We start from the raw sequence: 53,266 nt of genomic DNA, 5'->3' as shown, positions 1-53,266 counted from the left end.
GCGTGTGCAGTAACAGGGGGACCTTGCTCGGAGATACCTTGGCTCGCCCGGCCATACCAATATCCTGGCTTGTGATTCGTTCACATGAGTTGACAGACTTTGTGACTTCTGCCGGCTCCACTGACAATCAAATCATGAATTCAAACTTTGATGCGTTGGTTGACAGTTTGCCTTCCCTCCCCACAGACACATTGCTGTTGGTCAAGTACCCAAGTAGAGATACTTCTTATGCAGTATTGAAGGCTACAAAAGCCGAGGACATCTATCTATACACGAGCCTGCAATATTATTATAACTCTTGCAGTGGCAGTTCTAACATTAATGATTATGTTTCTGTTGATCTCATGACCAAAGACACTTCTTCCCTGAGTTCTTCGGTTGCCATCTCCCCGGAAAACGTTTATAACTCCGCCGAAACAATCTTGTACGCCAATGCTCCGAGATCGATGGCCGCGATAAGTGCTCGTTATTCGCTTCATTTGGACCAGGGCGGAGTTTACATAGTGCGGTTCATTTTGACTAATTCGTCTGAAATAAGTAATCCGCAGACAACGCCAAGTCAAAGCGTCTACCCGCTCATCAGCAATCAGTTTAAAGTCGTTATTCTATCCTCAGCAAGTATGTAATTCGATAAGGAGAACAAAGGTGAATAGATTACTAGCAATACCGTTAACTATCCAAAAGATTTTCGGAATGATCATTCTAATCGGATTGCTTACTTCTCTATCGTTTGGGCAGACGAAGTTGGCACAAACCGGTTTCAATTTTCTCCTTGTATCCTCAGATGCGCGGGCCAGCGCCATTGGAGATGCGGTAAACTCTCTCGATGGATACACCGGAGCGTTGTCTCATAACCCGTCGACCATGGGCGATGTACAATCCCTGGTTAACATCGATTTCAGTATCAATTCCTGGATCGCCGGTATCAAATATATGGCACTTGATGCGATTGTTTCTCCTCTCTCCGGAAGGTACGGAGTGGTTGGATTGTCTTTCCAATCAGTTAATTACGGTGATGTTGAAGGGACCGTGGTCGCGCAAAACGACCAGGGGTATATAGACACCGAGCTATTGACTCCTTCGGCTTTCGAGGCGGGAATTGCATATGCAGATATGATTAGTACGCAGTTCGGAGTCGGCGGGCAGGTTAAGCTTGTCTATCAGTCGCTGGGTAAAAGTATAGTTCCCAACGGCAACACCTTTACAACCAAGCAGAATGTTGCCAGTACCGTCGCTTATGATTTCGGAACAATTTTTAAGACAGGGATCAAGAGCCTTAACTTTGGTATGTCGGTCAGAAATTTCTCTCAGGACGTAAAATATGAGCAGGAAGCATTCCAGCTCCCGTTGTTGTTTACTTTCGGGATCTCGGCCAATCTCCTTGATTTTTACGAAGTGGCGGGGCCAAATCAGGCGTTCCTGCTTTCTTGTGATGTCACCCATCCTACCGCCCATCCGGAACAGATAAAACTGGGTGCAGAGTACAAATTCATGAATGTAATTGCACTGAGGGGGGGGTACATTACGGGTGACGACGAAGATGGAGTAACTTATGGTCTCGGTATCTCTTCTGCCGGGCTGGGAATATCTTCGGTTAACTTTAACATCGATTATTCCTACACTCCGTTCAAGTATTTGAATAGCATCCAACGATTTACAGTCACTTTTTCAATGTAATGGAATGGCATGAACATGAAACTTAGAAAACTCACATACTTAATTTTGAGTTCGGTTGTTTTCGGACTCGCCATAGGCTCCTGCAATAAGTATAATGCTCCGACGTCGGTATGGAATCCCAACCAAAAATACGCCTCGGGAGCAGTCATTACCGGAGTTCTGCCTGCAAGTACCGCAATTGCGGGAGTACGAGAAATTACGATCGTCGGACAGAATTTTTCGGCAGATCCCGATTCGGATTGGGTCTGGTTCGGCACACAGCGGGCAAATATAAAACGCCTCTCGGTGGGTTCACCTGCCGATACAATTGTTATCTACCGGCCGCCTAACTTTGGTTCCTCAACATTGAACGTAGTTATCCCGGCGGCAGATTCCAGCGTTACCATCCCTTACGCTATGGAGGCCCCCTTTACTACCGCAGACCTGAGTGCAATCCCAACCTTTCTTGTGATGGATGCAGGCAAAGGAGATACATTGTGGATCGGAGGCTATGTATCGGTTCCCGGCTGTTCTCTATATAAGCTTTCGTCAGATGGCACAAGCTTGAGTCGGGTCAGGGATACTTCTTACTTTAAGCCGAAAATCGGCGGCGTCAAGACCGATTTTGCTTCCACCTTCATTGATTTAAAAGTTGGTCCGGGCGGCTTTCTGTATGCGTCTTTCAACAGCAGTGCATCTAACAAGATATATCAACTGGACATGGATACCACGGTCCCCAAGGTCTTCGCCGGAGTAACGTCGCAGCAGAAGACCGTGGGCTATTTTGATTTTGACGCGAACGGTGACATTTATACGGGAAATACGAAAGGCCTGTACTGCATAAAAACCGACGGGACATCTCAGACTGCCGGCGATTTCAGTGGCCTCACATTTGGAGAGGTCCGCGTGATTAAGGATGCCGACGGAAACACATATCTATATGCCATTACAGGCACCGGGACTCCGGCCCATTTCACTACATTATCTAGGAGTCTGATCAGTTCGGTTGGGAATCTGGGCAATCACGAGGTACTTTATGATATCTCGAAAGATACAGGTTTTACGACAAGCAACGCCTTGACCTCGTTCAATGTCGGATCTGATGGCTCAGTTGTCATCTCTGTTTCAGGGAGCTCGTTGACTTGCTCATTATATGCACTGGATAATGGAGTGCTCGTATCGTACTATCATGATAACATTCTTCCAAATGGCATAGATCAGCTGATTTGGGGAAATGACAAATATCTATATTTGAGCAGAGGCAAGACAGCGTCCGCGACGGCCGTCAGGTTCTACAGGATGGGAATGGCGAAAGAAGACGGCACACCGCTGAACGGCGCGCCGTATCTTGGTCGCGGACTGTGAACATGACCTTTTTTTCTAAACAGAACATTAAGTCATGCAATATCAAAAATCGGAATGACGGCGGTCTTTCCGAAAGGAGGTGGTTGAAGGAAGGGAAGAGAGTTGGAAGGCTGTTGGAAAATCTGAAGGATGAGTCTGTCGCTCCGGATTGCATTCGGAACCTCGCTCGTTTTGAGATTCTGAGAAAGGCCCCATCAGGAGGTTGCACATGGGAAGTCGCAGCTCAGGGTGATACTAGAGGGATTTTCAACAACCAATTAGTTTGCAGACAACTAAAATCTATCACAAACCTTACGTAAGGAGACAAAACAATGAGACTAGGTAAAATGTTGCTAGTGGTCGTGTGTTTTGCTATGTTGGCCAGTTTCGCCCAGGCGAAGGTGGTCCATAAGAACACAGTGTCCAAAGTAGGCAACAATGTATGGGTTATTCCGAAGACTGAAATCGCGCCGAAGCTCGACTATCAGATCGACACAGTTTGGAATGCGATCGATGGTCAGCCTCTACAGTATTTCAACTACGGGTCTTCTCATCCATCGGATTGGACAGACCTCTCGGGATGGGTAAAATTATTGTGGGATGACAAGAACCTCTATGGCTTGTTCTATTCCTGTGACAACTTTATCGATTCCGTGTCCGCTACAGACTGGCAAATGGACGGCGATGAGTTCTACATGGATGCGGGCAATACCCATGTACCGGGATCAAGCTTAAGTGCTATTCCCAACGCTTATCAGTTCTGCTTCAGACCTCCACAGAACATAGATTCGGTCGAAAACGCCTATAAGCATGGCGTCCAATACATTTGGTTCGTCGACACAGCCTCCGCCAACAACGGCGGCCCGACCGGCTGGTTCTGCGAATTCCAGATTCCGCTGGACAGTCTAAGCGTAGTAGCGCAAGCAGGGACAAAGGTCAGTCTCGAATTGCAGCAGGATGACAACGATGGAGCTGGCCGTATTCACCTCTCCAAGTGGGCGAACGGCAGCGGGGTCGATGATGATTGGCAAAACACCCAGCATTGGGGTGATGCAGTGCTTGGCGACTCCACCACTGGCGAGTACGTTGACAACGCATGTTCATACGTATTCCTGCATACAACGAAAGCGCCTACTCTTACCGCTGACGTTGCTCCCAACGGCGGTCCATCAGAGAATGTTTGGAGCGACGCAAACCAGGCTACCCCTGGCGGTTTGACCTACGGAGGCCTTGCTTTGCCGACCGACCCACAAGATCAGTCATGGAGATTCTATGGATTGTATGATGACAATAACGTATACGGATTCTTCATTGTATATGACAACTTCGTTGATAGTGTCTCTGCGACTGACTGGCAGATGGACGGTATTGAGTTCTACACCGACAATGGTAACACTCACGTTGGCGGTTCGAGCTTAAGTGCTATCGCCGGCGCTCATCAATTTGAGTGCAGGCCGCCGCAGAACGTTGACTCGGTGGAAAATGGAGTCAAGCATGGCATGGAGTATACGTGGAAAGTTCTCCCGAACATTCCGAATGACAGCATATTCAGCTCTATGAGCGGATATGCCGTGCAATTCCAGTTCTCGCTGGATAGCCTCGGCATACTTGCTGCAGGCGGCACCAGGTTCAGCTTCGAACTTCAGACCGATGATAACGATGGAAGCGGTAGGATACACCTCACGAAGTGGTGGAATCCGTCGAAGACGGACGACGATTGGCAGAACACGAGCCATTGGGGCAATGCCATTCTGAGCTCAGCGAACGTTCTCGTTGGCGTGAAACAGCCGGCGCCTCCTGTCGCAAACAAGTTCAGATTAGACCAGAACTTCCCGAATCCGTTCAACCCGTCGACAAAGGTCACATATTCGGTTGACAAGACAGGCTACACCACGTTGAAGGTTTACAACGTGCTCGGTCAAGAAGTAGCGACACTGTTCTCTGGCGTGCGCTCAGCAGGCCAAGAATACACCGCAACTTTCGATGCCAGCAGGCTTACCAGCGGTGTCTACTTCTATAAATTGGAAGCCGGTAACCAAATGCTCGTCAAGAAAATGATGCTATTGAAGTAACCGACTCTCCTTCATGAAGCGTCCCGATTCACCTCCTATCGAAGCGGGACGCTTTTTTATTTTATTGAAAAGGCTGGAACCTGTAGGGCTGTACCATGATGTGAACGAAATGACAAGAGGTAACAAAGAAATATGGCTGTTTGTCCAGTATTGAAAGAAACATCTCTTAACGTTTACCCGATCAGCATTGACGACAATCGGCTGTACATAACGGCGTCCGTTTGCAGGGAGGACGTCGATCCGATCCTGTCGTGCGAAGAATTGTACCGTCATATTGGAAGTGTGCTCAAGCAACGGAATCTGCATATTGTTCAAGAGCGTATCTTTGGTAGCATCAATATTCAACGCGATATTCTAGATGCTCGCAAGAAGTCCCTTTGCAGTTCTGAGGTCTATGAAGAATCGCCGGTCACATACATCGAAGGGGAGCCTGTATGGGGAGAAGGTTTAGCAGGGATCCAGCTTTATGCGATAAGGGAGGACGAGACGGGCGACAAAATCTGGACAATTTTCGACGATGGAATACCGTGCGGCCGCGGCTGGCGATATCATGGCACAACGTATTTGTCGTTACAGGACATCCACGGATCTCAGCATGATAACCCTTCGAATGATTGTCGGGAAAAACAGACTCATCTGATGTTTGACCGGACCGAACGTCTCCTTCAACGGCAGGGAATGACGTTTCGAAATGTCGTTCGAACATGGATTTATCTCGTGGATATTTTGCAGTGGTACAAAGAGTTCAATAATGTTAGGAACGCGAAGTACGAGGAGTTCGGACTGATCCCGACGAAATTCAACGGGTTGGGAGCCGAGGAAATCTATCTCCCCGCAAGCACCGGCATCAAGGGCGCGAATCGTCATGGAGCGGCCGGAGTGATGGATGTTCTGGCCGTGGAACAAAAGGCCGATGATAGAGCCACAATTTGTCACCATACAGGTTCGAGACAACGATCTCCATATCGATATGGCTCCGCCTTCTCACGCTCCACCGTGATACATGAACAAAAGCGCAAAACGATTTACATATCAGGCACAGCTTCAATTTGTGAGGATGGAAGAACCCTGGGAGTTAACGATCCGGCTGAACAAATCAGAAATACGATCGGCGTCGTTGATTCTCTGCTAAAACCTGAGAACGCATCTCTTGAAGATATTTGTCAGGCAACGGTCTTTCTGAAGCATGCGAGCGATTTTCCGGAGTATCAGCGCGTAATTAGGGAACTCGGGTTGGAAAATCTTCCCGCTGTTTGCATGGTGGCGGATGTTTGCAGGGATGAGTTGTTATTTGAAATTGACGGCATCGTCACAGCCGGATGAATTATAACATCTCGGGGCGCATGTCCATGGCTTTTATCCAGCATGCCATTACGGAGTCTATGTTAAACAATAATTCTTGATCATAAATTTTCGAGTGGAAAAATGGAAAACACTAAAAGTGGACCTGGTGGAAAAGCATCTTTCTCACAGCGCATGGCCGACACATTGAAATCTCGATTCGGACTGCGCTTCTGGATAGAGGTAGGATTGTCACTTTGTTTGTTTTTTTATTATTGGTTTGCTGTTCATCCGGAATATATCCAGTTCGCGAGACAGCCTGTATTTTTTCTGGAAAGGGGCTTCTTTCTTGAACAACTTCAATTGCCGGGCGGAATTTCGGATTATGCGGCAGCATTCCTGACGGAGTTGCTTCAATTCGAATTGCTGGGCGCAGCTTTGTTGACTATTCTTGTGCTGGTCTTTTACCATCTGCTCAACCTCACTCTGCATGCGGGGAAATGGTGGATCGCGCTGCTCATTCCGACAATTATTCTAGCGGCTTTGCAGACCGATTCGAACTATTCTCTGGTGGGGAGCCTCGCATTAATTATTGCGATGGCGGCTTTTGCTTTGTATCGAAACATAAAGTCCGCCAGAAACTGGGTTCGACTGAGTTCAACCGTACCATTCGTCATTGTCGTTTATCTGCTGTCGCCGTACGCACTCCTGATTTTCACAGTCCTTTGTGTTATGTACGAAGTATTCAACGGGAACAGCTCTTTCCTATCTCGCACATCTGTTTCAGCCGCATTAATCGCGGCAGCTTTGATAGTACCATGGCTTGCCAAGTCGAATCTATTTATTATTTCAACTTCTGACGCCTTTCTCCGCCACTCTCCTTTGTGGGTCGGCGACACCTTCGGCATTCCACCTATAGGAAAGATTTATTTCGAAATAATTCTGGGCGTGTCTGTGTTAGCATCCGCAGGAATATTTTTTTACAGAGCAGAACGCCAGGGAAATGTGAAATCAAATCTGCGTATGATTCTGGTCCAGATAGGAGTTGCTGCAGCAGTGCTGATCATGAGTTTTTGGCAAGTTGTCAGCAAGAGCGATGAGGAATTCCTCGCAATTCGTTATACGACCCATGCCGGTGAATGGAACCAAACTCTATCTTTCATCAATCCTAGCTCCACATCGAATCTTTTGAACCTCTTTCACTTCGTCCAGGCATACTATCATACCGGCAGGATGGATGAGGAGTTCACATGGCTTAGACAGAATGTCGCGTCGCAGGGTCTCTTTCTAAAAAACGATATTTGTTACGAGTATCCTTTAGACTACAGCGATTTCATGTACGAACTGGGGAGCATAAACGAATCGAAGCATTGGGCATTGGAGGCGTTGACCCATTATGGAGAGTCGGAAAATGTGCTGAAGCGTTTGGCATTAACTAATATTCTCGAAGGTAATTTCGCCGCTGCACAAGAATTCTTATATCGACTGAGACAGAATCCGTTTTCATCTTCCTGGGCAAATCACTACCTGGCGTGTATCAAGGATCCTTCTAAGTTCCGACAGGAGTTTGACCTTCAACAACTTCACACCTACATGACGAAGGTGGATTTTATTATAAATGACAATCATCCCGAAATTGATCTCAGGATAATGTTGGGCCAATTCCCGCGGAACGAGATGGCTTACCGTTATTTACTGATGTACGATCTGCTCACTCGAAATCTCAATCTTTTCGCGAATGATTTTCTGCAGCTGAGGATGAACGAAAACGGGCCTATGCCGCAGCTGTATGAGGAAGCCCTGGTGGCATTTCTATCTACAAATCCATCGATGGACAGTGTCGCATCAAAGATTGGAATACGGAAAGAAACCGTTGATCGATTCAAGGGTCTCTATGCTTTGATTTCCCAACATCATGGCGACGCTGGGTCTATTTATTCAGAACTTAGCCAGAATTACGGCGACACTTATTGGTTCTACCTGTTGCGGGTCGTTCCGACAAACTAACATCATAAAATAATGGGACGCAGGAAAATGTTTACATCCATTCAGAAACATTCCGGCCTTATCATATATGCGGGCTGTCTTTTAATCATGGCGTCGGGCTGCGGGAAGTCGTCGCCCGACAAACAGATCGGCGCACCGATCAACAGGGTACCACACATTGATCCTGATTACGCGGGCATCGTTATTCCGCCAAACATAGCTCCATTGAATTTCCGTCTTATTGAGGAAGTCGATGAAGCCACTCTGCAAATATCCTCCGCTGTCGGTGATCCGATTGAGCTCAGTGCATCGGACGGATCGTTTTTCATTCCGATGAAAGAGTGGAAGCGGCTTTTGAGCCAGAATGCCGGCAAACTCCTGGTTATGAAAGTGCACGCCAAAAAGGACGAAAGATGGTACGCCTATCGTCCGATCGTCGATACAATTTCAAATGATCCAATCGATCCGTATTTAGCATACCGCCTGATTAACCCCGCCATCCATCTCTGGAGAAATGTGGGATTGTACCAGCGCAACATAGAGACATTCGAAGAAACTCCCATCCTTACAAACAAACTGACCGATGGCAGCTGCATGAACTGCCATAATTTCAAAAGCGGCGATCCACAGTATATGATGATGCATATTCGTGGGGGTCAGGGATCCGGAACATTGATCCGAAGAGGAAACGATATCCGCAAAGTAAATACGGCAACTTCTTTCAACAGGGCCGGCGCCTATCCATCATGGCATCCCAACGGGAATATCATCGCATTTTCAGTGAACAAGCTTTCCATGTTCTTTCATGCGGAAAGCGAATGCCGCGACGTATTGGATGCGGCATCCGATATCGTATTGTACCTGATCGACCAGAACATGATCACTACCTGTCCTGATCTCGCCAATCCTGACCGTATGGAGACTTTTCCTTGCTGGTCGCCCGACGGCAAGTATCTGTATTTTTGTTCGACGAGTAAGCTCGACACATTTTGGATGACTCAGAATGGCAGGAGAGGACTTGCGTGGAGAAGGATTCGATACGATCTGATGAGAATTCCATATGATGCGCAGACCAACACGTGGGGAAAGTTGGAAACAGTTCTGTCGGCGGAAGACTTTGGAGGAAGCATAACAGAGCCGAGAGTTTCTCCCGACGGCAGGTTCGTGCTCTTCACCGGATCGGAATACAGCAACTTTCCGATTTATCTCAAGAGTGCGGATTTATATCTCTTCAACCTCGAGACAAAACAATGCAAGCGATTGGAATGCAACAGCGACGAGACGGATAGCTTCCACTCATGGTCGAGGAACGGAAGGTGGTTTGTGTTCAGCTCGAAGCGAGATAATGAATTGCTAGCGAGACCATACTTCAGTCATTTAGACAGTAACGGTGTTTCATCAAAGCCTTTCATACTGCCGCAAGAGGATCCAAATTTCTACGGGACATTTTTGAAAACTTATAATGTGCCTGAGATGGTTGCAGGGCATATCGATGTCGATCCCAGAGAATGGGCTAAAGTCGCTATGGACAAAAAAGTTTATGCTGCAAAACTGGATCCAAAGGTAAAGGAAAATCCGTTCTTTCACATTGCGCCGCCCAGAAAGGAAGAGCCGGACATTTATCAAAAGTCTCCAAGGTAGATTTGGAAGGATCGCGCATTGAGTCGGGCGTCAAACTCTTTTTGTTTTGTTGGTTCCCTTAGCTAATCGAACACCGGCGATTTCAAGCTCAGGTCTCCGGCGGACGGTAAGGGGGAAATGGTCATGGATAGGGTTTATGAGAGGTTGATTTTCCTGTAGCTGTGGTGAAGTTGAATCTGGAAAGTGTCCGCTGGGAGAATGATTTGCATCGGAAAAAAATATCCGCTGTTCTTTGCGGAGCAATTCTGAAGCAGTAAACGAAGTCTAGAGGTGAGGAAAACTCGAAGTTAAAACAGGAAGGTCGTATAACTTAGAACAAGGGAATGGTGCTTCTGCAACGAAGATGTCCCTTTCTGAATAACGCCATTCCCGTCAGTTGAAACGGAGGAAGCCCCACAATGAGAAAGACCACTACATTATTCGTTGCCCATTTTGTACTTGCATGTGCCACTGAAACTTTTTCTCAAACTCTTCCCTATCAGGATACGACGCTGACGATTCAGCAGAGAGTTGATGATTTGATCGGTAGGATGACATTGGATGAAAAAGTAGGTCAGATGGTGCTCATGAATTACTCGGACATAGCTACACCATCCGACATCGCATCTTGCTATATTGGTGCGGTTCTTGCCACCGCAGATACCGGACCGGCCGATAAAACACCGCAGGCCTGGGCTGATCTTCATGATTCGCTTCAAGCTTATGCTTTGCAGACACGTCTGAAGATCCCAATTCTCTTCGGCATCGATGCAGTTCATGGTTTTGGCGCAATGTACGGTGCAACAGTGTTCCCACACAACATCGGAATGGGATGCACAAGAGATACCGACCTGGTCGCTCAGGAAGAACAGACCACGGCAGCAGAGATGAAAGCCACAGGAATTGATTGGACCTTTGCACCCGTAGTTGCAGTGGCGAGGGACGCAAGATGGGGCCGTACATACGAGTCGTTCGGAGAAGATCCAGACTTAGTAAAAGGAATGGCCGCGGCAGCAGTGCGCGGTTTTCAAGGCGATACGTCTGCTAAGTATGTGGACGTGCTTGCATGCGCCAAACATTTTATCGGCGACGGAGGAACTACAGGCGGAGTGACGAACGGAAATACCCTATGTGATGACCAAACGTTGCGCGAAATTCATTTGCCGGGATACCTGTCTGCCATAAATCAAAAAGTCGGCTCTATCATGATAGCTCAGAATCAATGGAACGGGATCCATATCAACGGTTATCCTTTCCTGGAAGACTCGCTCTTGAAAATTGAACTTGGTTTCAATGGCCTTACGGTCTCAGACTTCAACAGCTTCCTGTATGCGGGTGATCCCACTGTCCCTTATCCCAGCCAGATATTATACGGAGCTGCCATCGCGCATTCCATCAACGCGGGCGAAGACATGGCAATGATGTCAGTTTTCATTGGATTTAATCATCGTACTTATATTGATACCATCAAAAGTTTGATTAACAAGGGTGTTATACCAATTGAACGGATTGACGATGCCGTGAAAAGAATTTTGTCGCAAAAATTCCGGCTTGGTCTTTTTGAACATCCCTATGCGGACAAGACTTTGATCTCGTCAGTAGGCTCATCAGCGCATCGTGCCATTGCCCGCCAAGGTGTCCGGGAGTCCGTTGTGCTTCTAAAGAAGAAAGATGGAATTCTTCCATTCCTAAAGACAGGCAAAAGGATTTTGGTAGCCGGTGCCAGTGCCAATGATCTCGGATATCAATGCGGAGGGTGGACGATGTCTTGGCAAGGCGCAAGTGGCAACATTACGGTCGGAACGACAATCCTGCAGGGAATGCAAGCGGCGGCACCGGGCGATTCGATAGTCTTCTCTAAAACTGGCAATTTTGCAGACACATCCGCCGATTATTCCGTAGTTGTAGTCGGTGAAACGCCTTACGCGGAGACTTACGGAGACAGACAGGACTTAAACCTTCCATCTGACCAGGTGACATTGATCAAAAAGATGAAAGGCTATGGTGCCCCTGTGGTTCTGATTCTCGTCTCAGGCAGACCACTGATCCTTGCGCCGGTTCTTCACTACTGTGACGCCATCTTTGCAGTGTGGCTTCCAGGAACGGAGGGTGATGGAGTCTCCGATATCCTATTTGGCGATTTTCAGCCGATCGGGGTACTGTCGAGAACGTGGCCGAAGAGCAATTCACAGATTCCGATGAACTTCGGCGACAGCAGCTATTCTCCACTATACTCTTATGGGTTCGGCATCAAATCATTTGCTGACGCTCCTTCCGGATCTCCGCCTGCCTGTCTATCTTCGATAGTCACTTCCGATGGTGCGAACATGGAATTGACATTCAATAAACCGATGAAAGATCCATCCTCCGAATCCTACGAATTCATCGTTGTCCGCAATAGACATACAATGTCATCTTCGCTAACCGCCTCGCTGAAGGCCCATGACAGCACGACAATCATGCTCGTTTTCGACGAGGCTTCGTTCGCGACACGTGACACCGTTTCGATTTCATATAGCGGGGGTACTATCGAGTCCGCAGACGGCGGAACCCTCCAATCGTTCACGAATTTTGATGTTTACAACTGGTCGAGCATAAGTTCTGCCGTTCGTAACGGTGGTGATGATCGAATCCCGCTAACCGATAGGCTGGAGCAGAATTATCCCAATCCATTTAATCCGTCGACGGTAATCAATTATCAGCTTTCATCGACCGGCCACGTGAGTTTGAAAGTCTATGATGTGCTCGGCAGAGAAGTAGTGACTTTGGTAAATGAGACCGAGCGGCCCGGGGCTTATGAAGTTAGGCTTGATGGGTCACGCTTTTCAAGTGGTGTGTATTTCTACCGCCTCATAGCACCGGGCATAAGTCAGGTGAGAAAGATGCTGCTGACGAAGTAAACGAAAGGTCTCTATGAAGTCCCGATTTGCTTCATGCGAATCGGGACTTTTTTTATGGTTTTCATTTCACGATGTGGAGAAAATGGTTAAATTTGTGGGTCATCCGCGCCAACTTTGATGAACAAAAAGCCTGATATCCAAGAGTCTTATGCTTGAATTGAAAGATAAAAAGAAAATACTTTTCAACTTTATAGTGGTTGCTTTCCCATTCTTCTTGCTCGCACTCCTCGAATTCTCGTTGAGGATATTTTCTTACGGCGAGGACCTGAGTCTTTTCGTCTCCAGCCCGGATCCAAGGTATTACGAAATCAATCGTCACGTTGGTGAGAGATTTTTCAGTAAGCTTGAAAAGCCGATTCCGACTCCGCTGTCTCAGTATTTCCTGAGAGAGAAGCCGGAAGACGAATATAGAATCTTCGTGCTGGGAGAATCTTCGGTGCAAGGTTTTCCTTACGATGCCAATCTTGCTTTCACGACGATCCTAAGGAAGTGGCTTCAAGATACCTTTCCTGATCGTACCATCGAGGTCGTTAATCTCGGCATGACGGCGATAAATAGCTACGCTTTGCTGGATTTTACAGACGAAATCCTGCAACAGAAACCAGATGCCATCCTGATTTACACGGGACACAACGAATACTATGGTGCACTTGGCGTCGCATCGATGGAGAACGGGTCGATCCCCGTCTGGACGAAGAAGCTCCGGCTTAGGCTCGTCCATCTGAGAACGTATCAACTAATCGAGTCGGGCATTGTCGACTTTGTTAAGATGATGCACCCGCAGAGTAACGACGAGTCAAAGGGGACTTTGATGGAGAAGATGGTCGGCAAGGACCTCGTCCCTTATGCTTCAAAGATGTATTCGGAAGGGTTAAAACAGTTCTCGGACAACATGGGTGCACTCCTCTGGAAATTCAAAGATGCCGGCGTGCCGGTGATCATCAGCGATCTTGTCAGCAACGTCAGGGACTTGGCTCCTTTTCGCTCGGTGCGTTATGGAATCTATCCCCCGGCAGACTCGGTGTACCAGAATGCACGAAGGCTTGAAGAAGACGGCTTTTCAGACAAGGCCAAAGATGAATATATCCGCGCGAAGGATCTGGACGTAATCAGGTTTAGGGCACCGGAAGACTTCAATGAGATCATTGCTCATCTTGCTGATTCGCTTGGTGCCTATAGTGTCTCGCTGAAACTTCTCTTCGAAGAGCATTCTCTGAACGGTATCGTTGGAGATAATTTGATGACCGACCATCTTCACCCGAACATCGATGGACAGTTCCTGATGGCGGACGGCTTTCTCGACGCGCTCAGGCTGCATGGAATGATCGAAGAGAGATGGGATACATCGAAAATCAACTGCTCCACATGTGACAGGGCCGACTGGGGTTACACCGAGCTTGACAGTTTGATTGCCCATCTGCGGATAGAACATTTGAAAGCGGGATGGCCGTTTCAGCCTGAGTCCACGGCAAACAATTTCCGCAATACTTACATCCCTCATGGCATTATTGATTCCTTAGCGTTCATGACTATACAGTATGCTAACATAAACTCTATCACGGCCCATAAGAAATTGGCTGCCTACTACGAGTCGATCGGAGATCCGGAACGTGCTTCCAAGGAATACTTCGCAATAGCTTATACCGCGCCCCTGGACGTTTCGTCATATTACTATGCGTCTAGTTTGGCGGTCAAGGCAAGCGATTTTACAAATGCGATACGGTACTTGAAAGAATCGCCCGGTTCAGACACAAGCTCTTATGCGCAGTTCACTCTTGCTTCTATCTATTCATCGCAAAAACATTATAAGGATGCACTTTTGTGCATAGAAAAATTGGAGAGTGCAAGTTTGAATCGCAGCACTGCGTTGCAGGTCCAGATACTGAAATACAGAGTCCAGAAAGACTCCGGCCTTGCTTTGGACGCAGGGAATACACTTGCCGTAATTAGAAACATGGATCCGACATTCACCGGGTCTGACGAAGCAGGGAACATGATGATTTTGATGCCGGCAAAAATAAAGCCCTACATAGACAAAGCTGAAGCGATGTTGAAGGTCGGTCAGGTTTCCGAGGCATTGGATGTTTTGAAGGATGCCAATAACATCCGGGAGGTTCCATACACCGATCTACTCATCGGGAAAATACTTTTTGCACAGAAGAATATCGAAGCGCTGCCATACCTGGAAAAAGCGCGCGCGGAACTTGAAAACGATCCATCGCTGGTTTATAGATTGTGCGTACTATATATGATAAAACGAGACATGACCAAGGCAAAGTCGGCAATGAATGATTTTGCCAAGCTTCAAGGAGTAAACGACCCGCAGTACAAACAACTCAAGGAGATATTTGAAAAAAGAATTTCAGGAAGAGAGTAGAATGACGCTGAAACAAATCAGTATTTCAAGACGTTTTGCCTTAGTTGAGATTATGTAATCATAGAATTTGCCTTAGATATGGAACGACGACAACTTGGAAGATCTTCTCTTAGTATTGCACCGCTTGCCTTCGGTGGGAATGTATTTGGCTGGACGGTTGACGAAACGACGGCTTTTCGGTTGCTGGACGCCTTCGTCGCTCGTGGTTTCAATCTCATCGACACTGCGGATTCGTATTCCCGGTGGGCACCGGGAAATAAAGGAGGCGAATCCGAGAAGATAATCGGTAACTGGATGAGACAGCGTCGCAACCGCGATGAAGTGATGATTGCGACAAAAGTCGGATCGGACATGGGACAGGGGAAAAGAGACATCTCAAGGAAATATATTCTCCATGCCGCTGAAGATTCATTGCGGCGTCTGCAAACCGATTACTTAGATCTGTACCAGACTCACTGGGATGTTGAAACCGTCCCGGTTGAAGAAACCTTGGAGGCTTACTCGCAGTTGGTGACTGAAGGAAAGGTAAGATGGATCGGGGCTTCCAATCTTTCGCCCGAGAGGTTGAAGAGTTCTCTCGAGACGAGTGGAAAAAAGGACTATCCGCGCTACCAGACCCTTCAGCCCGAATACAATTTGTACGACCGGGAAAAATTTGAAATGTCTTATGAAAAAATCTGTCTAAAAGAAAACCTCAGTGTGATTTCTTACTATTCCCTGGCGAGCGGTTTCTTGACGGGGAAATACCGCTCTGAAGCCGATTTACAAAAAAGCGCGAGAGGGAGCGGTGTGAAAAAATATTTGACTGAACGAGGCTTCAGAATCCTTTCCGGGCTTGATGAAGTGGCGCGGGAGTATGACAGCACACCGGCGAGCATTGCGATAGCATGGCTCCAGTCGAGACCATCGGTGGCTGCGCCTATCGCGAGTGCGACGAATCTCGCCCAATTGGAATCATTGATGAAGGCAGCAGAAATAAAGCTGAGTGATGAGGCGGTCCTAACGCTTAACGAAGCAAGTAAATACTGAGTTAGGACTCGAAGCACCTACCCTACAGTATAGAGAATTCCATGTTTTCGGAATGACGATCCTCATTGCTTGCGTTCGTCCTCTCAAGTTTTTGATTTCAGATGTTGAATCAGTGCGGAGCTTCGACTTCAGAATTTAATATTTTTGCCCTGCACCACTTTCTTTTCACCGCGAATTCTTTCGGTGTCGCTGAGTGCAATCATCTTCATTGCGTCGGCTTTGAGAATAAACAGAGTGGTTGTGTCGACATCGTAAACGGAATTTAATCCCTGCGGCTCCTGCGGCGGATCGCCGGTGAACGGATCGCCCGGCAACCACCTGTAGTCGGAGTGTTGAGGTCTTCCTTCACCGCCCCATCCCCAGAAATTTGTGCCGGCAATCGGTGCACCGACGGCGGCGCTGTCATATATAAGTCCCAGGATTTTTTCAAAATATTTGTCTCTCGACGTCGTCGGCGTGCCTGGCGCGTAGAACTCGCTGTCGCGTGGTATCCCGAATTCTTCCATGACTGTTGGCTTCCCAAGTTCACGTGCAAGCTCGATATGCCGATCGACGTATTGGATGGCGTTCATCTCAGTTCGAGGATATGTCCCGGCGATATCTTTCGCGTTGAACCAGCCCCAATTTTTGGGCCACAGATGAAACGTAACGTAATCGATATACTTGGACCCTTGCGCTGTCAGGTAAATTGTGGAATCCATCAAGCTTCCGATCAAACCTTCATTGCCCGTCGTGACAAGATGGTTGCGGTCGATGCTGTGAATGAAATGCGCCGTCGAGTCTATCCAGCGATAATATTCTTTGAGATATTTGTCGTCTCTTCCGGGACGCGGCTCATTTGCAAGCTCCCACGCCATTATCGCCGGTTCTTCGTAATAATAACATCCATCGTATTTGTTTCTTCTTGTCAGGATGTCCGTTAGAAAATTGAAGAACGACTTCTGGGCTTTTTCATTGACATAAAACGTCGCTGAATAATCCATGAAAGGACCGTAATTGCCGTTCGCCGGATCGATGCCTCCACCGCCGTTTGCCCAATCATTATATTGGGCCATACCCCCAGACCATTCCCAGTAATTGTTCAGGAAAATCACGCCGTGCATGTCCCGCTTGTTCATTTCGGAAAGAATAAAATCCAGTCCTTCCAACAAATCTTCATCATAAATGCCGGGTTTCATTTGGATTGCTGGCTTCAGGGAATTCGTTATGTATGAGTTCTCGGACGCGGCGAGTATTCGTAAGTTGGTGATCCCTAATGATTTCAAATTGTCCAATTCCCGGATCAATCTTGGTCTGTCTCCAATTGCCCCGGGTGCTCCGAGATAACAGCCGTCCCACATGTTTGTTCCAATATAATAGTATGGTTTGCCTTTATAAATGAATTGTGTGCCATTAACCATGACGTAATTTGGCTTTCCCTGAAAAAGGAAAGTGATACATCCTTGGAATGAGAACGAAATTATGACACAAAGAAGAATTACGACACGAGAGGCCCGCTTAGGCCTCAGAGACTGATTCCTGCTCATTAGGTACCGTATTACAAAACCGATGATTGCTATGAGAGATTCCCCTGATATGTTCTTGAGTTTTCACTTTCTCTGTCGGTATGAATCGGGGTCCTTGGTGTCTCCGTTATCTATTGGAGCTTTTCACCCACTTTTTTCCAGTGATTTATCATTCGATTGAAGCTGTTCGCAACTTCTGCAAACCCTTTGTTTGTCGGAGTTAAATCAGGATAGTCTTCAGAAAGCATCTTAGTGCAATTCATCAGCGATCTTCCCGTATGGTAACAACCTTTCCAGATGTGTCCTTTCCTACCGGTTTTGTAGTGAGGCTCTTTGTCAAGTCCGCCTTCGAACCAGTCGCCATGCTCGTGATCGAGGAGGAAATTCTCTATATAATTCCACTCTTTAGTGAAGTAATCTTTGTAGATCGGTTCTTTCGGGAAAATCTTTGACATCATCAGCAGAACATTTATCGCTTCAGCTTGAGCCCACCAGTTCTTGGTATCCTGGATGACCGTGCACTTATTCTCTCCGGCAAAATAATATGCCGCGTCGACAAATCCGCCGTTGTCCTTTTCCCAGCCGTTCTGGATTGCATGGTCAAGCATTCTCTTTGCGACTGTCAGTGTCTTCACGTCATCTTTTAATCCTAGCGTGTGGGATGCCTCCAACATCAAGAATGCCGTTTCATAGTTATGTCCGAATGAAACGTGCTCCAGCCGGTAGTTTTTTTCTCTCACTTCCTTCGGCGCGTTTCGAAATGACACCGGCTTCCAGTCGTTGTCGAAGAAGAGGTTCATGTAACCTTCGGGGGCTGTGATAACGTCCCTGATGAGAGTCAAAAGATCGTAAAGTTTTTCCTTCAGCATGTTGTCATGCCATACATTATATAATTCTGCGTAAGCCTCAAGCAGGTGGATCGAAGAATTTTGGTCTTTGTATCCCGCCTCTACGGTGTCGTCAGCTTTAGTTTTGTACTCGCCTTCTTTGCTTATTGGTTTTCCATCTCTCGTCAGGAATTGAAAATAGCCCAGGCCCTTCGGATCCTTGGCATGTTCCTCAACCCAGTGGAAAGCTTCCTTGGCAAAGTCGAGAACTTTTGCATCTCCGGTTAACTCGTACAAAGCGGCCAGGCCGTAAATCAGAAATGCATTTCCGTATGTGCGTTTCTCATCGAAGAATCCGAGGTAATCGGTTGTTTCACCTTTCTGGTCGCGCATCTGGTAGAAGCCGCCGTATTTTTGATCCCACATCTTTTTCCTGAAAAAGTCGAACCTGTGCTTCGCTGCGTCTGCATAAACACCTTCGTCGAAGTACATCGCCGCCTTTGCTGCCGTCCACATGTGTCGCCCCTGGGTTACCGCCATTTTAGGCTGCTCGGGTTCTAACTTCCAATCGTAGGTAATATTAGTATAATAGCCGCCGTTAACCTTGTCGACAACCATGGGATACCACTTTTTGAGCAAGCTCTGATTCAATGACGGGATCATCTTTTTGATTATGCTTCGATTATCTTCTGACATTCAAGTTCTCCTGCGGATTCGCGCGGTTTCTCTTAACAGATTTCTAAAAGGTTGAATGAAAGACCCTTTCTCGAAAAAATGATAATACTTTTTGACATACGGTTCAAGAAAATTTTCTCTTCATCTTAAGGGCGAACAGTGTTATCTTCATAAGAATTTTATTGAAATCAGAGACGACTGATATGAGGCGATTTCTATGGGCGATTATTTTTGCCGTAAGTATCCTGAACGCGGGTTGCGGTGCGTCGGGTCAATTCGAGAATTTTATCTCCGCAAACAAAGACAAGCTGATGGATGGGAAGAAAGAGTTCAGATTCGTTTCATATAATATACCAAACCTGTCATATATAGAAGACTACCTGCCATTTGATGACTCAAATCCTTGGCGTCTGCCGACCGAATTTGAAATTAGAGACGCTCTTAGAACTATCAAGATTGAAGGCGGGAAAGTGGCGCGGATTTATACTTTGTCAGTTCGGAGAGCAGGAGAATCACGGAACATAATTCGTCATGTCGAAGGGCCGGGAGAGTTTGACGAGCGGGCCTTCCACGCATTGGACAAGGTGCTCCAAACTGCAAATGAAGAAGGAGTGCGGCTGATAATCCCCTTCGTCGATAATTGGTGGTGGTGGGGTGGAAGGGCGGAATATGCAGCATTTAGAGGCAAGCAGCCGAACGATTTCTGGACGGACCTGCAGTTAATTTCCGATTTTGAGAAGACGATCAGCTATGTTTTGCATAGAAAAAATGTTTACACCGGCATCCTCTATAAGGATGACAAAGCCATTTTAGGGTGGGAAACCGGCAATGAACTTGAAACACCTCTCTCATGGCAGGATACAATTGCGGCTTACATAAAGCGCATAGACAAAAATCATTTAGTGCTTGAGGGGATGCACGCGCCGCTTCTTACGGAGAATGAGGTCGCCGACTCAAACTTCGATGTGCTTTCAACTCATTATTATACAACTCTGAGTAATGCGGTTCGCGATGCACTTTCGAATCGTAAATTGACGGAAGGGAGGAAACCTTATTTCATCGGCGAATTTGGTTTTAGAAATCCTCAGGACGCAAAAGCCCTTGTCGATACGGTGATCGATAACGGCATTTCAGGAATAATGATATGGAGTTTGAGGTTTCACAGTCGTGACGGCGGCTTCTACCAACATGGGGAAAATTATGGAGTGGGATCGTACCGTTTTCCCGGTTTTCCCTCGGACAGCATTTATCACGAGAAAGAAATTGTTGATATCATGAGAAATGCCGCGTATGCGATTGACAGTCTGCCGGAGCCGCCGCTTCCGATCCCGGATTCGCCGACCATGTTACCCGTGCCTGATGTATATCATATCTCATGGCAGGGTTCTGCCGGCGCTTCTTCGTATGAGATACAGAGGATGGCGGGTGATTCTACTCAATGGCAAATCGTCGCAGACGGTGTGAGCGACGCAGGCGAAGTGTTCCGTCCACTTTTCGAGGATACAACCGCGCAGCTCGGGAAAAGTTATCTTTACAGAGTGAGCGCCGAGAATTCTTCGGGGGTCTCTTCGCCTTCGAATGCTGTCGGACCAGTCGATGTCAATTGCAAAGAGTTGGTGGATGAGTTGAGTGACTCTACGAAAATTTTTATGAAGTCGGATAGCCTGCAGTTTCTCACATACCAGGATTCTTACAGAGCTAAAGATGATTTCAGCAGGCTGAGGGGAACGGCTGGTTCCTACATTATATATCGAGTTCCACACCCGATCGATTCATTTAGAGTAGAAGTGTTTTTGACGAACGGAGAATGCGGATTGGATTTTTCCGCATCTGATTCTGTAAATACCCTGAAGCCGCTTGGCGCAAAAGTGGAAACTTTTCCTCCTTATAAGAATTTCTACAGGTTTTTTACGCCGGCAGTCTATACATGTGCGGAGTTTCCGCCGAACAGCAGGTATTTGAAAATAAGATTCAACGACGTGGCTCAGCTCAGCCGCGTTGAGATAATTTATTCGAAAATAGAAAACCCAGATCCAAATATTGTAACGGCATATTGAATTCAGAATGCAACCTGAAAGTCAGTTCTCGAGCAGCGTTTCTTTTGACTTTTGTGTCGTCATATTTACACCTGCCGATGGTAAAATGTTTACTCAACTTCGAGGATTAATATGAAACTCATTGCGTTATTCTTGTTTCTCATTGTGATTGCAAAGGCGGAGTCAAACAAACCGTTTATTGAAATCCCGTCTATATTTTCTGACAACATGGTCCTGCAGCAAAAAACAAATGTAACTTTCTGGGGCACGGCAACGCCCGGTGCACCCGTTTCGATTAAAGCGAGCTGGGGAGCATCGGCGAAGACAAAAGTCTTACCCGACAGCCTCTGGAAGGTCAAATTGAAGACGGTCAAGGCGGGAGGTCCGTATGAGGTGAGCCTGCAGATTGGAGATTCGACAATCATATATAAGAACGTAATGCTCGGAGAAGTTTGGCTGTGTTCCGGTCAATCGAATATGGAAATGCCACTTGCCGGATGGCCTCCGGACAATCCGATCCAGAATTCCGCAGAAGAAATTCAGGCTGCCAATTTTCCAAACATTAGACTGTTCACCGTAGCGAGAGCCGTTTCGGCCCAGCCCGAGTTTAATTGCGTGGGAGCTTGGAACGAGTGCAACCCTCAGACCGTGGCAAAGTTTAGCGCGGTGGGATATTTTTTCGGAAGAAAACTCTACGAAGAGCTTCATGTGCCTATCGGTTTGATCGTGTCGAGCTGGGGAGGAACAAGGATACAATCGTGGATAGGCGGAAAGTTTCTAGGCGGGATGCCTGACTACACGCCGATCGTTGAGAAGATCGACAGCGCGCGTGGTCAGGTGAAGAAGCTGAACGACTGGATATTCAGCCACCCCGTGATCGACATCAGTGCAAAGCCGCCGGCGCATCAATTTGAGAATCTTGATTTCGAAGACAGCCTTTGTCACAGAGCTGATTTTGATGACAGTAGTTGGCGTACCATGAAGCTGCCGACCTACTGGGAAGCAACGGAAGTAGGAGAGTTCGATGGCACGGTCTGGTTCAGGAAAAAAATCGAGATACCAAAAAGTTGGCTTGACACAAATCTTGTGCTGGCGCTTGGCCCCATCGATGATATGGACGAAACATATGTAAACGGCGTGAAGGTCGGCGGAATGCTCGGCGGCGGATTCTGGGCGACTCCTAGGATTTACGAAATCCCTAAGGGAATTGTGAAGGATTCTGTTCTGGTGATTGCTGTCAGAGTTATCGACACGGGCGGAGGCGGCGGTATCTGGGGAAATGACGTCAAGATGCAAATCTATAGCAAGCCGGACACTTTGTCGGGCATCTCGCTTTCCGGCGATTGGAAATATTTGCCTGTCGCGGAATTCATGAATAACAAATTCTACAGGTATGGTGCCGCAGGTGAGTTCAACAGTCGTCCGAAAACTTCTGTCGACGTCGGTCCGGACACGCCGACCATGCTTTTCAACGGCATGACAGCCCCACTTATACCGTATTGCATCAAGGGGACGATATGGTATCAGGGAGAATCGAATTCGAATCTGCCGAGCGATTACGATAATTATGAGGCGCTGTTCAGACTCATGATCAAGAATTGGAGGACCGATTGGGGGGAAGGCAATTTCCCGTTTTACTACGTGCAGATAGCACCCTTCGCGTATGGTGAGAAATCAAAATCATATGTGGTTCGCGATGCCCAATTCCGCACTCTCTCCGTTCCGAACACGGGTATTGCAGTCACGCTCGACATCGCTCCAACCTCGACAATTCATCCACCCGATAAGCAGGATGTCGGCTCGCGTTTGGCTTTGTGGGCACTCGCCAAAGATTATCACAAGAAAGTCATTTACTCCGGACCTTTGTACCGCTCAATGAAAATTCAAAACGGGAAAATTTTCCTCTCGTTCGATAACGCCGATGGCGGTTTGATTATCAAAGACAGCAGCGGCAATGCGAATTTCTTGATCGCGGGGAAAGACAGCGTCTTTGTCAAGGCGAATGTCAAAGTCGAGGGAAGAAAGTTGATTGTCTATAGCGATGAGATAAAGAAACCGATTGCGGTGAGATACACATGGACCAACACCGATGAAGCAACGTTCTTTAATAAGGAAGGGCTACCGGCACCAACCTTCAGGACGGACAATTGGAAACAATAGTCTTTATTGTTTATGAAACAGCGAGGATAATATGAGCTCAGTCAAAATCATCAATCAAAATCCGATTCCAAATTTACCATGGGAAGAGAAACCTGCTGGACATAACAAGCCGGTGTGGCGATATTCGAAAAATCCTGTGATACCGCGCGACCTCCTGCCGACTTCAAACAGCATATTCAACAGTGCGGTCGTTCCGTACAAAGGCGAGTTCGCGGGCGTCTTCCGATGCGACAACTGGGCGAGACAAATGAGACTGCATCGTGGATTCAGTAAGGATGGACTGACGTGGAAGCTCGATCCGAGCCCATTGAAGTTCAAGTGTGATGATCCTGAAGTCGGCAATTTCGTTTACGGCTACGATCCGCGCGTTGTGTGGATCGAGGATCGGTACTACGTCACGTGGTGCAATTATTATCATGGCCCGACAATCGGCGTGGGTTGGACAAATGATTTCGAGACATTTCATCAGTTCGAGAATGCCTTCCTGCCGTTTAATCGAAACGGCGTCTTGTTCCCTCGTAAGATAAAAGGAAATTTTGTGATGCTCTCGCGCCCGTCCGACAGCGGGCATACACCGTTCGGCGATATTTACTTAAGTCAAAGCCCCGACCTCTGTTACTGGGGCAAGCATCGCCATGTCATGAGTCCAGTTGGGAATTCGTGGCAATACACAAAGATTGGAGCGGGACCGATTCCTATCGAGACGTCTGAAGGCTGGCTTCTGATATATCACGGCGTTCTTCAATCATGCAACGGATTTGTTTACAGTGCGGGAGCGGTGCTTCTTGATCCGGAGAGGCCGTGGAAAGTGATTGCAAGAGCCGAGCCTTACCTCTGGTCTCCGCAGACAATATATGAGTGCGTCGGCGATGTGCCGAACGTGGTTTTCCCGTGCGCCATGTTATGTGATGGTGCGACCGGACGATTGGCTATCTACTACGGCGCTGCTGATACAGTGACAGGACTCGTGTTTTCGACCGTAGATGAAATTGTCAGTTTTGTTCAGAGTCATCCACAAAGGTAAATCGAAGGCCTGCACCTGATCACGTGGTCAGAAGGCAAACCAAAATATGCCGTTGGCGATCCCTGTTTCTAGGCTGGTAAAATTGAGGAATCATTTATATTTTAAACAGGTCGCGGCTGTTTGCAGTGTTCATGTTCTTCCGGTACATGCGACGCCCGATGTGAACAAAACTAATAATAAGGGAGGCAACAATGAAATCCATGGTGGCAGTAATCGGCTTTTTGCTGTTAACGTCGTCGATGAGCAACGCACAATTCAACAAGGGAGATTTAGAACTTTCGTTTTCGGGCAGCCTCGGCTCAACCACAGATAAGAGTACCGGGACTTATTTAGGCAATTCATCTAGCGATTCTCAAACCGAACAATTCCTTTTCTTCTCAATTTCTCCCGGATACTATTTGCTTGATGGTCTCTCAGTCGAGCCTGAAATCAGTCTCATGGCAGTTCAACATGCGCAACCGGCTCAGTATTTTCTACTTAATCTTTCTTATACTTACCTTCCTCCCAATTCGAAAGCAGCGCTGTTCGTTCGAGCCGGTTATGGTATCTCAAATTCTATCCAAGTACCTATGATGGGCGGCGGCACGGTTGTACAAATGAGCGACAAATTCGACATAGGGGTCATCAACCTGGGTGCCGGTGCAAAATTCTTATTAACTCAGTCTGTAGTTTTGCGTGCTGAAGTGAACTACCGAAGCCATGCGTGGTCTAGCAGCGAAGATTTTGGCTATGGTTCATACAAGTATGACTACGTCTTTTCTCACGTCGGTCTCTTGGTGGGGTTTTCAATTTTGCTGTAATCCCCTATGAATCATTATCAATAAGGACGATAAATTGAAATTTGGTTACTTTGACGATGAAAACAAAGAATATGTAATTACGCGGCCTGATACGCCGCGCTCGTGGAGTAATTATCTCGGCTCGACGGAGTACGGCGCGATTATCACCAACAACGCCGGCGGATACAGCTTCTTCAACTCGGCAGCACAGGGGCGGTTTACTAGATGGCGCCCGAACAATCTACCGATGGACCAACCCGGCAGGTACTTTTATCTGCGCGATAAAGATTCGGGTGACTTCTGGTCGGCATCGTGGCAGCCGACCGGCAAACCTTTGGATAAATTCAAATCCATTTGTCGTCATGGTACAGCTTATACGGTTATCGAGTCGGAATACTCGAACGTCCGCACTGAAAGTACCTACTTCGTCCCGCTGGAGAAACAAATGGAATGCTGGCTCCTGAAGGTGTCGAACCTAAGCGATCAGAAACGCCGGTTGAGTATATTCCCTTTCATCGAGTATTCATCCCATTGGCAGATGTGGATGGACTGGGTGAACCTCCAGTACACGCAGTTCATCGTGGAGATGAAAGTCGTCGACAACATCATCAATCACTGCACAAATCCTTTCCTGCCGGTTGTGCGCGGCGATTTTGCTGCGGACCCTCAATCGCGGCACATGTTTTTTGCATTAGTCGGTGCAGACATCGTCGGTTTCGATACCGATCGCGAAAAGTTTATCGGCGCTTATCGTGGATATGCGAATCCACTGGTTGTGGAACAGGGACGATGTGGGAATTCAATTGCCGTCGGCGACAACGGCTGCGGCGTTTTTCAAACCGACTTAGAAATTAATCCCGGTGAATCGAAGGAATTGTTAGTCCTGCTGGGAATCGGTCAGGCCGAGGTGGAAGGCCGGGCGGCGGTCGGTGAATTTTCGGACATCAAAAAGGCTCAGCATGAATTTGAAAACGTAAAATCTCACTGGCATTCGAGACTTAAGTCCATGACTGTAAAAACCCCCGACCCTCAGTTCGACAGTATGATGAATATGTGGAGCCCGTACAACTGTCTGATTACATATGTATGGTCGCGTGCAGCGAGCATCGTGTATGCAGGCGAGCGTGACGGACTCGGTTACCGCGATACGGTTCAAGACCTGCTGGGGGTTTTGTCCATCATCCCCGATGAAGCTGAGAAACGTCTTGAGCTGATGATGACGGGACAGGCCTCTACGGGAGGAGCAATGCCTGTCGTGAAACAATTCAGCCATCATCCAGGACACGAGAAACCGCCGTCGGAAAATGAATATCGTTCCGACGATTGTCTGTGGCTTTTCAATACCGTGCCGGCCTATGTGAAAGAGACCGGGCATGTCGATTTTTATAGGAAGGTTTTTCCATACGCGGACAAAGGCAAAGATACTGTGCTCGGCCACATGAGGCGTGCCATCGAATTTAGTTTGGACCATTCCGGACGGCATGGTTTGCCGTGCGGGTTGGCGGCTGACTGGAATGATTGTCTCCAGCTTGGACAAAAAGGCGAATCGGTTTTTGTGGCATTTCAATTGAGATATGCACTGGATACTTACATCGAAGTGAATGAGTATCTGGGCAACAAAAAGGAAATCTTGTGGTCTAAGAAAAATCTTGAGAAGTTGGATGAAAGTCTGGCGAAGCATGCCTGGGATGGAGAATGGTTCTTGCGCGGCTATCGTGAAGACGGTGCAACATTCGGTTCTCGCAAAAATGATGAAGGCAAAATTTTCTTGAATCCGCAAACCTGGGCGGTGATTAGTGGACATGCCTCGAAAGAGACCGCCGAACTGATCATGCAAAGAACTCATCAGCATCTCTGGACGGAATACGGCTTGACGATTTGCGATCCGCCTTATGAGAAGACCGACATTTCGGTGATGAAGGCTGCGCTTTTCAATAAGGGTATGAAAGAGAACGGCTCCATCTTTTGCCACACACAAGGTTGGGCGGTCATCGCAGAGGCCATGTTGGGACATGGCGGCAAGGCGTTTGATATTTTTCGGGCCTATATGCCGGCATCGTATAGCGAGCGAGCTGAAGTAAGGGAAATTGAGCCTTATGTCTATTCCCAATTCATAAACAGCCCGCGGAGTCCGCGTCGAGGCGCGTCGAGACTCCCGTGGCTCTCAGGATCGGCAGCATGGTCGTATTACGCGGCGACGCAATTCATTTTGGGAATTAAACCGGAAGTCGATGGTCTCCGTATCGATCCGTGTGTGCCACCAAGCTGGAAGTCATTCGAGGTCGCGAGAGTTTTTAGAGGCAAGAAGCTGCACATCGGAGTATCGAATCCGGATGGAGTTGAAAAGGGAATCAAGGAAATTTCGGTTAATGGAAAAAAGATCGAAAGGAATCTTATTCCGGTTGATTGTATGAAAGACCAAAATGTTGTAAAAGTTGTAATGGGCAAATGAAAAGGTCAATTGCTAAACAATAAGGAGCTGTATATGAGCACAGATAGTCAGAAACTTTCTTTCTTGGAAAAGACTGGATACGGATGCGGTGACTTTGCATCTGTTCTATTCTGGCAGACAATTATGGTGTACTTACTTTTCTTTTACACGGATGTATTCGGATTAGCCGCCGCCGCCGCGGGTACCATGATCGCGATCTCGAGGGCGCTGGACGCTTTCTTTGATGTCGGCATCGGCATGACCGCGGACCGTACACAAACGCGTTGGGGCAAGTTCAGGCCGTATCTGATCTGGATGTCTCTCCCGCTCGCGATAGCCGCCGTGCTAGCGTTCTCCACTCCTGGCTTCTCTCCGACGGGAAAACTCGTCTACGCCTATGTGACGTTCATTGCGTTCATGTTCTTCTATTCGGCAATAAATATTCCTTATACGTCGCTCCTCGGCGTGATAAGCGGCGAACCCAACGAACGAACGAGCGCTTCTTCTTTCAAGTTTGTCGGTGCATACTCTGCCGGTATAGTTGTTTCAGCCACCGCGTTGCCGCTCGCCGAGTACTTCGGAGGCGGGAACAGCGCAAAAGGCTGGCAAACGACCATGGTGCTCTACGCAATCGTTGCAATAATTTTCTTTACGATAGTATTTTTCTCCACGCACGAACGGATCCAGCCGATGTCAAAAGAGAAGACATCAGTCAGGGGCGATCTTAAGGATATTTCCAAGAACACTCCATGGATTGTATTATTTGGCGTGACCATTCTGCTAATTCTTTTTGTAGCGATAAGGCTCAATGCAACAGTTTACTATTTTAAGTACTATGTCAGCGAGCAGGTTGTTCCATGGATGACGCATTTCATCAATTTCATGGTCAGATACGTGATCAATCCGCTATGGGGATTCTTCGGAAAGCAGCCGATTTCTCTCGTGGATGAGAGCCATAAGTACGGATACGAGGTTCTCGCTTCATTCTTCAACGTTGTCGGACAGGGATCTTCGCTTCTCGGAGTTTTGCTCGTTCCCTGGTTTTCACGCGTATTCGGCAGGAAGAACGCGGCTATCGCGCTTTTTGTTGCTGCCCTGATTTCGACGGGATTGTTTTTCGTGCTCGGGCCCGCGGATCTTCTCTGGATGTTTATCCTTCAAATTGTTGGTTCTGTCGTCGGTGGACCGATCTCTCCGCTGTTGTGGGCGATGTACGCGGACACGGCTGACTATTCTGAGTGGAAGACGGGAAGAAGGGCCACAGGTCTCGTTTATTCCGCTTCTATCATGTCTAACAAATTGGGATGGGCCATCAGTACGGCCATCGCAGGATGGATTCTCGCTATGACGGGGTTCCAGGCCAACGTGGCACAAAATGTCGAGGTCTTATCGGGCATAAAATCCATGATGAGCGTTATTCCAGTGGTTCCAGGGCTTGTCGCTGTTCTGCTCCTCATTTTCTTCTACGGACTCAACGAGCCCGTGGTCAAGAAGATAAAGGAAGAAGTCGAAGCGAGACGCGCTGCGGCCGGTGTTGCAGAGGCAAGGTGAAATTTGAATGTGAGTTTGAATTATGAATCCTTAATTCAAACTTAGAATCTAATATTCAAAATTAAGGGCAATCTATGCAGTACGGAAATTTTGACGACAAACACAAAGAATATGTTATCGCTAGTCCGGACACACCGAAGCCATGGACGAACTACCTGGGTTCAACGGAGTACGGTGCGATAATCACGAACAATGCTGGCGGCTACAGCTTTTACAAATCCGGCGGGATGGGACGATTTGTCCGTTTTCGTTTCAACTCCATTCCTACGGACCAGCCAGGCCGGTACATCTATTTCCATGATCATGGCACACGCGATTTCTGGTCCGCATCATGGCAACCCGTAGGGAAACCGCTTTCAAGATACAAATCGATTTGTCGTCATGGTATGGCCTATACAATTATAGAGTCTCAATACAGCGGCATCAAATCTGAGGTAACTTACTTTGTGCCGCTCGGTCGCTGTTTCGAGATCTGGAAAGTTAAAGTCACGAATGCCTCCAAGAAGAAAAGATCGTTGAGTGCATTTAGTTATCTCGAGTATGCAGGAAACTGGAATGCTATGGATGATCTATTAAACATCCAGTATGTTCAGTACATTGCGCAGATGAAGGTTATTGATGGAATCATCGATCATGGTACAAACATAAACATCCCGGCGATGCCGGAACATTTCAAGGAAAAGGACCAGGGTCGTCATACGTTTCAAGTCATGGTAGGAGCAAAAGTCTCCGGCTACGACACAGATCGTGAAGTATTTCTTGGTCCATACCGGACTTATGCAAATCCTATCGCAGTTGAACGGGGAAAATGTTCTGACAGCCTGGCGTATGGAGATAATCCTTGCGGTTCACTCCAGGTAAAGTTTTCTCTGAGGCCGGGTCAGACTGTAGAGTTTGCCGTCATCGTTGGGATTGGAAGCGCCGAGAAGGAAGGAAAAGAAGCTGCAGATGAATTTCGTCAGGTTAAAAAGGTTGATGAGGCATTCTCGGAGCTGAAATCATTCTGGCACAAACGGGTCGAAGGGTTTAGCGCGAAGACTCCTGACCCGGAACTCAACGCAACAATCAATACCTGGGGAATCTATAATTCAATGATAACCTACGCATGGTCGCGAGCCGCAAGTCTTGTCTACACCGGCGTCGATCGCGATGGGTTGGGGTATCGCGACACGGTTCAAGATTTTCTTGGTGTCATACACGCAATTCCGGATGAAGCAAGGAAACGATTGGAGCTGATGATAACCGGCCAGGTTTCGACTGGCGGAGCAATGCCGGTCATCTTGCCGTTCAGTCATAACCCAGGTCACGAACCTGCGCCGAAAGAAGAGGACTATCGCTCAGACGATGCCCTTTGGCTTTTCAACGCCATTCCCGCTTACGTTGAGGAAACTGGGGATACTGAATTCTACAGGAAAGTTTTGCCATATGCCGACAAAGGGGCCGACACGGTTTTCGCTCACATGAAACGTGCACTCCAGTTTAGTCTGGAGAGGTCCGGTGCCCATGGACTTCCGTGCGGCTTGATGGCAGACTGGAACGACACACTAAGATTTGGCCGGAAAGGTGAATCGATTTTCGTCACAATGCAGCTTCGGTACGCCTTCAAGGTCTATATTGACGTCGCTCTCTTTCTCAAGAAGGCGGACGAATCGTCGTGGGCAAAGCTTATTCTCGAAAGACTCGATGCGAACATAAAGCGATATGCGTGGGACGGAGAATGGTTCGCCCGCGGCTTTCGGCATGATGGTGTGAAATTCGGCTCGAAGGATTGTGCTGAAGGTCAGATTTTCCTGAATACTCAAACATGGTCGGTGATATCGGGGGTCGCCTCTCGCGAGCACGCTGAGGCGGCTATGCAACAGGTCCGCAAGCGGCTTTTTACGAAGTATGGTCTCGCGCTCTGTGATCCGCCGTATACGAAGACAGATTATAAGGTCGTGAGAGCGTCGTTCTTCAATCCCGGTCTCAAGGAGAACGCTGGTATTTTCGTCCACACGCAACCGTGGGCAGTGATGGCTGAGGCAATCCTGGGACATGGCGATCAAGCATATGAATACCTGCGGGCATATCTGCCGGCCGCTTATAACAAGAAAGCAGAGATCCGTGAAATTGAACCTTATGTTGTCTGCCAGTCGACCCACTCGAAGGAAAGTCCCAAGCATGGCGTATCGCGCATACCATGGCTATCGGGTTCGGCATCATGGACTTATTATGCCATCACGAGATTCATTCTCGGAGTTCGACCTGAGATAAATGGATTGCGAATTGATCCTTGCGTACCGGCGAAATGGAAATCTTTTGACATTGAGCGTAAGTTCCGCGGAAAGATTTTGAGGATCCGTGTTGAAAATCCGAAAGGTGTGGAAAAGGGCGTAAAGAAGATTGTCTTGAACGAGGAACCCTTGGAAAATAATTTTATCCCTGTGGCAAAAATGAAAGTTGAAAATGAAGTTATTGTGACGATGGGATAGGAGCTGGAATGCAGAACAATGTTTCTGCAAAGAAGCTGCCACACATGGCTTATACGGAGCGTTCCGGCGTGAGAATAGTGGACTTGTGGATTAACCCATTGGACCGTCCGAAGATTTTTAAAAAGAGAATACCATGAAGAATAGCGGCACTCTATTTCTGATTTTCGTTTCCTACATAAGCTTTTTCGTTACGGCGTCAGCTCAGATCGATCCACCGAAGGCGTGGACGAGAGGACACAATTGGGATGCCGACAGGCAATTCGGTGAGCGACCGGACACCCTGAATGCAAAAGTCCTTCCGCTTATAAAAGTAGTCGGGAATAGATTTGTCAATTCAAACGGTGACACAATCTTGTTCCATGGCATTGCCGTCGCTGATCCGGACAATCTCGAACAAAGAGGAGTGTGGAACAAAGATCTTTTTATCGAGGCAAAGCGTTTGGGGGCGGATTTGGTGAGGCTCCCCGTTCATCCTGCGGCGTGGCGCGACAGGACACCGGAAAAGTATTTGAAGCTCCTTGATCAGGCGGTCGAATGGTGCACGGAGGAGAGCTTGTATGTCGACATCGACTGGCACTCCATCGGAAATCTCGAGAAGGGATTATACCAGAACAGTGTTTATGTAACCAGCCTTCAGGAGACTTTTGATTTCTGGGCAACCATCGCCGGCCGCTACAGTGGACATCATACTGTTGCTTTCTCGGAATTATTCAATGAGCCGACGAATCAGCTCGGAAAACTAGGCAGTGTTTCGTGGGATCAATGGAAAGAGATCAATGAAGAACTGATAAAGTTGATCAGAGCCTACAACAATCAGAGCATACCGTTGGTAGCTGGATTCGATTGGGCTTACGATTTGTCACCGATTCGCTATGCATCGATTGACGCTGAGGGAATCGCTTACTCAGTCCATCCGTATCCGCACAAGAGAACGCCACCTTATGAGCCGAAGTGGAATGAGGACTTCGGATTTGTCGCGGCAAAGTATCCGCTTGTTGCAACGGAACTAGGCTTTACTTTGCCGGATTGGCAGGCGAATCTTGAATTTGGAAATTCGGTCATAAAATACTTTAGCAAGAACCACATAAGCTGGATATGGTGGATACTGGATCCTTTGTGGCAGCCGGCGATGCTGCAGTCGTGGGAAGAATTCAAATTGAATGAAGGCGGAAAATTCTTTGAGGCTGCAGCGCACGGACTCGTTACTGGCGCTGATTCTTCAGAGAAGTCTAACGGAAGATGAATCTGTAAACAATTCTTAACTGCAAGTCAAAGATCGATGGCAGCGCAACTAATTGAGGCAGATGCAAGATCACCTGTGAACCATGTCTTCACAAGATTCTGAACGTCATCACTCTTCTACGTTCTGTGTGTCCAACATCAGTTCTGTCTGCTCGTATTGCTGAAATAACTTGCCCCAATGTGTATTTGCGCGCCAGCGTTCAAAAGTTTTTCTGTCTTTCAACGGCCATCTATAGTAATCGTGATACACCTCGGATCCTAAAATGAGCGCCCCAACAAGTGGTGTCCGAGTGAACAAATTTTGAACCTTCTTCAAAGGTCCGAACCAAAGGATATCCCCGACCAAACTCGCTCCATTGTCTCCGACAGAAAATCCCCATGACTCGTTAGATATGTCATCGCCCGCGATTTCGATCTCACGCGGATCGCCAATACCTAAGCGATCTTCATGTGCTACTCTTATGTACTCAATGGACATTGGATCAAATCCCATCATCTTTGCCGCGACTGCATCAATTGCAACCTGGTCTTCGCTCGCGAGTATATGATCTTTCACTACCGGGAACATCGTTCTTGGACCGGGCCCGTTCCCCGCAGTTGTCCCATCCATGATAGCAAAAATGCCGCTGTGGATCTCCTTTTGAATTGCGAGCAGATCAACCAGTGTTTTATGAATCCAGGAATGAGTATAGTGCCGCTTCGTGTTGAGCAGCCCGCCGAAGGCGTTCTTCATTGCTCCGGTAGTGGTGGTATAAATATGAGTTTTGATTGTCGGAAGATGAACGATGTTTTTTCCAATGAAATATTCCGGGATATAGATCCCATCCGGATAAACATTATACAGGACATGCATCTGTGCTTTCGGTTTATACTCGATCCATGTCATGTCTTCTTCTTTGAAATTATACAGAACCGGGATATCGTACCGCCGAAAAATCGGCACATAATTATTGAGGTCTTCTCCTTTGAACGCGTTTGTGACTACCGTCTTATTTTGAACGCAAACGATTTCTTTGCAGCCGATTTTTTTCAAAGAGAGTATCGTCCCCTCCATTTGCCAGGGGGTCGTGTTTGCTCCGGGAAAAGGGAAGTGCCATGAAATATTATCTTTAAGAATTGTCGCCGCACTTTTGTCGAGAGCGGTCTCCATTTCACCCAGTTCGGTTAATCGCTGAATGTCTTCGAGTACAGTGATTGGCTTAGTTCTTATTACTGCGACCTTTGATTTTGTCATAAAAAGAAAATAACAGGCAGTGTGATTTTATCAAAGTATTACACTGAACCTTGTGATACTGCAATCGATAATGGATCTAAATTCGCCGCGAACGTAGGAGTTTGAAGTGTGAAGCAACAAAAAGAATGCCTGAAAATGAAGCGCCGCTTTGGTGGGAAGCTATGTCGCTGTTTTTGTGACACTTATCAAGTTTCTTTTGCACCTTGACTTTTTGGCAAATTTTGTTAAATTTATAAGCTCAAGATATGTACGCTGGCGTAGCTCAGTTGGTAGAGCAGCTGACTTGTAATCAGCAGGTCGGGGGTTCAAATCCCTTCGCCAGCTCGGCTGCGATGCTTCGTCCCGATTTGTCGGGACTTGGTACAAGGCTTATGGGCGGACGCCGGAGTTGGAGAGCCGGGGCGGACTGTAAATCCGTTGGCTTAGGCCTTTGAGGGTTCGAATCCCCCGCCGCCCACAGCTCGTTCATTTACAAGGTTGTAAGATGGTACGCCGATTATTCGCGGGAGTAACTCAGTTGGCAGAGTCACAGCCTTCCAAGCTGTTGGTCGCGGGTTCGAGTCCCGTCTCCCGCTCAACACTGAGGATACGGCAGGATTCCTCGGATATACCATGGTATGGCAAAGTCGTTCTGCCGGTTTTTGCTGACGTAGCTCAGCTGGTAGAGCAACGCCTTGGTAAGGCGTAGGTCACGGGTTCGAGTCCCGTCGTCAGCTCGCTAATTTCATATATTAAGGAAAAACAATGAGGGACATAGTCACACTCGAATGCACGGTTTGCAAACATCGAAATTATACGACAACAAAAAACAAGAGGAAGCAGACAGGAAGAGTCGAGTATAAGAAATATTGCCGCTTTTGCAACAAGCATACATCGCATAAGGAGACGAAATAAGAATTTTAAATTTTTGATCTTGAGTTCTCAATGGAAAGATCAAGGTTGAAAATTTGGAATTTTCTTGAGAGATCCCGTGGGTGGAAGATTTTGGTCATGAGATACGTCAGTAGCTTAATTGGTAGAGCAGCGGTCTCCAAAACCGCAGGTTGGGGGTTCGAGTCCCTCCTGACGTGCTTGTACGCCGATGTGTCTGTATTCGCCGTACAGCTATCCGGGAGCAAATGTCTGAGCACACCGGCGTGCACAACCGAGGAAAAGGAATGAAAGAGAAAATAATTGGTTTTTTCAATGACGTGGTGAAGGAAATGAAAAAAGTCACCTGGCCGACCAAGGATGAATTAAAAGATTCGACCGGAGTTGTACTTGTGGCGACGCTTATTATCGCTGTCTTTGTATATGCAGTCGATCTGATTGTTAACTGGAGCTTGAGAAAGGTATTCTGAGAACGGTTTTATGAATGAGGAAATAGATCCAAAAATTCCGGCAGACGAGCCCTCACAAGGGAACCTGCCCGAAGGAGATTCTGAAGTCCAGCCGAATCCGGCCCAGGATGAATCTTCGCCAAAGGTCGATGAGGCGGAGGTTCATACCACAGGAGAAGTTGATGTGCCTCAGACACCGGTCGAGGCAGTAAGATCAACTACCAAAAGGTGGTATGTTGTTCGGACTTATTCGGGCCAGGAAGGCAAAACAGTGGCTTATTTGGAAAGTCAGTTGAAGGATTCCGATCTAAAAGCAAAGTTCGGGGAAATCGTTATCCCAACTGAAAAAGTTCCGACGATCAGCGAGAGTGGCAAGAAGAAGGTCAAGACAAGGAATTTCATGCCCGGATACGTAATGGTTGAAGCGGAGATGGATGATCGTGTCAAGGCCTTCATACAAAGCGTGCCATCGATAATAAGTTTTGTCGGTCCGAAAGGCGCGCCGAGTCCGCTTCGTCCGGACGAGGTTGTCAGGCTCAAAGGGAGAATGGACGAGCATGAAGAGCGGCAGGTTACCGAAGTTCCTTTCAAAATTTCCGACAAGGTGAAAGTCATCAGCGGTCCATTTTCGACCTTCAAAGGAGAAGTCTCAGAGGTCAACGAAGACAAAATGAAACTCAAAGTGACCGTAACGATATTCGGCAGGCCGACTCCCGTTGAATTGAATTTTACCGAAGTTGAACTAGAAAGATAAACCCAGGTGAATAATGGCTAAAAAAGTTGTAGGCTTTGTAAAATTGCAGATACCTGCTGGACAGGCAACGCCTGCACCGCCAGTTGGACCTGCACTTGGTCAGAAGGGCGTGAACATAATGGAGTTTTGTAAGCAGTTCAACGCCCGCACGCAGGATAAGCAAGGACTAATCATACCTGTAGTGATCACGGTTTTCTCTGACAAGTCATTTACATTTATAACGAAGACTCCTCCCGCATCGGTGCTTCTGGTGAAGGAAGCTAAACTAGAAAAAGGATCTGGAGAACCAAATCGTCTGAAAGTCGGCAAAGTCACTCGCGAGCAGGTCAAGAAAATTGCAGAGATGAAATTGCCGGATCTGAATACGACCGACATCGAGTCTGCGATAAGCATGGTAGCGGGCACTGCCCGAAGCATGGGAATTGTGGTAGAAGGCTAAGAATACAAAAATAAGAGTTTTAGAAATGAAACATAGCAAGCGGTTCACGGAAGTATCAAAACAAATTGAAAAATCAAAAGAGTATTCGGTCGACGAGGCGGTGGAAAAAATCAAAACAACCGCCAAGGCCAAGTTCGACGAAACGATTGACATAGCGATTCGGCTGGGTGTCGATCCGCGTCATGCCGATCAGGCAATTCGTGGCACGGTTTCTTTGCCACATGGCATCGGAAAAAAAGTGCGCGTTTTGGTCTTGACGAAACAAGTGCAGAAACAGGACGAAGCTAAGCAGTCCGGCGCAGACCATGTTGGCTTCGATGATTACATCAAGAAGCTCCAGGAAGGCTGGGCGGATATAGATGTAATAGTTTCTACGCCCGATTCTATGGCAGACGTTGGAAAACTGGGCAAGGTGCTCGGTCCGAAAGGTTTGATGCCTAATCCGAAAAGCGGAACGGTCACGATGGACGTTGGCAAAGCCGTCACAGAAATTAAGGCTGGAAAAATCGAGTTCAGGGTTGACAAGGCTGGAAATTTGCACTCGGTCGTGGGCAAAGCATCGTTCGATAAGCAAAAGCTTGTCGATAACGTGAATACATTTCTTGCTGCGATCAACCGCCTGAAGCCCGCTTCTGCCAAAGGTCAGTACATAAAGACCGTCGCTATATCATCGACGATGGGCCCGTCCGTCAAGATTGACAAGACGGTTGCTTCAGCAATTCATTGAGTTTACGCACTAAGCGCTTCTAAGCCCTTCCCGACTTTATCGGGATAAGTTAAAAAATTATTTCAATCATCGAGGAATAGATGAAAAGGAACGAAAAGGAACAGATCGTCGCTGAAGTGACGGACCTGATGTCCAATTCGAGCAGCCTTTTCTTCACCGACTTTGCCGGAATGACCGTTGCGGAAAGCAATGAACTGCGCCGGGAGTTCCAGAAAAACGGAGTGAAGTATAAGGTCGTCAAGAATACATTGATCAAGAAGGCCATGCTAGGTTTTTCGTCCGATCAAAGTGTGAACGAGTACATGGTCGGACAGACTGCCGTAGCATTTGGGAGTGACGACCCTACTACACCGGCGAAAGTTCTGAAGAAATTCTTTGACAAGAATCAGAAACCCACGACAAAGGCTTTTGTCGTTGACAAGCAGGTTTTTGATGGGAAAAGGCTTGCCGAATTTGCATCGATGCCGTCGAAAGCGGAGGTTGTCGCCTCAATTCTCGGCAGTTTGCAGTCGCCGATCGCGGGAATAGCCGGATCGATTTCTGCAGTAATGCGCGACCTAGTTATGGTGATTGATGCCGTAGGGGAAAAGCTCCCGCAACAGGCATCATAGATTACTAACAAGAATTTTAAAAGGAGAAATAAAAAATGTCAGAAGTTGTCCAAAATCTGGTAGAAAAAATAAGCCAACTTACTCTCTTAGAAGCGTCGGAATTAAAGAAAGCACTGGAGGATAAATTTGGCGTCACAGCGGCAGCTCCGGTCGTGATTGCCGGAGGGGCAGGCGCCGCCGCTGCCGCAGCTCCCGCTGCAGAGGAGAAAACAGAATTCGATGTTCACCTGGCAAGCACCGGTGCGCAAAAGATAAATGTGATTAAGGTGGTGCGTGCAGCAACGGGTCTCGGTCTCAAAGAAGCAAAGGACCTTGTTGACGGCGCTCCAAAAGTAGTTAAAGAAGGGTTATCCAAGGCAGACGCGGAAAAGCTGAAAAAAGAATTAGAAGAGGCTGGAGCAACTGTCGAGCTGAAGTAACTGAACTTTGGCAGGCGTTTGAACGTTTCATCAGTAGTGGATAAGTTTAAACTGGCAATCCGTTCAGGTTTTTTCTGGACGGATCAGCCGTTTTACATGCGTTTCTTGCCTGCGATTTAATTTTCTCTTTGAAAAATATTTAGAGGAGCGTGACTACGTTGAAGAGTCTTAATTCTAACGGACAGGATTCAGGGCGAATAAACTTTGCAAAGATTCCTCAGAGGGTGGATTACCCTGATTTGCTCGATGTGCAGATTCAGTCTTTCAAAAAATTTCTTCAGGAAGATGTGCAGGCCAAGAAAAGGAAATCGATGGGCCTGCAGGGAGTGTTTCAGCTTAATTTCCCCATCTACGATAACAAGGAACATTTTGCCTTAGGTTTTGTCGAGTATAGCATAGAAAAGCCTCGCTACGGGGTCGAGGAGTGTATAGAGAAAGGTTTGACGTACTCCGTGACTCTTAAGGCCAAGCTTCGTTTGGCAAGCAAAGATCCCGATCCCGGCAAGGAAGGATATATGGAGGCGAAGGAGCAGGAGGTCTACCTCGGTTCTATCCCATACATGACGGATCGTGCGACCTTCATAATAAACGGAGCGGAGCGTGTCGTGGTGAGCCAGCTTCATCGGTCGCCCGGGGTGTTCTTTGTAGAAACCGAGCATCCGAACGGCGCCAGAATCTGGAGCTCGCGCGTCATTCCGATGAGGGGCGCCTGGCTTGAGTTCACGACGGACATCAATAACATATTATGGGTCTATATTGATCGCAAGAAAAAATTCTATGCGACCACTCTTCTTCGCGCTCTTGGATATGAAAAGAATGAAGACATACTCGATTTGTTTGATCAGGTTGAAGAAATCAATGTTTCCAAAGTTAACTTGAATGATTATGTGGGTAGAAGACTCGTAAGCGATGTGGTTGATACAAAAACCGGCGAGGTAATAATCGATACTTCGGATATGTCGCTTGAAGAATTAAAACTGACTGAAGAGCAGGTTGGCATAATAAAGAAGGCGAATGTAAAGAAACTCAGATTTCTAAAGAGCACTCGCAAAGGTGATGATCCGATTCTGTTCAACACGATCAGGGAAGATTCCACGGGTTCGAGTGAAGTCGCCTTGAAGAAAATTTATCAGGAACTCCGTTCCGTTGAAGCGCAGGACACTGAGACCGCGCGAGGACTTCTTGAGAAAATGTTTTTTAGTGAGAAGCGTTACGATCTCGGGAACGTCGGTCGTTATAGAATGAACGCAAAGCTCAGTCTCGATATTCCAACCACGGTTACTGTTCTTGCGAAGGATGACATCGTTGCCATCATCGATTACATGCTGAAGTTGCGGCGTGATGAAGGGCAGATCGATGACATCGATCATTTGGGAAATAGGCGTATAAAGACCGTCGGGGAGCAGTTGGAATCTCAATTCAATCTTGCTTTGACAAGAATGGTGAGAAACGTCAAGGAAAGGATGAATATTCACGATGAGGAGAACTTCACCCCGCAGGGTTTGGTAAACGCTCGCGTTATTACGACCGTCCTGAATTCATTTTTCGGGACGAGCCAGCTTTCTCAGTTCATGGACCAGACAAATCCTCTCGCCGAGATGACACATAAACGAAGAATGAGCGCTCTCGGACCGGGGGGATTGACGAGAGAGCGGGCTGGATTTGAAGTCCGCGATGTCCACTATACCCATTATGGTCGTCTATGCCCCATTGAAACACCTGAAGGCCCGAACATTGGCTTGATCTCTTCACTTGCGGTCCACGGCAGGGTGAATGACTTCGGATTCATTGAGACGCCGTATTTCAAAGTCGTCAACGGAGTCGTTACAGACGAAATCGTATACCTGAGTGCTGCGCAGGAGGATGAGTACAAAATTGGGCAGGCTAATACGCCTGTAGGCGAGAAAGGAAAAATTGGAACTGACCGCGTGCGTGCGAGGTTTCATGGAGACTTCATCCTTGAGAAGCCTTCAGAGATACATTTCATGGATGTTGCAACGAACCAGATTGTCAGCCCTGCGGCGGCTTTAATACCATTCCTCGAGCACGACGATGCGAACAGAGCACTGATGGGCGCAAACATGCAGCGTCAGGCAGTCCCTCTCGTGAGCAATGAAGCTCCTCTTGTTGGAACCGGGCTTGAACTGAAGGTTGCGGTTGACTCACGATCACTGATAATTGCGCAACACGACGGCGTCGTGGAGGGTGTAGACGCCAGCCGAATTGTGGTCAGGTATGACATAAATGAAAAATCTGATGAGGTGATTGCCAGCTTTGAAGATTTGAGAACTGCCGAATACAAGCTGCGCAAGTTCTTCAGAACGAACCAGGACACAACGGTAAACCAGAAACCTCTCGTCAATGTCGGCCGGAGGTTCAAAAAGGGCGATGTGCTTGCGGACGGATGCTCAACCGAAACCGGAGAACTCGCTCTCGGTAGAAACGTGCTTGTGGCCTTCATGCCGTGGCACGGATATAATTTCGAAGATGCGGTCATTGTCAGCGAGGACCTTGTTGCACAAGATGCATTCAGCTCGATTCACATCCAGGCGCTCGAGACCAGTGTCAGAGACACGAAGCGCGGGGAGGAAGAACTTACCCGCGATATTCCTAACGTATCGGAAGAGATGACAAAGAATCTTGATGAGAATGGCGTCGTCAGAGTCGGTGCGGAAGTTGTCGAAAACGACATCCTTGTCGGAAAGATAACTCCGAAGGGGGAAACAGATGTGACACCGGAAGAGAAACTCTTGCGTGCAATATTCGGCGACAAGGCAGGCGACGTAAAGGATGCATCTCTTAAGGCTCCTCCCGGGATGCGTGGCGTCGTAATTGATACTAAACTCTTTGCAAGGAAGAAAAAGGATGCGGAGTCGAAAAAGGAAGAGAAAAAGCGATTAGAAGAGATAGAAAAATGGTTGAAAACCATGAAGGGCGAAGTTCACGGCAAGTTCATCGACAAGCTTACTGAAGTTCTTGAGGGTGAAGAGTCCGCCGGAATACGAGCGAAAGATGAATCAGTCGCCATCCGCAGTGGGACAGTTCTCAAACGAGAAACGCTTGAGAAGTTCGACGACCTTGAGAAGCTGGACTTCACCGAGCCGTGGGTCGAAAACTCGCGCAAGAACAAACTCGTCGAGCAGATTTACAAAAATTACCACACGCGAATTCTCGACCTCGAAGAAGAGGCACGGCGTGAGAGAAATAAGGCGATCACCGGCGACGAGCTTCCCCCGGGAATTGTCCAGCTTGCAAAGATTTATGTTGCTTCGAAGCGGAAGCTGCAGGTTGGCGACAAGATGGCAGGGCGCCATGGTAATAAGGGCGTAGTCTCCATAGTTGTGCCGAAGGAGGATATGCCATTTATGCCGGACGGAACGCCCGTTGAAGTTGTCTTGAACCCCCTCGGTGTGCCGTCTCGCATGAATATCGGCCAGCTTTATGAGACTGCCCTCGGATGGGCCGCGAAGAAACTCGGAGTGAAGTACGCCTCTCCGATATTTGACGGCGCGACTTGGGAAGAAGTGCAAGGAGAACTTCGTAAAGCTGGACTCGATGAAAACTCTAAGACGACTCTTTACGATGGTAAGAGCGGAGAACTTTTTGCCAATGAAGTGACCGTCGGCTATATGTATATGATGAAGCTCGATCACCTGGTCGAGGATAAGATTCATGCCCGATCGACGGGACAGTATTCGCTGATAACTCAACAGCCGCTTGGAGGCAAGGCTCAATTCGGTGGCCAAAGGTTTGGAGAGATGGAGGTGTGGGCGCTCGAGGCTTATGGCGCGTCTCACGTGCTCCAGGAAATCCTCACCGTGAAGAGCGACGATGTCCCCGGACGGTCCAAGCTATTTGAATCTCTTGTCAAAGGTGACAACACGCCTGAACCGGGAATTCCGGAGGCATTTAGTGTCCTGGTACGTGAGCTTCAAGGTCTAGGACTCGAAGTGAAAGTTATGCACGATGGTGAATTTGGACGAAGCAATGGCAAGTAAAGAATCGATGACGTATGCCGCAATAAAAAATGTCCGAAGGGTTCCTTCGGAGGAGGATATTTTTGATGCCTAATTTTGAATTCCGCCGTGAAGCGCAGCAAACGCGCAGAGTTATTACCGGTATCCGGATAAGTCTCGCATCTCCGGATGCGATTATCGACCGTTCACACGGCGAAGTCACAAAGCCTGAAACCATAAACTACAGATCTTATCGTCCTGAAAAAGATGGGCTCTTCTGTGAGAAAATATTTGGACCGGTCAGAGACTGGGAGTGCCACTGCGGTAAGTACAAGAAGATCAGATACAAGGGAATTGTATGCGATCGTTGCGGTGTCGAGGTCACGCAGAAGAGCGTACGTCGTGAGAGAATGGGGCATATAACGCTCGCGACTCCCGTCGTTCATATATGGTACTTGCGTTCATTGCCGAGCAAAATCGGAAACCTTCTCGGCATGTCGACTAAGGATTTGGAAAAGGTGGTTTATTATGAATCCTACGTCGTGGTACAACCAGGTGCTGCCACTGATCTCACAGAAGGTGAGTTGCTTACCGAAGAACAATATTACGAATTACTTGAGAAGTATCCTCACAACAATGAGCTTGACGATACGGACTCCAGAAAAGTCGTGATCAAGATAGGCGGTGAAGCCATCAAAGAGATGTTGAAGAGGGTGGATGTCGATGAGCTGAGCGAAAAACTTCGCGTCGGCGCGCGTACCGAAAAGTCCGAGCAGAAAAGGCTTGATTTGCTCAAACGGCTTAAAGTCGCGGAGGCGTTCAGATCAAGAGACGGGGAAGAGTTTATTAACAAGCCGGAGTGGATGGTCCTTGAAGTCATACCGGTCATCCCGCCCGAACTGCGTCCTTTGGTTCCGCTTGAGGGCGGCAGGTTTGCCACAAGCGACCTTAATGATTTGTACAGGCGTGTGATTATTAGGAACAATCGGTTGAAGAGATTGATCGACATAAAAGCGCCGGAAGTGATTTTGCGCAATGAAAAAAGAATGCTGCAGGAAGCCGTCGATGCATTGCTCGACAATAGCCGCAGAATAAGTGCAGTCAACTCGGACAGCCAGCGCGCGCTGAAATCTCTCTCCGATGTTCTTAAAGGGAAGCAGGGAAGGTTCAGACAGAACTTGCTCGGAAAGCGTGTTGACTATAGCGGTCGATCTGTTATTGTGGTCGGCCCTGAGCTTAAGCTGCATGAGTGCGGTTTGCCGAAAGATATGGCGGTAGAACTTTTCAAGCCGATGATCATCCGAAAACTTTTGGAGCGCGGCGAAGCGAAAACGGCTAAGACTGCACGGAGACTTGTCGATAGAAAAGTAAAGGAAGTTTGGGAGGTCCTGCCGTCCATCGTTGAAGGTCATCCGGTTATGTTGAACCGTGCGCCGACTTTACATAGACTTGGCATCCAGGCCTTCCAGCCGGTCCTGGTCGATGCGAAGGCGATAAGATTGCATCCGTTGGTCTGCACGGCGTTCAATGCGGACTTCGATGGCGACCAGATGGCAGTGCACGTACCACTGTCTTTTGAGGCTCAACTCGAAGCGCGCATTCTGATGCTGTCGAGTCATAATTTGCTTTCTCCTGCACACGGTAAGCCGATCGTGCATCCAACGCAAGACATGGTGCTCGGGCTATACTATCTCACAAAAATAAGAAAGAGCGGCTCCGAATCTTCTACAGTGTGCTTTGCATCTATTGACGAAATTCGGCTTTTGCTGGAGTGGAAAAAAATCAGCTACCACGATCCGATCAAGTTCAAAATAGCCGGTGAGTTTATTGATACGACGCCCGGTAGAGTCTTGTTCAATGAAATCGTGCCCGGTGAGCTTGGATTCATAAACGAGGTTCTCACCAAGAGCAAAATCATTTCAATCATTGCGGAGTCATATAAGAAAGCGGGACCGCTTAAGACTGCGAAATTTCTCGATGACCTGAAGGAGCTCGGCTTTGAAACTGCAACTGCTGCCGGGCTTTCGATTAACGTCAGCGACGTGATAATTCCGGAGGTCAAGAGAAAGTTCATCGACATATCTGACCGCGAAGTTAAAGAGATAGAAGCCAGCTATGAAGGTGGCTTCATCACTGCCGGAGAGCGGTACAATAAGATCATCGACGTCTGGCAGAGAGCGACCAACCTGGTAAGCGACGCGGCGTATAAGACTCTGTCAGTATCCAAAGAAGGTTTCAATTCAATATGGATGATGCTTGATTCCGGCGCCCGAGGTTCGAAGGATCAGGTTAAGCAGCTTGCAGCGATGCGCGGCCTGATGGCGAAACCTCAGAAATCTCTCACGGGCCAGGTCGGTGACCTTATCGAGAACCCGATCATCGCGAATTTCCGTGAGGGACTTTCGATTCTGGAGTACTTCATCTCGACGCACGGTGCGAGGAAAGGTCTTGCAGATACCGCCATGAAAACTGCCGATGCAGGCTACCTTACACGAAGACTTGTCGATGTTTCTCAGGATGTTGTTATTGCAAGCGATGATTGCGGGACAATCAGAGGTATTTCAGTCAGCGCCATCAAAGACGGCGAGCGCGTTCAAGAAACTCTGGTGGAACGTATTCTCGGCCGTGTCGCTTTATACGACGTAATTGATCCTCTGACAAACGAGATTATCCTCAAAGGCGGCGAGGAAATTACCGAAGATCTCGCGGAGAAAATTGCAAACACCGCGATCGACAGCGTGGACATTCGTTCGGTGCTCACGTGCGAGGCTCCTCGCGGAGTCTGCGCTAAATGCTACGGGCGAAACCTCGCAACGGGCAAGATGGTGGAGATCGGAGACGCGGTCGGAATCATTGCTGCTCAGAGCATCGGTGAACCCGGTACTCAATTGACATTGCGCACGTTCCATACTGGCGGCGTCGCAAGCGTGGAGTCGCAGGAGTCGAATGTTATTGCGCCTTCCGAGGGAAGATTAAGATTCGAAAACATGCAGCCGCTGGTTGATTATGCTAACCGTACAACCGGAAAGCCTGAGAAAGTATTGTTGGGACGCCATGGCGTCATACACATTCTCGATAAAGACAATCGCGCCATAAAGAAGATGGACGTGCCTCAAGGTGCACACTTGCTTCTTGCAGAAGGCGCCGCTGTCAATAAAGGTGATTTGGTATATCAATGGGATCCGTACAACACGTTGATATTGACTGAATTCGGCGGCAAAGTTCGTTGGGTTGATTTGAAGAAGGACGGAACATACCGCGAACAAACGGATGAACAAACGGGCCAGGTTGAAAAAGTCGTCATAGAAAGCATCGATAAAAATGTGACGCCATCCGTGGAAATTCTCCATGGCAACAAAGTAAGGCGGACTTACAACCTGCCTGTGGGTGCCCATATCGTCGTCGAAGACGGTGAGGAAGTGCAGTCCGGCGAAACGCTTGCGAAGAAACCGAAAGAATTGTCGCGTGTTCGCGACGTGACTACCGGTCTTCCAAGAGTACAGGAATTATTTGAAGCCCGTGCCCCTCAAGACCCTGCCACCGTTAGCGAAATAGACGGTTACATCAGTTTCGGTGGACAATCAAGAGGAACAAAGGAAGTCATAGTTACCAGCGCGGACGGAAAAGACAGAAAAACCTATAAGGTGTCCCTGCGTCAGCACATTCTGGTACAAGAGAATGATTTTGTCATTGCCGGCGAGCGGTTAACGGACGGCCCGATCGATCCTCATGATATTTTGAAAATCAAAGGACCTGCTGATGTCCAGAAGTATCTTCTGGACGAGATACAGGAAGTTTACCGGCAGCAGAACGTTACAATCAACGATAAGCACATCGAAGTAATTGTGCGTCAGATGTTTCAGCGAGTTCGCGTCGTCGATTCCGGGGACACTCCGTTCCTTGAAGGTGACATTGCGGATGTTCACAGGATTCGAGAAGAGAACGCCGGGATCAGCAAGAAGGTCGTCGTCTCTGCAAAAGGTGATTCCAAATACAGGGTCGGCCAAATTGTGGAGCGTGCCCTGGTTATGGCGAAGAATCGTGACCTAAGGCGCGCAAAAAAGAAAGTTGCCGAGTTTCGCGATGCGGTTCCTGCAACCTCGGAGGATGTTCTGCTCGGAATAACTTCTGCCGCGCTTTCGACTGACAGCTTCATATCTGCGGCTTCGTTCCAGGAAACGACAAAAGTCTTGACCGACGCCTCTGTCGAAGGAAAACTCGATAAGCTTATCGGTTTGAAAGAGAATGTCATCATCGGGCAGCTGATTCCCGCTGGAACCGGCCTTAAGAAATTCCGCAATTTGATCCTGACTGAAGCGGAGATACTTGAAAAGGAAGGTGAACCTGAGGAGGAAGAAGTGCCCAGCCAGAAGGTTGCCTCCTGATCCAGAGAAAATCTTTCAACAGGGGAGAACAAGCTTTCTCCCCGTTTTTTTGCCGAGATTTCTTGAATATTTGGTGAATATCTTTTATATTTTTTATCTATGATGAAGGTACGTATTTTGGAGGAAAACATTGCCGACAATTAACCAACTGATAAGGCAGGGGAGAAGAAGACTCCTCCTGAAAGGTAAGTCCCCCGCGCTTCAGGGAAGCCCGCAAAAGCGAGGTGTATGCACCCGCGTTTATACTACCACACCAAAGAAGCCGAATTCGGCTCTCCGCAAAGTTGCGCGCGTTAGACTGGTACACGGAATTGAAGTGACAGCCTATATCCCGGGAGAGGGACACAATCTTCAGGAACACTCTATCGTTTTGATTAGGGGCGGCCGCGTGAAAGATCTCCCAGGCGTGCGTTACCACATCATCAGAGGCACCCTTGATACTGCCGGCGTAACGGACAGGAAGCAGGGCAGATCAAAGTACGGTGCCAAGAAGCCTAAAGCTTCTGCATAAGAATAACAAAAAGAGTTTGAAATGAGGAAAAAACGCTCTGATAGGCGTCAGGTCATACCTGACCCAAAATATAACGATGTGTTCATTGCGAAATTTGTGAACAACATCATGAGTTGCGGCAAGAAACATCTGGCACGTCGGATATTATATGACGCACTCGATGTCGTCGAACAGCGCACGAAGAACAATCCGCTCGACGTTTTCAGGAAAGCCCTGACTAATGTTCAACCGATTATCGAAGTCCGGGCAAGAAGAGTCGGTGGAGCTACGTATCAGGTTCCGAGCGAAGTTCGTCCGGAAAGAAGTCTCGCTCTCGGAATGAGGTGGCTCATCAGATATGCACGAGATCGAAAAGATAAATCGATGTCGCTTAAACTTGCCGCCGAGATAATCGCAGCTTCCAATGGAGAAGGGAACGCGATAAAGAAACGTGAAGACACACACAAGATGGCTGAGGCAAATAAAGCGTTTGCTCATTATAGATGGTGATGCTAAGTAAATAATGAATAGCGTTGGAAGGTTAAACATAGATTTATGACTCGAGAATATCCGTTAGAACGAACACGCAATATCGGGATAATGGCGCATATAGATGCAGGCAAGACGACTACGACTGAAAGAATACTTTTCTATACAGGAAAAACTCACCGCATGGGGGAAGTGCATGATGGCGCTGCCACCATGGATTTCATGGAACAGGAAAAGGAGCGGGGAATTACAATCACCTCCGCTGCGACTACCTGTTTTTGGAGAGATCACCGGATAAATATTATTGATACTCCGGGACATGTCGATTTTACGATCGAGGTTGAGCGTTCTCTTCGCGTGCTCGACGGTGCTATCGCACTTTTCTGCGCTGTCGGAGGAGTCGAACCGCAATCTGAAACGGTGTGGCGACAAGCCGACAAATACGGAGTTCCTCGAATCGCATTTGTGAACAAGATGGACCGCGTTGGAGCAGATTTTTTCAATGTCATCCAGATGATGAAAGACAGGTTAAAAGCGAATCCGGTTCCCATTCAACTCCCGATTGGCGAAGGCGATTTGTTCTCCGGGGTGGTTGACCTCATTAAGATGAAAGCCGTGATGTACAGCGAGACAAACTTGGGAACTACCTGGGAAGAGTACGACATTCCTCACGACCTGCAGAAAATTGCGCAGGAGTACAGGACGAAGCTTCTCGAGGCAGTTTCCGATATTGATGATTCACTTCTCGTAAAATATTTAGACGGAAAAGAAATTTCTGAAGACGAAATTATTTCGACTATCAGAAAAGCGACGATAGATGGAAAAATTGTTCCGGTAGCCTGTGGAACCGCGTTTAAGAATAAAGGTGTTCAGCGCTTGATGGATTCCGTCGTCGATTTTCTTCCGTCTCCGATCGATGTCGGCGCAACTCATGGACATGATCCCAACGGACAGCAAATCTCACGTGAGCCTTCCGATGACGAAAAATTTTCTGCGTTGGCATTTAAGATCATGACGGACCCGTATGTCGGCAAGCTGACCTTTTTCCGCGTGTACAGCGGCACGCTTTCCGGCGGATCTTATGTATTTAATTCAATCACCGGCAGAAAGGAACGAATCGGACGTGTTCTCAGGATGCACGCCAATCACCGCGAGGACATCGAAACCGCTTTCACGGGCGATATAGTTGCCGCGGTGGGGCTGAAACATACGAAGACGGGCGACACACTGTGTGATGAAAATGCTCCTATTGTTTTGGAGAAAATGGAGTTTCCGGAGCCGGTTATCCATGTTGCCATCGAGCCGAAGACTAAAGCGGATCAGGAAAAGCTTGGAGAATCTCTCGTAAAGCTGACTGAGGAAGACCCGACTTTTAGAATGTCGACAGATGAAGAGACAGGCCAGACGATCATCAGTGGGATGGGAGAGCTTCACCTTGAAATTATCGTCGATCGACTAAGACGTGAATTCAAAGTCGAGGCGAACGTGGGAAGACCGCAGGTTGCTTATAAGGAGACGATTAGAAAGAAAGTCACTCAGCAAGGTAAGTTCATAAGGCAATCGGGAGGCCATGGTCAATACGGAGACGTTTGGCTTGAAATCGAGCCTAATGAAAAAGGAAAAGGTTTTGAATTTACAAACGCAATTGTTGGCGGCGTAATCCCTAAAGAATATGTTCCTGCAGTTGCTGAGGGCATCCAAGAGGCACTGCAGAGCGGCGTGCTCGCCGGGTATCCTGTAGTTGATGTTAAAGCAAAACTGTTTGACGGATCGTTCCATGAGGTCGACTCGAGTGAAATGGCTTTTAAGATTGCAGGAAGTATTGCGTTCAAAGACGGCTCTAAGAAAGCCGATCCGGTTTTGCTCGAACCTATCATGGATGTTGAGGTTGTCACGCCGGAAGAATATCTGGGCGATGTCATGGGAGATTTGAATTCGCGCCGCGGCCGCATCGAGGGAATTGGCTCTCGGAAAGATGCTCAGGTTGTAAAAGCGATGGTCCCGCTCTCGGAGATGTTCGGATACGCAACGTCGCTCCGTTCCATGACGCAGGGACGCGCAATCTTCACGATGCAGTTCTCTCATTATGATGAGGTACCACGAAGCATTGCCGAGCAGATCATCGAAAAAGTTCGCGGCAAGGAGTCTGTTGCTGCATGATGGTAATTTCATTGTTCAATAGTTCCTCTTTGGTCTTGTTTAATAGTTTGAAAAAATCATAAGGAGAATTTAAATGGCAAAGGAGAAATTTGATCGGAGCAAGCCGCATATCAATGTCGGCACGATCGGGCACATTGACCATGGTAAGACAACCCTTACATCTGCAATAACGCTCGCCCTTTCGAAGAAGGGTCTGGCATCTGCGAGGAGTTTCGACAGCATCGATAACGCACCGGAGGAGAAAGCGCGCGGCATAACTATCGCTACTGCCCACGTTGAATACTCAACTGCGAAGCGGCATTACGCTCACGTAGATTGCCCGGGACACGCGGATTATATAAAGAACATGATTACCGGCGCCGCTCAGATGGACGGAGCCATTCTCGTTGTTGCGGCAAATGATGGACCGATGCCTCAAACGCGCGAGCATGTCCTTCTTGCACGTCAGGTGAACGTCCCGAAAATCGTGGTTTTCATGAACAAGGTGGACATGGTCGACGATCCCGAGCTTCTCGATCTGGTCGAAGTTGAAGTCCGTGATCTTTTGAAAAAATATGAATTCCCAGGCGATGAAATTCCCGTCGTCCGGGGAAGCGCGCTGAAAGCCATGGAAGCCGGGAGCGATCCAAATGCAAAGGCGGATGATCCCCGATTTAAATGCATCTACGATCTGCTTGATGCCGTTGACAGCTACATTCCGCTCCCGAAGCGCGACATTGACAAACCGTTCCTGATGCCGGTAGAAGATGTCTTCACCATCACGGGTCGTGGCACAGTCGGAACCGGAAGAGTCGAGCGCGGAAAGGTAAAGGTCGGCGAGGAACTCGAAGTTATCGGGCTGGGTGCTCATAAGAAGGCCGTCTGCACGGGTCTTGAGATGTTCAGAAAGGAACTCGATGAAGGCATGGCCGGCGACAATATTGGAGTTCTCCTGCGCGGGGTAGAGAAAACGGAACTGGAGCGCGGAATGGTTCTTGCGAAGCCGGGTACGATTACCCCGCACACAAAGTTTAATGCGCAGGTTTACGTGCTGAGCAAAGAAGAAGGCGGACGACACACGCCGTTCTTCAAGAATTATCGTCCACAATTTTATTTCCGCACAACAGACGTCACAGGTGCCGCAACTGAATTTCCTGCCGGCACGGAGATGGTGATGCCCGGTGATAACGTGGATGGCCTGAAGATCGAATTGATAATCCCGATCGCGATGGAAGAAGGCCTTAAGTTCGCTATTCGTGAAGGCGGACACACCGTCGGAGCGGGTGTCGTTACGAAAATCTTAGAATAAAATATTTGAAGGTCAAGAACTGAAGTTCTACAATCTACATACGAGGTACGCGTGACTGGTCAGACTATCAGGATTAAATTGAAATCTTACGATCATGCTCTGATAGATAAATCGGCAGAAAAAATCGTCAGGACGATAAAATCGACGGGAGCAGTTGTTTCAGGACCTATTCCGCTGCCGACGAAGAAAACGATTTATACCGTTTTACGTTCGCCGCACGTCGACAAAAAAAGTCGCGAGCAGTTTGAGCTTCGACAGCACAAACGTCTTATATACATTTACAATGCGTCCTCGAAGTCCGTCGACTCGTTGACGAAGCTGGATTTGCCCGCGGGCGTCGATGTCGAAATGAAAGTCTGACGATAAGGGATTTCAAATCTTAATTTCTAAATGATGAATTATAAATTGAGAATTATGCCATGAAGGGTCTGCTGGGAAAAAAAATCGGCATGACTAATGTGTTCGATGACAAAGGGAATTCAATCTCCGTCACCGTCATTGAAGCTGGTCCGTGTCCGGTTACCGCGATAAAGACAAAAGAGCGCGACGGATACGAGGCGCTGCAAATTGCGTTCGGAGAGAAGCCGGAACGCGTCGTCAACAAACCATTGAAGGGCCATTTTGCGAAGGCTGGAATAAAACCGGCGGCATTGCTCGGTGAATTCGATGGCTTTGAAATCGGCTCGTATAAATTGGGCGATGTGATCAGTGCCGATAAAGTCTTTGCGATCGGTGACAAGGTTTCCGTCACGGGAACTTCGAAAGGCAAGGGCTTTCAAGGTGTCGTGAAGCGGCATCATTTCGGCGGCGGTGCGGTGACTCATGGACAAAGCGACAGGCTCCGAGCTCCGGGTTCAGTAGGCAGTTCTTCTTATCCCTCGAGGTCATTCAAAGGTCTCAGAATGGCGGGAAGGATGGGCGGCAAACGTTCCACTATAAAAAATTTAAAGGTGGTCCGACTGATTCCAGACTCGAATCTGATTTTGGTCGAAGGTCCGGTACCTGGTCCGACAAACGGTTACGTCCAGATATGGAAGTGAGACGAAAATGCAATTAGAAGTATTGAAAATCGATGGAAGTAAGACTGGCGAGACGGTTCAGCTTTCGCCGGCTGTATTTGAGATAGTACCGAACGACCAGGCGATCTATCAAGCCGTTACGGCATATCTTGCAAACGCTCGTCAGGGTACACACAAGACGAAAATGCGTGGTGAAGTAAGCGGCGGCGGAAAGAAGCCGTGGAAGCAAAAACATACCGGCCGTGCAAGGAGCGGTTCGATACGGAATCCGGTATGGGTCGGCGGTGGCACCATCTTCGGGCCTCAGCCGCATAGTTATGAGAAAAAAGTGAACGACAAGGTCAAGACTCTGGCCAAGAAATCCGCGCTGTCATACAAAGCGAAAGATAACGGCTTGATGGTGGTCGAAGATTTCAGTCTCTCTGAAACGAAGACGAAGCATGTCACCCAGATATTAAATTCGCTCGGGCTGAAAGGAAAAAAAGTACTGATGCTCCTTCCAAAGGATGATAAAGCGATTTCTCTTTCCGTGCGAAATTTGCCGGAGGTTTTTGCGAAGGAAGCCATCGGCGTGTCTCCTTACGAATTACTTAACAACGATGTGATCGTTTTCCAAAAGAGTGCATTAGATGTTCTACAAAACAAGTTAGTCGGAGCGGCAGCATGAGTGTGATCGTTAGACCTCTTTTGACCGAGAAGAACACGAAACTGCAGGAGCACCAGCAATATGTTTTTGAAGTTTCGAAGGATTCAAACAAGATAGAAATTGAGAGAGAAATTGAAAAGCGGTTCAATGTAAAAGTGAAAAGCGTCCGCACGATTGTTGTTAAGGGCAAATCTATTACCTCGATGACAAGGCGGGGCAGGTTCGAAGGAAGAAGGGCAAACAGAAAAAAAGCCATTATAACTCTGAAGGAAGGTTTCACAATAGATCTGCTCGGGACAGCCTGATGGCAACGAGCGGATACAGCATGAAAAGGATTTTGAAATGGGCTTAAAGAAATTAAAAC

Annotated in this window: 37 protein-coding genes and 5 tRNA genes; 39 read left to right on the top strand and 3 right to left on the bottom strand. The window is 47.9% G+C overall.

Annotated features, from left to right (window positions below):
- The 10 genes from VLX91_05035 to VLX91_04990 form a co-directional block, all read left to right on the top strand.
- A partial coding sequence (locus tag VLX91_05035) for a hypothetical protein (protein HUI29557.1) occupies positions 1-626 on the top strand: 626 nt, incomplete at its 5' end.
- Between the two features lie 19 nt (positions 627-645).
- Positions 646-1,677: a PorV/PorQ family protein gene (locus VLX91_05030; protein ID HUI29556.1), complete on the top strand. Its 1,032-nt coding sequence runs from the start codon at positions 646-648 to the stop codon at positions 1,675-1,677.
- A 15-nt stretch (positions 1,678-1,692) separates the two neighbouring features.
- The gene (locus VLX91_05025) at positions 1,693-3,021 is read left to right on the top strand and encodes an IPT/TIG domain-containing protein (protein HUI29555.1); all 1,329 of its coding nucleotides are present in this window, start codon (positions 1,693-1,695) and stop codon (positions 3,019-3,021) included.
- A gap of 311 nt (positions 3,022-3,332) precedes the next feature.
- Positions 3,333-5,072, top strand: coding sequence for a sugar-binding protein (locus tag VLX91_05020; protein ID HUI29554.1), 1,740 nt, complete (start codon positions 3,333-3,335; stop codon positions 5,070-5,072).
- A gap of 132 nt (positions 5,073-5,204) precedes the next feature.
- Positions 5,205-6,395: a RidA family protein gene (locus VLX91_05015; GenBank protein HUI29553.1), complete on the top strand. Its 1,191-nt coding sequence runs from the start codon at positions 5,205-5,207 to the stop codon at positions 6,393-6,395.
- Between the two features lie 102 nt (positions 6,396-6,497).
- On the top strand, positions 6,498-8,360 hold the full coding sequence (locus VLX91_05010) for a DUF6057 family protein (GenBank protein HUI29552.1): 1,863 nt from the start codon (positions 6,498-6,500) through the stop codon (positions 8,358-8,360).
- A gap of 27 nt (positions 8,361-8,387) precedes the next feature.
- Positions 8,388-9,980: a hypothetical protein gene (locus VLX91_05005; GenBank protein ID HUI29551.1), complete on the top strand. Its 1,593-nt coding sequence runs from the start codon at positions 8,388-8,390 to the stop codon at positions 9,978-9,980.
- Between the two features lie 398 nt (positions 9,981-10,378).
- Positions 10,379-12,859, top strand: a complete 2,481-nt coding sequence (locus tag VLX91_05000; GenBank protein ID HUI29550.1) for a glycoside hydrolase family 3 N-terminal domain-containing protein — start codon at positions 10,379-10,381, stop codon at positions 12,857-12,859.
- A 148-nt stretch (positions 12,860-13,007) separates the two neighbouring features.
- Entirely contained in the window at positions 13,008-15,236 is a 2,229-nt protein-coding gene (locus VLX91_04995) for a hypothetical protein (protein HUI29549.1), read from the top strand.
- A gap of 78 nt (positions 15,237-15,314) precedes the next feature.
- Positions 15,315-16,265 (top strand): aldo/keto reductase, encoded by a 951-nt coding sequence (locus VLX91_04990; GenBank protein ID HUI29548.1) that lies wholly within the window; start codon positions 15,315-15,317, stop codon positions 16,263-16,265.
- Positions 16,266-16,393: 128 nt separating this feature from the next.
- Here VLX91_04990 and VLX91_04985 read toward each other — a convergent pair whose 3' ends face one another.
- Positions 16,394-17,665 (bottom strand): hypothetical protein, encoded by a 1,272-nt coding sequence (locus tag VLX91_04985; protein HUI29547.1) that lies wholly within the window; start codon positions 17,663-17,665, stop codon positions 16,394-16,396.
- 236 nt (positions 17,666-17,901) lie between these two features.
- Positions 17,902-19,293, bottom strand: a complete 1,392-nt coding sequence (locus VLX91_04980) for an AGE family epimerase/isomerase (protein ID HUI29546.1) — start codon at positions 19,291-19,293, stop codon at positions 17,902-17,904.
- A 182-nt stretch (positions 19,294-19,475) separates the two neighbouring features.
- Between VLX91_04980 and VLX91_04975 the strand changes: the two genes are divergently transcribed.
- The 8 genes from VLX91_04975 to VLX91_04940 all read left to right on the top strand — a co-directional run bounded on the left by VLX91_04975 (position 19,476) and on the right by VLX91_04940 (position 32,967).
- Positions 19,476-21,329 (top strand): hypothetical protein, encoded by a 1,854-nt coding sequence (locus tag VLX91_04975; GenBank protein HUI29545.1) that lies wholly within the window; start codon positions 19,476-19,478, stop codon positions 21,327-21,329.
- A gap of 111 nt (positions 21,330-21,440) precedes the next feature.
- Positions 21,441-23,468 carry a sialate O-acetylesterase gene (locus VLX91_04970; protein ID HUI29544.1) on the top strand — a complete coding sequence of 676 codons (2,028 nt, stop codon included), beginning with the start codon at positions 21,441-21,443 and terminating at the stop codon, positions 23,466-23,468.
- Between the two features lie 31 nt (positions 23,469-23,499).
- On the top strand, positions 23,500-24,492 hold the full coding sequence (locus VLX91_04965) for a glycoside hydrolase family 130 protein (GenBank protein HUI29543.1): 993 nt from the start codon (positions 23,500-23,502) through the stop codon (positions 24,490-24,492).
- A 191-nt stretch (positions 24,493-24,683) separates the two neighbouring features.
- Positions 24,684-25,292, top strand: coding sequence for an outer membrane beta-barrel protein (locus tag VLX91_04960; protein ID HUI29542.1), 609 nt, complete (start codon positions 24,684-24,686; stop codon positions 25,290-25,292).
- A 34-nt stretch (positions 25,293-25,326) separates the two neighbouring features.
- Positions 25,327-27,723: a hypothetical protein gene (locus VLX91_04955; protein ID HUI29541.1), complete on the top strand. Its 2,397-nt coding sequence runs from the start codon at positions 25,327-25,329 to the stop codon at positions 27,721-27,723.
- A 33-nt stretch (positions 27,724-27,756) separates the two neighbouring features.
- On the top strand, positions 27,757-29,253 hold the full coding sequence (locus VLX91_04950) for an MFS transporter (GenBank protein HUI29540.1): 1,497 nt from the start codon (positions 27,757-27,759) through the stop codon (positions 29,251-29,253).
- 74 nt (positions 29,254-29,327) lie between these two features.
- Positions 29,328-31,724, top strand: a complete 2,397-nt coding sequence (locus VLX91_04945; GenBank protein ID HUI29539.1) for a hypothetical protein — start codon at positions 29,328-29,330, stop codon at positions 31,722-31,724.
- Between the two features lie 133 nt (positions 31,725-31,857).
- Complete coding sequence (locus tag VLX91_04940) at positions 31,858-32,967, top strand: cellulase family glycosylhydrolase (protein HUI29538.1); 1,110 nt, start codon at positions 31,858-31,860, stop codon at positions 32,965-32,967.
- Positions 32,968-33,075: 108 nt separating this feature from the next.
- Here VLX91_04940 and VLX91_04935 read toward each other — a convergent pair whose 3' ends face one another.
- Positions 33,076-34,200 (bottom strand): DUF362 domain-containing protein, encoded by a 1,125-nt coding sequence (locus VLX91_04935; GenBank protein HUI29537.1) that lies wholly within the window; start codon positions 34,198-34,200, stop codon positions 33,076-33,078.
- Positions 34,201-34,451: 251 nt separating this feature from the next.
- Here VLX91_04935 and VLX91_04930 point away from each other — a divergent pair.
- The 21 genes from VLX91_04930 (at position 34,452) to rplW (ending at position 53,207) form a co-directional block, all read left to right on the top strand.
- Positions 34,452-34,524: transfer RNA gene (locus tag VLX91_04930), tRNA-Thr, on the top strand.
- A 49-nt stretch (positions 34,525-34,573) separates the two neighbouring features.
- Positions 34,574-34,657, top strand: a tRNA-Tyr gene (locus VLX91_04925).
- A gap of 45 nt (positions 34,658-34,702) precedes the next feature.
- A tRNA-Gly gene (locus tag VLX91_04920) sits at positions 34,703-34,775 on the top strand.
- A 68-nt stretch (positions 34,776-34,843) separates the two neighbouring features.
- Positions 34,844-34,916 (top strand) — tRNA-Thr (locus VLX91_04915).
- 281 nt (positions 34,917-35,197) lie between these two features.
- Positions 35,198-35,270: transfer RNA gene (locus tag VLX91_04910), tRNA-Trp, on the top strand.
- 87 nt (positions 35,271-35,357) lie between these two features.
- On the top strand, positions 35,358-35,540 hold the full coding sequence (gene secE, locus VLX91_04905; protein HUI29536.1) for a preprotein translocase subunit SecE: 183 nt from the start codon (positions 35,358-35,360) through the stop codon (positions 35,538-35,540).
- Positions 35,541-35,550: 10 nt separating this feature from the next.
- A complete protein-coding gene (gene nusG, locus VLX91_04900) occupies positions 35,551-36,273 on the top strand; it encodes a transcription termination/antitermination protein NusG (GenBank protein ID HUI29535.1) in 723 nt (240 codons plus the stop codon).
- Positions 36,274-36,286: 13 nt separating this feature from the next.
- On the top strand, positions 36,287-36,712 hold the full coding sequence (gene rplK / locus VLX91_04895; protein HUI29534.1) for a 50S ribosomal protein L11: 426 nt from the start codon (positions 36,287-36,289) through the stop codon (positions 36,710-36,712).
- Positions 36,713-36,737: 25 nt separating this feature from the next.
- Positions 36,738-37,439 carry a 50S ribosomal protein L1 gene (gene rplA, locus VLX91_04890; GenBank protein HUI29533.1) on the top strand — a complete coding sequence of 234 codons (702 nt, stop codon included), beginning with the start codon at positions 36,738-36,740 and terminating at the stop codon, positions 37,437-37,439.
- Positions 37,440-37,519: 80 nt separating this feature from the next.
- Positions 37,520-38,050 (top strand): 50S ribosomal protein L10, encoded by a 531-nt coding sequence (gene rplJ, locus VLX91_04885; GenBank protein ID HUI29532.1) that lies wholly within the window; start codon positions 37,520-37,522, stop codon positions 38,048-38,050.
- A 35-nt stretch (positions 38,051-38,085) separates the two neighbouring features.
- Positions 38,086-38,469 carry a 50S ribosomal protein L7/L12 gene (gene rplL, locus VLX91_04880; protein HUI29531.1) on the top strand — a complete coding sequence of 128 codons (384 nt, stop codon included), beginning with the start codon at positions 38,086-38,088 and terminating at the stop codon, positions 38,467-38,469.
- A 158-nt stretch (positions 38,470-38,627) separates the two neighbouring features.
- Positions 38,628-42,467, top strand: a complete 3,840-nt coding sequence (gene rpoB, locus VLX91_04875; protein HUI29530.1) for a DNA-directed RNA polymerase subunit beta — start codon at positions 38,628-38,630, stop codon at positions 42,465-42,467.
- 65 nt (positions 42,468-42,532) lie between these two features.
- Positions 42,533-46,810, top strand: a complete 4,278-nt coding sequence (gene rpoC, locus VLX91_04870; protein HUI29529.1) for a DNA-directed RNA polymerase subunit beta' — start codon at positions 42,533-42,535, stop codon at positions 46,808-46,810.
- Between the two features lie 130 nt (positions 46,811-46,940).
- Positions 46,941-47,321 carry a 30S ribosomal protein S12 gene (gene rpsL, locus VLX91_04865; GenBank protein ID HUI29528.1) on the top strand — a complete coding sequence of 127 codons (381 nt, stop codon included), beginning with the start codon at positions 46,941-46,943 and terminating at the stop codon, positions 47,319-47,321.
- A gap of 21 nt (positions 47,322-47,342) precedes the next feature.
- Positions 47,343-47,810, top strand: coding sequence for a 30S ribosomal protein S7 (rpsG, locus tag VLX91_04860; protein HUI29527.1), 468 nt, complete (start codon positions 47,343-47,345; stop codon positions 47,808-47,810).
- A 45-nt stretch (positions 47,811-47,855) separates the two neighbouring features.
- Positions 47,856-49,949 carry an elongation factor G gene (gene fusA / locus VLX91_04855; protein ID HUI29526.1) on the top strand — a complete coding sequence of 698 codons (2,094 nt, stop codon included), beginning with the start codon at positions 47,856-47,858 and terminating at the stop codon, positions 49,947-49,949.
- A gap of 73 nt (positions 49,950-50,022) precedes the next feature.
- Complete coding sequence (gene tuf, locus VLX91_04850) at positions 50,023-51,237, top strand: elongation factor Tu (protein HUI29525.1); 1,215 nt, start codon at positions 50,023-50,025, stop codon at positions 51,235-51,237.
- A 51-nt stretch (positions 51,238-51,288) separates the two neighbouring features.
- A complete protein-coding gene (rpsJ, locus tag VLX91_04845; GenBank protein ID HUI29524.1) occupies positions 51,289-51,597 on the top strand; it encodes a 30S ribosomal protein S10 in 309 nt (102 codons plus the stop codon).
- 59 nt (positions 51,598-51,656) lie between these two features.
- Complete coding sequence (gene rplC, locus VLX91_04840; protein HUI29523.1) at positions 51,657-52,277, top strand: 50S ribosomal protein L3; 621 nt, start codon at positions 51,657-51,659, stop codon at positions 52,275-52,277.
- Between the two features lie 7 nt (positions 52,278-52,284).
- Positions 52,285-52,923: a 50S ribosomal protein L4 gene (gene rplD / locus VLX91_04835; protein HUI29522.1), complete on the top strand. Its 639-nt coding sequence runs from the start codon at positions 52,285-52,287 to the stop codon at positions 52,921-52,923.
- The gene (rplW, locus tag VLX91_04830) at positions 52,920-53,207 is read left to right on the top strand and encodes a 50S ribosomal protein L23 (GenBank protein ID HUI29521.1); all 288 of its coding nucleotides are present in this window, start codon (positions 52,920-52,922) and stop codon (positions 53,205-53,207) included. Before rplD ends, rplW begins: the two co-directional genes overlap by 4 nt.
- Positions 53,208-53,266: the final 59 nt, after the last annotated feature.

Source organism: Candidatus Acidiferrales bacterium, from assembly GCA_035515795.1.
Taxonomy (GTDB): Bacteria; Bacteroidota; Ignavibacteria; order Kryptoniales; family JAKASW01; genus JAKASW01.
Note: the sequence above shows the minus strand (reverse complement) of the source record. Positions and strands in the feature narration are given on the sequence as shown.

Excerpts from the sequence above, each read along its gene's own strand:
- VLX91_05025 (HUI29555.1), top strand. The coding sequence starts at position 1,693 with ATGAAACTTAGAAAACTCACATACTTAATTTTGAGTTCGGTTGTTTTC.
- VLX91_05020 (HUI29554.1), top strand. The coding sequence starts at position 3,333 with ATGAGACTAGGTAAAATGTTGCTAGTGGTCGTGTGTTTTGCTATGTTG.
- VLX91_05015 (HUI29553.1), top strand. The coding sequence starts at position 5,205 with ATGGCTGTTTGTCCAGTATTGAAAGAAACATCTCTTAACGTTTACCCG.
- VLX91_05010 (HUI29552.1), top strand. The coding sequence starts at position 6,498 with ATGGAAAACACTAAAAGTGGACCTGGTGGAAAAGCATCTTTCTCACAG.
- VLX91_05005 (HUI29551.1), top strand. The coding sequence starts at position 8,388 with ATGTTTACATCCATTCAGAAACATTCCGGCCTTATCATATATGCGGGC.
- VLX91_05000 (HUI29550.1), top strand. The coding sequence starts at position 10,379 with ATGAGAAAGACCACTACATTATTCGTTGCCCATTTTGTACTTGCATGT.
- VLX91_04995 (HUI29549.1), top strand. The coding sequence starts at position 13,008 with ATGCTTGAATTGAAAGATAAAAAGAAAATACTTTTCAACTTTATAGTG.
- VLX91_04990 (HUI29548.1), top strand. The coding sequence starts at position 15,315 with ATGGAACGACGACAACTTGGAAGATCTTCTCTTAGTATTGCACCGCTT.
- VLX91_04985 (HUI29547.1), bottom strand. The coding sequence starts at position 17,665 with ATGGTTAATGGCACACAATTCATTTATAAAGGCAAACCATACTATTAT.
- VLX91_04980 (HUI29546.1), bottom strand. The coding sequence starts at position 19,293 with ATGTCAGAAGATAATCGAAGCATAATCAAAAAGATGATCCCGTCATTG.
- VLX91_04975 (HUI29545.1), top strand. The coding sequence starts at position 19,476 with ATGAGGCGATTTCTATGGGCGATTATTTTTGCCGTAAGTATCCTGAAC.
- VLX91_04970 (HUI29544.1), top strand. The coding sequence starts at position 21,441 with ATGAAACTCATTGCGTTATTCTTGTTTCTCATTGTGATTGCAAAGGCG.
- VLX91_04965 (HUI29543.1), top strand. The coding sequence starts at position 23,500 with ATGAGCTCAGTCAAAATCATCAATCAAAATCCGATTCCAAATTTACCA.
- VLX91_04960 (HUI29542.1), top strand. The coding sequence starts at position 24,684 with ATGAAATCCATGGTGGCAGTAATCGGCTTTTTGCTGTTAACGTCGTCG.
- VLX91_04950 (HUI29540.1), top strand. The coding sequence starts at position 27,757 with ATGAGCACAGATAGTCAGAAACTTTCTTTCTTGGAAAAGACTGGATAC.
- VLX91_04945 (HUI29539.1), top strand. The coding sequence starts at position 29,328 with ATGCAGTACGGAAATTTTGACGACAAACACAAAGAATATGTTATCGCT.
- VLX91_04940 (HUI29538.1), top strand. The coding sequence starts at position 31,858 with ATGAAGAATAGCGGCACTCTATTTCTGATTTTCGTTTCCTACATAAGC.
- VLX91_04935 (HUI29537.1), bottom strand. The coding sequence starts at position 34,200 with ATGACAAAATCAAAGGTCGCAGTAATAAGAACTAAGCCAATCACTGTA.
- secE (HUI29536.1), top strand. The coding sequence starts at position 35,358 with ATGAAAGAGAAAATAATTGGTTTTTTCAATGACGTGGTGAAGGAAATG.
- nusG (HUI29535.1), top strand. The coding sequence starts at position 35,551 with ATGAATGAGGAAATAGATCCAAAAATTCCGGCAGACGAGCCCTCACAA.
- rplK (HUI29534.1), top strand. The coding sequence starts at position 36,287 with ATGGCTAAAAAAGTTGTAGGCTTTGTAAAATTGCAGATACCTGCTGGA.
- rplA (HUI29533.1), top strand. The coding sequence starts at position 36,738 with ATGAAACATAGCAAGCGGTTCACGGAAGTATCAAAACAAATTGAAAAA.
- rplJ (HUI29532.1), top strand. The coding sequence starts at position 37,520 with ATGAAAAGGAACGAAAAGGAACAGATCGTCGCTGAAGTGACGGACCTG.
- rplL (HUI29531.1), top strand. The coding sequence starts at position 38,086 with ATGTCAGAAGTTGTCCAAAATCTGGTAGAAAAAATAAGCCAACTTACT.
- rpoC (HUI29529.1), top strand. The coding sequence starts at position 42,533 with ATGCCTAATTTTGAATTCCGCCGTGAAGCGCAGCAAACGCGCAGAGTT.
- rpsG (HUI29527.1), top strand. The coding sequence starts at position 47,343 with ATGAGGAAAAAACGCTCTGATAGGCGTCAGGTCATACCTGACCCAAAA.
- fusA (HUI29526.1), top strand. The coding sequence starts at position 47,856 with ATGACTCGAGAATATCCGTTAGAACGAACACGCAATATCGGGATAATG.
- tuf (HUI29525.1), top strand. The coding sequence starts at position 50,023 with ATGGCAAAGGAGAAATTTGATCGGAGCAAGCCGCATATCAATGTCGGC.
- rplC (HUI29523.1), top strand. The coding sequence starts at position 51,657 with ATGAAGGGTCTGCTGGGAAAAAAAATCGGCATGACTAATGTGTTCGAT.
- rplD (HUI29522.1), top strand. The coding sequence starts at position 52,285 with ATGCAATTAGAAGTATTGAAAATCGATGGAAGTAAGACTGGCGAGACG.
- rplW (HUI29521.1), top strand. The coding sequence starts at position 52,920 with ATGAGTGTGATCGTTAGACCTCTTTTGACCGAGAAGAACACGAAACTG.